51 protein-coding genes and 1 rRNA gene (1 of these 52 running past the window's edge) are annotated in these 57,671 nt (G+C 54.5%); 36 read left to right on the top strand and 16 right to left on the bottom strand.

Annotated elements, in window-relative coordinates:
- The 6 genes from hrpB to fhuB all read left to right on the top strand — a co-directional run.
- Nucleotides 1-615: the 3' end of an ATP-dependent helicase HrpB gene (hrpB, locus tag QMG44_RS12395; RefSeq protein ID WP_086533244.1), read on the top strand. Its footprint begins 1,815 nt before the window's first position; the window shows 615 of its 2,430 coding nt (coding positions 1,816-2,430); its start codon lies beyond the left edge, outside the window; it ends in the stop codon at nucleotides 613-615.
- 176 nt (nucleotides 616-791) lie between these two features.
- Nucleotides 792-3,317, top strand: coding sequence for a bifunctional glycosyl transferase/transpeptidase (gene mrcB, locus QMG44_RS12390; protein WP_025205202.1), 2,526 nt, complete (start codon nucleotides 792-794; stop codon nucleotides 3,315-3,317).
- A 229-nt stretch (nucleotides 3,318-3,546) separates the two neighbouring features.
- Nucleotides 3,547-5,766, top strand: coding sequence for a ferrichrome porin FhuA (gene fhuA / locus QMG44_RS12385; RefSeq protein WP_014168684.1), 2,220 nt, complete (start codon nucleotides 3,547-3,549; stop codon nucleotides 5,764-5,766).
- A gap of 50 nt (nucleotides 5,767-5,816) precedes the next feature.
- Nucleotides 5,817-6,614, top strand: coding sequence for a Fe3+-hydroxamate ABC transporter ATP-binding protein FhuC (fhuC, locus tag QMG44_RS12380; protein WP_020882606.1), 798 nt, complete (start codon nucleotides 5,817-5,819; stop codon nucleotides 6,612-6,614).
- Nucleotides 6,614-7,504 carry a Fe(3+)-hydroxamate ABC transporter substrate-binding protein FhuD gene (fhuD, locus tag QMG44_RS12375; protein WP_014168686.1) on the top strand — a complete coding sequence of 297 codons (891 nt, stop codon included), beginning with the start codon at nucleotides 6,614-6,616 and terminating at the stop codon, nucleotides 7,502-7,504. Before fhuC ends, fhuD begins: the two co-directional genes overlap by 1 nt.
- Nucleotides 7,501-9,483, top strand: coding sequence for a Fe(3+)-hydroxamate ABC transporter permease FhuB (gene fhuB, locus QMG44_RS12370; RefSeq protein ID WP_086533245.1), 1,983 nt, complete (start codon nucleotides 7,501-7,503; stop codon nucleotides 9,481-9,483). Before fhuD ends, fhuB begins: the two co-directional genes overlap by 4 nt.
- Before the next feature lie 56 nt (nucleotides 9,484-9,539).
- Here fhuB and hemL read toward each other — a convergent pair whose 3' ends face one another.
- On the bottom strand, nucleotides 9,540-10,820 hold the full coding sequence (hemL, locus tag QMG44_RS12365) for a glutamate-1-semialdehyde 2,1-aminomutase (RefSeq protein WP_032681635.1): 1,281 nt from the start codon (nucleotides 10,818-10,820) through the stop codon (nucleotides 9,540-9,542).
- Nucleotides 10,821-10,997: 177 nt separating this feature from the next.
- Between hemL and clcA the strand changes: the two genes are divergently transcribed.
- Together clcA and erpA are read left to right on the top strand one after the other, a co-directional pair.
- Nucleotides 10,998-12,398 (top strand): H(+)/Cl(-) exchange transporter ClcA, encoded by a 1,401-nt coding sequence (gene clcA / locus QMG44_RS12360; RefSeq protein ID WP_020882610.1) that lies wholly within the window; start codon nucleotides 10,998-11,000, stop codon nucleotides 12,396-12,398.
- 85 nt (nucleotides 12,399-12,483) lie between these two features.
- A complete protein-coding gene (erpA, locus tag QMG44_RS12355) occupies nucleotides 12,484-12,828 on the top strand; it encodes an iron-sulfur cluster insertion protein ErpA (RefSeq protein WP_013095643.1) in 345 nt (114 codons plus the stop codon).
- 56 nt (nucleotides 12,829-12,884) lie between these two features.
- On the opposite strand, the gene QMG44_RS12350 is transcribed toward erpA, so the two are convergent.
- From QMG44_RS12350 to mtnN, 3 genes are read right to left on the bottom strand one after another with little or no spacing between them, the layout of a single operon-like run.
- Complete coding sequence (locus QMG44_RS12350) at nucleotides 12,885-13,508, bottom strand: TRIC cation channel family protein (protein ID WP_014168690.1); 624 nt, start codon at nucleotides 13,506-13,508, stop codon at nucleotides 12,885-12,887.
- Nucleotides 13,509-13,535: 27 nt separating this feature from the next.
- Nucleotides 13,536-14,336 carry a vitamin B12 ABC transporter substrate-binding protein BtuF gene (gene btuF / locus QMG44_RS12345; RefSeq protein ID WP_025205196.1) on the bottom strand — a complete coding sequence of 267 codons (801 nt, stop codon included), beginning with the start codon at nucleotides 14,334-14,336 and terminating at the stop codon, nucleotides 13,536-13,538.
- Nucleotides 14,329-15,027, bottom strand: a complete 699-nt coding sequence (gene mtnN / locus QMG44_RS12340) for a 5'-methylthioadenosine/S-adenosylhomocysteine nucleosidase (RefSeq protein ID WP_014168692.1) — start codon at nucleotides 15,025-15,027, stop codon at nucleotides 14,329-14,331. The genes btuF and mtnN overlap by 8 nt, the downstream gene beginning before the upstream one ends.
- An 82-nt stretch (nucleotides 15,028-15,109) precedes the next feature.
- Here mtnN and dgt point away from each other — a divergent pair, with 82 nt between their 5' ends.
- The 3 genes from dgt (at nucleotide 15,110) to cdaR (ending at nucleotide 19,504) form a co-directional block, all read left to right on the top strand.
- Nucleotides 15,110-16,624 carry a dGTPase gene (gene dgt, locus QMG44_RS12335; protein WP_032679637.1) on the top strand — a complete coding sequence of 505 codons (1,515 nt, stop codon included), beginning with the start codon at nucleotides 15,110-15,112 and terminating at the stop codon, nucleotides 16,622-16,624.
- Nucleotides 16,625-16,755: 131 nt separating this feature from the next.
- Nucleotides 16,756-18,192, top strand: coding sequence for a serine endoprotease DegP (gene degP / locus QMG44_RS12330; protein WP_032679638.1), 1,437 nt, complete (start codon nucleotides 16,756-16,758; stop codon nucleotides 18,190-18,192).
- A gap of 154 nt (nucleotides 18,193-18,346) precedes the next feature.
- Nucleotides 18,347-19,504, top strand: coding sequence for a DNA-binding transcriptional regulator CdaR (cdaR, locus tag QMG44_RS12325; protein ID WP_020882613.1), 1,158 nt, complete (start codon nucleotides 18,347-18,349; stop codon nucleotides 19,502-19,504).
- Between the two features lie 90 nt (nucleotides 19,505-19,594).
- Here the strand turns inward: cdaR and QMG44_RS12320 are convergent, their stop codons facing one another.
- The 4 genes from QMG44_RS12320 to map form a co-directional block, all read right to left on the bottom strand.
- The gene (locus QMG44_RS12320; RefSeq protein ID WP_281853095.1) at nucleotides 19,595-19,981 is read right to left on the bottom strand and encodes a DUF3461 family protein; all 387 of its coding nucleotides are present in this window, start codon (nucleotides 19,979-19,981) and stop codon (nucleotides 19,595-19,597) included.
- Between the two features lie 111 nt (nucleotides 19,982-20,092).
- Nucleotides 20,093-20,917 carry a 2,3,4,5-tetrahydropyridine-2,6-dicarboxylate N-succinyltransferase gene (gene dapD, locus QMG44_RS12315; RefSeq protein ID WP_020882614.1) on the bottom strand — a complete coding sequence of 275 codons (825 nt, stop codon included), beginning with the start codon at nucleotides 20,915-20,917 and terminating at the stop codon, nucleotides 20,093-20,095.
- Nucleotides 20,918-20,949: 32 nt separating this feature from the next.
- Nucleotides 20,950-23,625 carry a bifunctional uridylyltransferase/uridylyl-removing protein GlnD gene (glnD, locus tag QMG44_RS12310; RefSeq protein WP_086533246.1) on the bottom strand — a complete coding sequence of 892 codons (2,676 nt, stop codon included), beginning with the start codon at nucleotides 23,623-23,625 and terminating at the stop codon, nucleotides 20,950-20,952.
- 63 nt (nucleotides 23,626-23,688) lie between these two features.
- The gene (map, locus tag QMG44_RS12305) at nucleotides 23,689-24,483 is read right to left on the bottom strand and encodes a type I methionyl aminopeptidase (protein ID WP_281853094.1); all 795 of its coding nucleotides are present in this window, start codon (nucleotides 24,481-24,483) and stop codon (nucleotides 23,689-23,691) included.
- 321 nt (nucleotides 24,484-24,804) lie between these two features.
- Between map and rpsB the strand changes: the two genes are divergently transcribed.
- From rpsB to tilS, 20 genes are all read left to right on the top strand, one after another.
- Nucleotides 24,805-25,530, top strand: coding sequence for a 30S ribosomal protein S2 (gene rpsB / locus QMG44_RS12300; RefSeq protein WP_003856207.1), 726 nt, complete (start codon nucleotides 24,805-24,807; stop codon nucleotides 25,528-25,530).
- 117 nt (nucleotides 25,531-25,647) lie between these two features.
- A complete protein-coding gene (gene tsf, locus QMG44_RS12295) occupies nucleotides 25,648-26,499 on the top strand; it encodes a translation elongation factor Ts (RefSeq protein ID WP_008501911.1) in 852 nt (283 codons plus the stop codon).
- Nucleotides 26,500-26,649: 150 nt separating this feature from the next.
- Nucleotides 26,650-27,375 carry a UMP kinase gene (pyrH, locus tag QMG44_RS12290; RefSeq protein WP_003856194.1) on the top strand — a complete coding sequence of 242 codons (726 nt, stop codon included), beginning with the start codon at nucleotides 26,650-26,652 and terminating at the stop codon, nucleotides 27,373-27,375.
- Between the two features lie 166 nt (nucleotides 27,376-27,541).
- Nucleotides 27,542-28,099: a ribosome recycling factor gene (gene frr / locus QMG44_RS12285; protein ID WP_014168702.1), complete on the top strand. Its 558-nt coding sequence runs from the start codon at nucleotides 27,542-27,544 to the stop codon at nucleotides 28,097-28,099.
- A 95-nt stretch (nucleotides 28,100-28,194) separates the two neighbouring features.
- Nucleotides 28,195-29,394 (top strand): 1-deoxy-D-xylulose-5-phosphate reductoisomerase, encoded by a 1,200-nt coding sequence (gene ispC / locus QMG44_RS12280; RefSeq protein ID WP_020882617.1) that lies wholly within the window; start codon nucleotides 28,195-28,197, stop codon nucleotides 29,392-29,394.
- Between the two features lie 186 nt (nucleotides 29,395-29,580).
- Nucleotides 29,581-30,339, top strand: coding sequence for a (2E,6E)-farnesyl-diphosphate-specific ditrans,polycis-undecaprenyl-diphosphate synthase (gene ispU, locus QMG44_RS12275; RefSeq protein WP_281853093.1), 759 nt, complete (start codon nucleotides 29,581-29,583; stop codon nucleotides 30,337-30,339).
- Between the two features lie 12 nt (nucleotides 30,340-30,351).
- Entirely contained in the window at nucleotides 30,352-31,209 is an 858-nt protein-coding gene (gene cdsA, locus QMG44_RS12270; protein ID WP_086533247.1) for a phosphatidate cytidylyltransferase, read from the top strand.
- An 11-nt stretch (nucleotides 31,210-31,220) separates the two neighbouring features.
- On the top strand, nucleotides 31,221-32,573 hold the full coding sequence (rseP, locus tag QMG44_RS12265; RefSeq protein ID WP_020882618.1) for a sigma E protease regulator RseP: 1,353 nt from the start codon (nucleotides 31,221-31,223) through the stop codon (nucleotides 32,571-32,573).
- Nucleotides 32,574-32,604: 31 nt separating this feature from the next.
- Nucleotides 32,605-35,022, top strand: coding sequence for an outer membrane protein assembly factor BamA (bamA, locus tag QMG44_RS12260; RefSeq protein WP_014168707.1), 2,418 nt, complete (start codon nucleotides 32,605-32,607; stop codon nucleotides 35,020-35,022).
- A 122-nt stretch (nucleotides 35,023-35,144) separates the two neighbouring features.
- Complete coding sequence (gene skp, locus QMG44_RS12255) at nucleotides 35,145-35,639, top strand: molecular chaperone Skp (protein WP_020882619.1); 495 nt, start codon at nucleotides 35,145-35,147, stop codon at nucleotides 35,637-35,639.
- A 3-nt stretch (nucleotides 35,640-35,642) separates the two neighbouring features.
- Nucleotides 35,643-36,668, top strand: a complete 1,026-nt coding sequence (gene lpxD / locus QMG44_RS12250) for a UDP-3-O-(3-hydroxymyristoyl)glucosamine N-acyltransferase (RefSeq protein WP_014168709.1) — start codon at nucleotides 35,643-35,645, stop codon at nucleotides 36,666-36,668.
- A 103-nt stretch (nucleotides 36,669-36,771) separates the two neighbouring features.
- Nucleotides 36,772-37,227 (top strand): 3-hydroxyacyl-ACP dehydratase FabZ, encoded by a 456-nt coding sequence (fabZ, locus tag QMG44_RS12245; RefSeq protein WP_010426706.1) that lies wholly within the window; start codon nucleotides 36,772-36,774, stop codon nucleotides 37,225-37,227.
- A 3-nt stretch (nucleotides 37,228-37,230) separates the two neighbouring features.
- Nucleotides 37,231-38,019, top strand: a complete 789-nt coding sequence (lpxA, locus tag QMG44_RS12240) for an acyl-ACP--UDP-N-acetylglucosamine O-acyltransferase (protein WP_086533248.1) — start codon at nucleotides 37,231-37,233, stop codon at nucleotides 38,017-38,019.
- Nucleotides 38,019-39,167, top strand: a complete 1,149-nt coding sequence (gene lpxB / locus QMG44_RS12235) for a lipid-A-disaccharide synthase (protein WP_020882621.1) — start codon at nucleotides 38,019-38,021, stop codon at nucleotides 39,165-39,167. Before lpxA ends, lpxB begins: the two co-directional genes overlap by 1 nt.
- Complete coding sequence (gene rnhB / locus QMG44_RS12230) at nucleotides 39,164-39,760, top strand: ribonuclease HII (RefSeq protein WP_032679643.1); 597 nt, start codon at nucleotides 39,164-39,166, stop codon at nucleotides 39,758-39,760. The genes lpxB and rnhB overlap by 4 nt, the downstream gene beginning before the upstream one ends.
- 38 nt (nucleotides 39,761-39,798) lie before the next feature.
- Nucleotides 39,799-43,281 carry a DNA polymerase III subunit alpha gene (gene dnaE, locus QMG44_RS12225; RefSeq protein WP_281853092.1) on the top strand — a complete coding sequence of 1,161 codons (3,483 nt, stop codon included), beginning with the start codon at nucleotides 39,799-39,801 and terminating at the stop codon, nucleotides 43,279-43,281.
- Nucleotides 43,282-43,293: 12 nt separating this feature from the next.
- On the top strand, nucleotides 43,294-44,253 hold the full coding sequence (gene accA, locus QMG44_RS12220; protein WP_014168716.1) for an acetyl-CoA carboxylase carboxyl transferase subunit alpha: 960 nt from the start codon (nucleotides 43,294-43,296) through the stop codon (nucleotides 44,251-44,253).
- Nucleotides 44,254-44,353: 100 nt separating this feature from the next.
- Nucleotides 44,354-46,486 carry a lysine decarboxylase LdcC gene (locus QMG44_RS12215; RefSeq protein ID WP_014168717.1) on the top strand — a complete coding sequence of 711 codons (2,133 nt, stop codon included), beginning with the start codon at nucleotides 44,354-44,356 and terminating at the stop codon, nucleotides 46,484-46,486.
- A 65-nt stretch (nucleotides 46,487-46,551) separates the two neighbouring features.
- The gene (locus tag QMG44_RS12210) at nucleotides 46,552-46,941 is read left to right on the top strand and encodes a VOC family protein (RefSeq protein WP_014168718.1); all 390 of its coding nucleotides are present in this window, start codon (nucleotides 46,552-46,554) and stop codon (nucleotides 46,939-46,941) included.
- Between the two features lie 57 nt (nucleotides 46,942-46,998).
- Nucleotides 46,999-48,285: a tRNA lysidine(34) synthetase TilS gene (gene tilS, locus QMG44_RS12205; RefSeq protein ID WP_086533249.1), complete on the top strand. Its 1,287-nt coding sequence runs from the start codon at nucleotides 46,999-47,001 to the stop codon at nucleotides 48,283-48,285.
- Between the two features lie 28 nt (nucleotides 48,286-48,313).
- Here the strand turns inward: tilS and rof are convergent, their stop codons facing one another.
- Both rof and QMG44_RS12195 read right to left on the bottom strand, forming a co-directional pair.
- A complete protein-coding gene (gene rof / locus QMG44_RS12200) occupies nucleotides 48,314-48,574 on the bottom strand; it encodes a Rho-binding antiterminator (protein ID WP_086533250.1) in 261 nt (86 codons plus the stop codon).
- Nucleotides 48,561-48,761 carry a YaeP family protein gene (locus QMG44_RS12195; protein ID WP_014168721.1) on the bottom strand — a complete coding sequence of 67 codons (201 nt, stop codon included), beginning with the start codon at nucleotides 48,759-48,761 and terminating at the stop codon, nucleotides 48,561-48,563. The genes rof and QMG44_RS12195 overlap by 14 nt, the downstream gene beginning before the upstream one ends.
- Nucleotides 48,762-48,957: 196 nt before the next feature.
- On the opposite strand from QMG44_RS12195, the gene QMG44_RS12190 reads away from it, so the two are divergent.
- The 3 genes from QMG44_RS12190 to nlpE are packed head-to-tail and all read left to right on the top strand — an operon-like array spanning nucleotide 48,958 to nucleotide 50,654.
- Complete coding sequence (locus QMG44_RS12190) at nucleotides 48,958-49,503, top strand: YaeQ family protein (protein ID WP_014168722.1); 546 nt, start codon at nucleotides 48,958-48,960, stop codon at nucleotides 49,501-49,503.
- Entirely contained in the window at nucleotides 49,500-49,922 is a 423-nt protein-coding gene (gene arfB, locus QMG44_RS12185) for an alternative ribosome rescue aminoacyl-tRNA hydrolase ArfB (protein ID WP_020882624.1), read from the top strand. The genes QMG44_RS12190 and arfB overlap by 4 nt, the downstream gene beginning before the upstream one ends.
- Before the next feature lie 33 nt (nucleotides 49,923-49,955).
- Nucleotides 49,956-50,654, top strand: coding sequence for an envelope stress response activation lipoprotein NlpE (gene nlpE, locus QMG44_RS12180; RefSeq protein WP_014168724.1), 699 nt, complete (start codon nucleotides 49,956-49,958; stop codon nucleotides 50,652-50,654).
- A 53-nt stretch (nucleotides 50,655-50,707) separates the two neighbouring features.
- Here nlpE and proS read toward each other — a convergent pair whose 3' ends face one another.
- The 6 genes from proS to metN all read right to left on the bottom strand — a co-directional run bounded on the left by proS (nucleotide 50,708) and on the right by metN (nucleotide 56,284).
- Nucleotides 50,708-52,426 (bottom strand): proline--tRNA ligase, encoded by a 1,719-nt coding sequence (proS, locus tag QMG44_RS12175; RefSeq protein WP_014168725.1) that lies wholly within the window; start codon nucleotides 52,424-52,426, stop codon nucleotides 50,708-50,710.
- 112 nt (nucleotides 52,427-52,538) lie between these two features.
- Nucleotides 52,539-53,243, bottom strand: coding sequence for a tRNA (N6-threonylcarbamoyladenosine(37)-N6)-methyltransferase TrmO (gene tsaA, locus QMG44_RS12170; RefSeq protein ID WP_041162435.1), 705 nt, complete (start codon nucleotides 53,241-53,243; stop codon nucleotides 52,539-52,541).
- Entirely contained in the window at nucleotides 53,240-53,644 is a 405-nt protein-coding gene (gene rcsF / locus QMG44_RS12165; protein ID WP_014168727.1) for an Rcs stress response system protein RcsF, read from the bottom strand. The genes tsaA and rcsF overlap by 4 nt, the downstream gene beginning before the upstream one ends.
- A 106-nt stretch (nucleotides 53,645-53,750) precedes the next feature.
- Entirely contained in the window at nucleotides 53,751-54,566 is an 816-nt protein-coding gene (metQ, locus tag QMG44_RS12160; protein ID WP_014168729.1) for a methionine ABC transporter substrate-binding lipoprotein MetQ, read from the bottom strand.
- Nucleotides 54,567-54,606: 40 nt separating this feature from the next.
- Entirely contained in the window at nucleotides 54,607-55,260 is a 654-nt protein-coding gene (locus tag QMG44_RS12155) for a methionine ABC transporter permease MetI (protein ID WP_014168730.1), read from the bottom strand.
- The gene (gene metN / locus QMG44_RS12150) at nucleotides 55,253-56,284 is read right to left on the bottom strand and encodes a methionine ABC transporter ATP-binding protein MetN (RefSeq protein ID WP_014168731.1); all 1,032 of its coding nucleotides are present in this window, start codon (nucleotides 56,282-56,284) and stop codon (nucleotides 55,253-55,255) included. The genes QMG44_RS12155 and metN overlap by 8 nt, the downstream gene beginning before the upstream one ends.
- 188 nt (nucleotides 56,285-56,472) lie before the next feature.
- Between metN and gmhB the strand changes: the two genes are divergently transcribed.
- A complete protein-coding gene (gene gmhB / locus QMG44_RS12145; RefSeq protein WP_086533252.1) occupies nucleotides 56,473-57,039 on the top strand; it encodes a D-glycero-beta-D-manno-heptose 1,7-bisphosphate 7-phosphatase in 567 nt (188 codons plus the stop codon).
- A 371-nt stretch (nucleotides 57,040-57,410) separates the two neighbouring features.
- A 16S ribosomal RNA gene (locus tag QMG44_RS12140) occupies nucleotides 57,411-57,671 on the top strand; the annotation flags it as partial.

The raw sequence follows: 57,671 nt of genomic DNA, 5'->3' as shown, positions 1-57,671 counted from the left end.
GAGGTGCTGCATCTGGCCATGCTGAACGGCATCCGGGACAAAGGGTTAGGGGTGTTGAACTGGACGCCAGAGGCGGAACAGTACCGTATTCGTCTTCACTGTGCCGCACGCTGGCTACCGGAGTATGACTGGCCCGCGGTCGATGATGAGACATTGCTGGCCTCGCTTGAACGCTGGCTGCTGCCGCAAATGCACGGTGTACACTCGCTGCGTGCGCTAAAAGCGCTTGATGTTAAGGTCGCGTTACAGAATTTACTGGACTGGTCATTACGTCAACGTCTGGATAGTGAACTGCCAGGGCATTACACTGTGCCGACCGGAAGCCGGATTGCCATTCGTTATCACGAGGATAATCCTCCGGCGCTGGCGGTACGTATGCAGGAAATGTTTGGAGAGGCCACCACGCCTTCTGTGGCGCAAGGGCGCGTCTCTCTGGTGCTGGAGCTGTTGTCGCCAGCCCATCGCCCGTTACAGATTACCCGCGACCTGGGGGCATTCTGGGCGGGGAGCTACCGTGACGTGCAAAAAGAGATGAAGGGGCGGTATCCCAAACATGTCTGGCCGGACGATCCGGCAAATACGGCACCGACACGACGGACGAAGAAGTATTCGTGACGGGCGTGGCTGGGAACGTGCGGCTTGATGCCCTCACCCGCAGGGTGCGGGAGAAAATACTAAAGACGTTCCTGTCTGGAAGGTCTTGCTGTTTACTTTGAGAGATTTCTTCTTTCACAGGCCAGTGGAAGAAAAGAGAATCGGGCCCTTGCGCCTGAAAGTTGCGGAGAAAAAGCATGGCGGGGAATGACCGCGAGCCAATAGGACGTAAGGGAAAACCAACGCGTCCGGCGAAAGAAAAGGTAAGCCGTCGTCGCCTCAGAGATGAGGACTATGACGATGACTATGAAGACGATTATGAGGATGAAGAACCGATGCCGCGTAAAGGGAAAGGCAAAGGGCGTAAGCCTCGGGGCAAGCGCGGCTGGTTCTGGCTGCTGCTGAAGCTGTTCATTGTATTTGTTGTGCTGATGGCGATTTACGGCGTCTATCTGGATCAGAAGATCCGTAGCCGTATCGACGGAAAAGTCTGGCAACTGCCTGCGGCGGTGTATGGCCGCATGGTGAACCTTGAGCCAGATATGTCCATCAGCAAGAACGAGATGGTGAAACTGCTGGAAGCCACCCAGTATCGTCAGGTGTCGAAAATGACGCGTCCTGGCGAATTTACCGTGCAGGCGAAAAGCATTGAGATGATTCGCCGTCCGTTTGATTTCCCGGACAGCAAAGAGGGTCAGGTGCGTGCGCGTCTGACCTTTGACGGCGATCGTCTGGACACCATCGAGAACATGGATAACAACCGTCAGTTCGGTTTCTTCCGTCTCGATCCGCGTCTGATCACCATGCTCTCGTCGGCGAACGGCGAACAACGTCTGTTCGTTGCCCGTAACGGCTTCCCGGACCTGCTGGTTGATACCCTGCTGGCAACCGAAGACCGTCACTTCTATGAGCATGATGGCATCAGCCTTTACTCAATTGGCCGTGCGGTGCTGGCTAACCTGACCGCCGGACGGACAGTGCAGGGGGCGAGTACGCTGACCCAGCAGCTGGTGAAGAACCTGTTCCTCTCCAGTGAACGCTCTTACTGGCGTAAAGCCAACGAAGCGTACATGGCCGTACTGATGGATGCGCGTTACAGCAAGGATCGTATCCTTGAGCTGTACATGAACGAGGTGTACCTCGGTCAGAGCGGGGATAACGAAATCCGCGGCTTCCCGCTGGCAAGTCTGTACTACTTTGGTCGTCCGGTGGAAGAGCTGAGCCTTGACCAGCAGGCGCTGCTGGTGGGCATGGTGAAAGGGGCGTCCATTTATAACCCGTGGCGTAACCCGAAACTGGCGCTGGAACGTCGTAACCTGGTGCTGCGTCTGCTGCAACAACAGCAGGTGATTGACCAGGAGCTGTACGACATGCTGAGCGCACGACCACTCGGCGTTCAGCCGCGCGGTGGCGTGATCTCGCCTCAGCCTGCGTTTATGCAGCTGGTGCGTCAGGAGCTGCAAAGCAAGCTCGGTGATAAGGTGAAAGATCTCTCCGGCGTGAAGATCTTTACCACCTTCGATTCCGTGGCGCAGGAAGCCGCTGAAAAAGCCGCGGTGGAAGGCATCCCGGCGCTGAAGAAACAGCGTAAGCTGAGCGATCTTGAAACCGCGATGGTGGTGGTTGACCGTAACACCGGTGAAGTTCGCGCCATGGTGGGCGGTGCTGAGCCGCAGTTCGCAGGCTACAACCGTGCAATGCAGGCGCGACGTTCGATTGGTTCACTGGCAAAACCGGCAACCTATCTTACCGCCCTGAGTCAGCCTAACCAGTATCGCCTGAATACCTGGATTGCCGATGCGCCGATTTCCCTGCGCCAGCCTAACGGCCAGGTATGGTCTCCGCAGAACGACGATAAACAGTTCAGCGGCCAGGTCATGCTGGTGGATGCGTTGACCCGCTCGATGAACGTGCCAACGGTGAACCTGGGTATGGCGCTCGGTCTGCCGGCGATTGTCGACACCTGGCAGAAACTGGGTGTGCCGAAAGATCAGCTCCATCCTGTTCCGGCGATGATCCTGGGGGCACTTAACCTGACGCCGATCGAAGTGGCTCAGGCCTTCCAGACCATTGCCAGCGGGGGTAATCGTGCACCGCTCTCTGCTCTGCGTTCGGTGATTGCCGAGGATGGATCCGTGCTGTATCAGAGCTTCCCGCAAGCGGAACGTGCCGTGCCAGCGCAGGCGGCCTATATGACGTTGTGGACGATGCAGCAGGTTGTGCAGCGGGGGACCGGACGTCAACTGGGTGCGAAGTATCCGGGCCTGCATCTGGCAGGTAAAACCGGGACCACCAACAACAATGTGGATACCTGGTTCGCCGGTATCGATGGCCGTGAAGTGGTGATCACCTGGGTAGGCCGCGATAACAACCAGCCAACCAAACTGTACGGTGCAAGCGGGGCGATGTCGATTTACCAACGCTATCTGGCGAATCAGTCTCCGGTACCGCTGAATCTGGTGGCGCCGGAAGATATCGTCGATATGGGCGTGGACGGTTCCGGTAACTTTGTCTGTGGCGGCGGTATGCGTACCTTGCCTGTCTGGACCACCAACCCGGATTCGCTGTGCCAGCAAAGCCAGCCAGAGCAACCGACGGGTAACCCGTTCGAGCAGTCTTCTCAGCCTCAGCAGCAGCCGCAACAACAGCCGCAGCAGCAGAATGAGAAAAAAGACAGCGACGGTGTCGCGGGCTGGATTAAAGATATGTTCGGCGGTAACTAACGCCTCACATCCCCCCGAAAGGGGGGATTTTTTTACCTGTACATTCCATTTCCTTAACCCTCGTTTTCATTCTGATTAACCCTTCGTTTTCTCTTGTTTATTTCTTAAACCCTTAATTCTCGTAGGGCCGCTTACTGCTTGCTATGCAGCCAGCGTTTCGCATATTATTCTGCGGTCATAATAATAATTCTCGTTTACGTTATCATTCACTTTTCCATCAGAGATAAACATGGCGCTTTCCAATACTGCTCAGCCAATTCACACGTCGCTGCGAAAAATCGCGGTCGTCGTAGCCACAGCGGTTGCCGGCATGTCTACGTATGCACATGCGGCTGAAACCCAGAAAAAAGAAGAAACCATCACCGTCACTGCCGCGCCTGCCGCCCAGGAAAGTCCGTGGGGGCCTGCGCCAACGATCGCAGCAAAACGCACGGCAACGGCGACCAAAACCGATACCGCGATTGAAAAGACCCCGCAGTCTATTTCCGTGGTAACGCGTGATGAAATGGAACGCCGCCAGCCAGCGACCGTAAAAGAGGCGCTGGGCTATACGCCGAGCGTGTTTGCGACCCGCGGCAGCTCCACCACCTATGATGTGGTCTCAATTCGTGGTTTTACCGCGCCTTCGACGGTAAACACCAACCAGTATCTCGATGGCATGAAGCTGATGGGGAATAACTACTCCGAAGCTTCCATGGATCCGTACTTCCTTGAGCGCGTAGAAGTGATGCGCGGACCTACGTCTGTGCTCTACGGCAACAGCAATCCCGGCGGTATCGTCAGTATGGTGAGCAAACGCCCACTGACCGAGCCGCTGAAAGAAGTCCAGTTTAAAATGGGGACCAATAACCTGTGGCAAACGGGCTTCGATTTCAGTGATGCAATCGATGAAGATGGCGTGTGGTCGTACCGCCTGACCGGTCTTGGCAGTAGTCAGAACGCACAGCAGGAGATGTCAAAATCAACCCGCTACGCGATTGCGCCCTCCTTTAGCTGGCGTCCGGATGACAAAACCGATTTCACCTTCCTGAGCAATTTCCAGAACGATCCGGAAGCGGGCTACTACGGCTGGTTGCCACGGGAAGGGACCGTGGTGCCATACCGTGACGCAAACGGCAATGAGCATAAGATCCCAACCGATTTCAACGAAGGTGAAGCGGATAATAAGATGGCTCGTCGCCAGCAGTTGATTGGTTACAGCTTCTCGCATCAGTTTGATGACACGTTCACCGTGCGTCAGAATCTGCGTTACGCAAAAGTGCATACGCTCTACCGCTCTGTTTACGGCAATGGCTACGCTGAGCCTGGCAAGATTAACCGCGCTTATGTGCGTTCAGATGAAGATCTGAATATGTTTACCGTGGATACTCAGCTGCAGTCGACATTCGCGACGGGCGCCGTAGACCACACGCTGCTGACGGGCGTTGATTACTCGCGTATGCGTAATGATATCAATGCGCTGTACGGTTCCGCCGACCCGATTGATATCCAGAACCCGGATTACGGCAACGCGAACATCAACACCAACCTGCCATGGTCTAACTATTCCGTCGTTAACCGTAATGAACAGACCGGGCTCTATGCTCAGGATCAGGCGGAGTGGGATAAGTGGGTGCTGACGCTGGGCGGACGCTACGACTACGTGATGGCCTCAACGCTGACGCGCGGTACGGCCGATTCGCTGGCTGAAAACCACGACCAGGCTTTCACCTGGCGCGGGGGAATTAACTATCTCTTTGATAACGGTATTTCACCTTACTTCAGCTACAGCGAGTCGTTTGAGCCGGTATCGGGCGCCGATCGTAACGGCACACCGTTCGACCCTTCCCGCGGTAAGCAGTATGAAACGGGTGTGAAATACGCGCCGAAAGACCTGCCGGTTGTGGTCACCGCGTCGCTGTTCCAGCTGACGAAGGATAAAAACCTGACGGCGGATCCGAATGATCCAACGAATACTCACAGTATCCAGACCGGTGAGATCCGTTCTCGCGGTTTCGAACTGGAAGCGAAAGCAGCGGTTAACGCCAATATCAACGTGACCGCGGCGTACAGCTTTATTGATGCTGAGTACACCCATGACAGCACCTTTGAAGGTAAACGTCCGGCGGAAGTGCCGCGTAATCAGGCGTCATTGTGGGCAGATTACACCTTCACCGACACGGCCTTAAGCGGCCTGACGATTGGTGCCGGTACCCGTTACATCGGTAACACGGTGAGCTACTACTCAAGCGGCGACAAAAAAGATCAGCCGTTTAACGTCGCGAGCTACACCCTTGCCGATGCGATGGTGAAATACGATCTGGCCCGTCTGGGTCTGCCGGGGTCATCTGTGGCGGTGAACGTGAATAACCTGTTCGATCGGGAATATGTCTCCAGCTGCTACAAGGATTATGCATGCTACTGGGGTGCTGAACGTCAGGTTGTCGCCACCGCGACCTTCCGCTTCTAATCTCTCTTCGGGCACGGTTCGCCGTGCCCTTTTTATTTAAGTTGGCCGATATGCAGGATAATCAAACGCAATCCGACACCACCTTCACGCTCAATAATCTCTCCTTTCGCGTGCCCGGACGCACCCTGCTGCATCCGCTCTCTTTGACCTTCCCTGCAGGTAAAGTGACAGGCCTGATTGGTCACAACGGCTCTGGTAAATCAACGCTGCTCAAAATGCTTGGCCGCCATCAGCCGCCGTCAGAAGGCGATATCCTGCTGGACGGTCAGCCGCTGGAGAGCTGGAGCAGTAAAGCCTTTGCCCGCAAAGTGGCGTATCTGCCGCAGCAGTTGCCGCAGGCGGAGGGGATGACCGTGCGTGAACTGGTGGCGATTGGACGTTATCCGTGGCACGGCGCGCTTGGCCGTTTCGGCGTGGCCGACAGAGAGAAAGTGGAAGAGGCGATTGCGCTGGTGGGGCTAAAACCGCTGGCCCACCGTCTGGTAGACAGCCTGTCAGGAGGGGAGCGTCAGCGCGCGTGGATAGCAATGCTGGTGGCCCAGGACAGCCGCTGCCTGCTGCTCGACGAACCGACCTCTGCGCTGGACATTGCCCATCAGGTCGACGTGCTTGCGCTGGTGCATCGTTTAAGCCAGCAGCGCGGTCTGACGGTTATCGCGGTCCTGCATGATATCAACATGGCCGCGCGTTACTGCGATTACCTCGTTGCCCTGCGCGGTGGTGAAATGATCGCCCAGGGGACGCCGTCTGAACTGATGCGCAGTGAAACGCTGGAACACATTTACGGTATTCCAATGGGGATTTTGCCTCACCCTGCCGGGGCTGCACCGGTGAGCTTTGTGTACTGATGCTGGATTCTATGTTGATGAGTCGCCGTCGTCTGCTGACGGCAATGGCGCTTTCACCGCTGCTGTTAAAAATGAATACCGCGCGTGCGGCTGCGGTCGATCCACACCGCATTGTGGCGCTGGAATGGTTGCCGGTAGAGCTGATGATGGCGCTGGGCGTTACGCCCTATGGTGTGGCGGATATTCCCAACTACAGGCTGTGGGTGAATGAGCCGAGGCTACCGGACTCGGTAATCGACATCGGCCTGCGCACCGAGCCAAACCTCGAACTGCTCACCCAGATGAAGCCGTCATTCCTGTTCTGGTCTGCAGGTTACGGCCCGTCAGAAGAGACAATGGCACGGATTGCGCCCGGCCGTGGTTTCTCCTTCAGCGACGGTAAAAATCCGCTGGCGATGGCGAAAAACTCCCTCCACGAGATGGCACTGTTCCTTAACCGTGAGGTTGAGGCCAAAAAACATCTCGACGATTTTGATGCCCTGATTAACGCCCTGAAGCCGCGTTTTGCTCACCGGGGCGATCGCCCGCTGCTGATGGTGACGCTGCTGGATGCCCGCCATATGCTGGTCTTTGGGAAAAACTGCCTGTTCCAGGACGTGCTCGACAGTTTTGGTATTCGTAATGCCTGGGAAGGGGAGATGACCTTCTGGGGCAGCACCGCCGTGGGGATTGACCGTCTTGCGGCATTTCGCGATGTCGATGTGTTGTGCTTTGACCACGGCAACGAGCGGGAGATGCAAACCCTGATGGCGACGCCGCTCTGGCAGGCGATGCCGTTTGTGCGTGAAAAACGGTTCCTGCGCGCACCTGCGGTATGGTTCTACGGCGCGACGCTTTCTGCCATGCACTTTGCCCGCGTGCTGGACAACGCGCTGGGAGGCCAGGCATGAGTAAGCGTATTGCCCGTTTCCCGGCACTGTTACTTTGCCTCATTTTCCTGTGCGCGCTGGCATTGACCTGGTTCAATCTGTCGACGGCCTTACCGCGCGACCAGTGGCGTGCGGCGCTGGTGACGCCAGATATCGATAATATTCAGCAAATGCTGTTCCACTACAGTCTGTTGCCGCGCCTTTCGATTTCGCTGCTGGTCGGTGCGGGATTAGGGCTGGTGGGCGTTTTATTCCAGCAGGTACTGCGTAACCCTCTGGCCGAGCCGACGACGCTTGGCGTGGCGACCGGGGCACAGCTTGGGATCACGATTACCACACTCTGGGCGTTGCCTGGGGCATTGACCTCGCAGTTTGCTGCCCTCGCCGGTGCGTGTGTGGTGGGCGCGCTGGTATTCGGCGTCGCCTGGGGCAAACGTCTCTCCCCCGTCACGCTTATTCTTGCGGGGCTGGTGGTAAGCCTGTACTGCGGCGCGATTAATCAGCTGCTGGTGCTGTTCCATCACGATCAGCTGCAGAGCATGTTCCTCTGGAGCACCGGTACGCTCACCCAGACCGACTGGAGCGTCGTGCAGCGTCTGTGGCCGCAGCTCGTCGGTGGCGTCGTGTTGACGCTGCTGCTCTTGCGCCCGCTGACGTTGATGGGTCTTGACGATGGCGTGGCGCGTAATCTGGGGCTGGCGCTGTCGCTGGCCCGTCTGGGGGCGCTGACGCTGGCAATTGTGCTCAGTGCCCTGCTGGTTAATGCGGTAGGCATCATCGGGTTTATCGGACTGTTTGCGCCGCTGCTGGCAAAAATGCTCGGTGCGCGCCGCCTGCTGGCGCGCCTGATGTTAGCCCCGCTGATTGGCGCGTTGATCCTCTGGCTTTCCGATCAAATCATTCTCTGGCTGGCACGCGTCTGGATGGAAGTGTCTACCGGTTCGATGACGGCGCTTATCGGTGCACCGCTGCTGCTGTGGCTGCTGCCGCGTCTGCGCAGTATCAGCGCGCCAGCGATGGATGCTGGCGATAAGGTCTATGCTGAGCGCCAGTCAGTGCTGGGGTTCAGCCTTGCCGGGCTGGCAGTGCTGATTGTTATCTCATTTGCCGCGCTCGCTTTCGGACGCGATGCGGTGGGCTGGCACTGGGCGTCTGGGGATCTGCTCAACGAACTCATGCAGTGGCGCTGGCCGCGCATTCTTTCGGCGTTAATCGCCGGGGTCATGCTGGCGGTGGCGGGCTGTATTATCCAGCGTCTGACCGGTAATCCGATGGCCAGCCCGGAGGTTCTGGGTATCAGTTCTGGTGCCGCCTTTGGCGTGGTCCTGATGCTGTTCCTGGTGCCGGGAAATGCCTTCGGCTGGTTGATGCCTGCCGGGAGCGTTGGCGCGGCGGTGACGCTGCTGATCATCCTCATTGCCTCCGGGCGTGGTGGGTTTTCCCCTCACCGGATGCTGCTTGCCGGGATGGCGCTCAGCACGGCATTTACCATGCTGCTGATGATGCTGCAGGCGAGTGGCGATCCGCGTATGGCCAAGATCCTGACCTGGATCTCCGGTTCAACGTACAGCGCCACCGGCAGCCAGGTCGTGCATTCCGGGATTGCAATGATCGTATTGCTGGCGATGGTGCCGCTGTGTCGTCGCTGGATGACCATTCTGCCGCTGGGCGGCGAGACCGCGCGTGCGGTGGGGATGGCCCTGACGCCGTCCCGTATCGGGTTACTGCTGCTGGCCGCATGCCTCACGGCAACGGCCACCATGACCATCGGCCCGCTGAGCTTTGTCGGCTTAATGGCGCCGCACATTGCCAGAATGATGGGCTTTCGTCGCACGATGCCGCACATTGTGATGTCGGCGCTGACGGGGGGCGTAATACTGGTGGTGGCTGACTGGCTGGGGCGGATGGTGTTGTTCCCGTACCAGATACCTGCCGGGTTGCTGTCGACGTTTATCGGGGCGCCGTACTTTATCTATTTGTTGAGAAAGCAAAGCAGGTAGAAGGGCGGTGGGGTATTGCCCTCTCCCGATGGAGAGGGCAGCAGTTCGTTTCTGTCTTACAACTTCGCAAAGACCCGGCGCGCAGCATCGATAGTCTTATTGATATCGTCTTCGCTGTGCGCGACGGACATAAAGCCTGCTTCAAACGCGGATGGTGCCAGGTAGACGCCTTCTTCCAGCATCAGATGGAAGAAGCGCTTGAAGCGTTCAACGTCACACTTCACCACATCCTGATAGCAGGTCACGGTTTTCGCATCGGTGAAGAAAATCCCGAACATCCCACCAACGTGGTTTACCACCAGAGGAATACCGGTTTCTTGCGCGGCCTCCAGCAGGCCGTTGGCCAGTTGAGTTGTCAGGTCGGTCAGGGTTTCGTGAATACCCGGCTGCGCGACTTCGGTCAGACAGGCGAAACCTGCGGCCATCGCAATCGGGTTGCCGGAAAGGGTTCCCGCCTGGTAGACCGGGCCAGTCGGCGCCAGCGCTTCCATCACCTCTTTACGTCCCCCGAATGCACCGACAGGCATGCCGCCGCCGATGATTTTGCCAAGGCACGTCAGGTCCGGCTCTACGTCGTAGTAAGACTGTGCACCCGCCAGCGCGACGCGGAAGCCGGTCATCACTTCGTCGATGATCAGCAGAGCGCCAAACTCATCGCACAGGGCGCGCAGACCCGGCAGGAACTCCGGCTGCGGTGGAATGCAGTTCATGTTGCCTGCGACAGGTTCAACGATGATACAGGCAATCTCCTGCGGATACTGCTCGAAGGCTGCCCGAACGGTGTTCAGATCGTTATAGGTGCAGGTCAGGGTATGCTTCGCAAAGTCAGCCGGTACGCCCGGTGAGTTCGGCTGACCGAGGGTCAGCGCGCCGGAGCCGGCTTTTACCAGCAGGCAGTCCGCATGACCGTGGTAGCAGCCTTCAAATTTGATGATCTTGTCACGGCCGGTAAAACCACGTGCCAGGCGGATCGCGCTCATGGTGGCCTCGGTACCGGAGTTCACCATACGCACCATGTCCATTGTCGGGACCAGTTCGGTGACCAGTTCCGCCATTTTCACTTCCATCTCGGTTGGCGCGCCGAAGCTCAGGCCGCGCTGGGCGGCTTCGATCACCGCATTGCGGATAGCAGGATGGTTGTGACCCAGCACCATCGGACCCCAGGAGCCGACATAATCGATATAGGCTTTGCCATCGACATCATACAGATACGCGCCGTCAGCACGTTCGATAAACAGCGGCGTACCGCCTACGCCGGTAAAGGCGCGAACAGGCGAATTCACGCCACCTGGGATAAGCTCGCGGGCTGCACTGTAGAGGTTTTCAGACTTGCTCATGGCGTCGTTCCTGGTTCGTATAAAATGATTAAGCACACTATTCTAAGTGATCCTCGGAAGGTAATGAAATTTTTGCCCCCTTTCATGCCTAAACAATTGTTAAGTATTTTTCACGGGATGATATTACGCACTCTGGTAAAATCCCTGCGGTTATTTGTATGACGAAAAGAAACGGTAATGAAAGCAGACACTCATTCTTATACTGAACAGCAGTTCAGACGTGCGCAGCACCGTATCAGCATCCGGCGCTTGCTTAATCGTGATAAAACGCCGCTGGCTATCCTGCTGGCTGCTGCCGTGGTCGGCGCAGTTGCCGGGCTGGTGGGTATCGCCTTCGAAAAAGCGGTTAACGCGATAATGAACTGGCGAATTGGAACCGTGGCGGGTTTTGCCTATAGCGGTGGATGGGTATGGGTGTGGGCCTTTGGCTTATCAGCGCTGTTCGCCATGGTGGGCTATTTCCTGGTTCGTAAATTTGCGCCGGAAGCGGGCGGTTCCGGGATCCCTGAAATAGAAGGCGCGCTGGAAGAGCTGAGGCCGGTTCGCTGGTGGCGCGTCATCCCGGTAAAATTTATCGGTGGCATGGGAACGCTCGGTGCAGGCATGGTGCTCGGGCGCGAAGGGCCAACGGTGCAGCTGGGCGGAAACGTTGGGCGCATGGTCGGCGATCTGTTTCGCATGCGCAGCGCGGAGGCGCGACATACGCTGCTGGCAACGGGGGCGGCGGCCGGCCTTTCGGCGGCGTTCAACGCACCGCTGGCGGGGATCCTGTTCATTATTGAAGAGATGCGGGCACAGTTTCGCTACAACCTTATCTCGATAAAAGCGGTATTCACCGGCGTCATTATGTCGAGCATTGTCTTTCGCATTTTTAATGGCGAAGGGGCGGTGATTGAGGTGGGGAAACTGACCAATGCGCCAGTGAATACGCTGTGGCTGTACCTGATCCTCGGCATGATTTTTGGCGTGGTCGGCCCGCTGTTTAACACGCTTATCTTACGCGCTCAGGATATGTTCCAGCGCATTCACGGTGGGAATACCACCCGCTGGGTATTGATCGGCGGACTGCTGGGCGGCGGCTGCGGCGTGCTCGGCTTCATTGAGCCCAATGCCGCAGGCGGTGGCTTCGGGCTGATACCGATTGCCGCGGCGGGTAATTTCAGCATTGGTCTGTTGCTGTTCATGTTTATTTCGCGGGTGATTACCACCGTATTGTGCTTCTCCTCCGGTGCGCCTGGCGGTATTTTTGCCCCGATGCTGGCGCTGGGTACGCTTCTGGGAACCGCGTTTGGCATGGTCGCTGCTGCCGGATTCCCGGCCTATCATCTGGACGCCGGGACCTTTGCTATTGCCGGAATGGGCGCGCTGCTGGCGGCGTCCCTGCGTGCGCCGTTGACCGGCATCGTGCTGGTTCTGGAGATGACGGATAATTACCAGCTCATTTTGCCAATGATCATTACCTGTCTCGGCGCGACACTATTAGCCCAATTCCTGGGTGGAAAACCGCTATACTCCACCATTCTTGCTCGTACCCTGGCAAAACAAGAGGCCGAGCGGGCCCCGACGCAGAATACTTGAATGAATTACCAGGGTATTAGATAATGACATAAAGAATTGGGTGAATTTTACCCAATAGCAGTAGCAGTATTCATGGGAGCATAAGATGAGTGATGACGTAGCGTTGCCGCTGGAATTTACCGAAGCAGCAGCCAACAAAGTGAAAACCCTGATTGCCGACGAGGACAATCCGGATCTGAAACTGCGTGTCTATATTACCGGTGGCGGCTGCAGCGGCTTCCAGTATGGTTTTACCTTTGACGATCAGGTCAACGACGGCGATATGACTATCGAGAAGCAGGGCGTTGCGCTGGTGGTTGACCCGATGAGCCTGCAGTACCTGGTGGGTGGTTCGGTGGATTACACTGAAGGCCTGGAAGGTTCGCGCTTCGTTGTGACTAACCCGAACGCGACAAGTACCTGTGGATGTGGCTCTTCGTTCAGCATCTGACAGGGATGCAGTCGTAAGCCCGGTAAGCGTAGCGCCACCGGGCTTATAAACAACGCTTATCGTGCATTATCATCCAGCGCAAACGTCGGCAGCTTCAGATGCCAGCGTATCGCCGCTAACCGTATCCCCAGCGTGACCACCATACCCAGCATGGCTGCATTTTCTAGCGGCATCGCAAAGGTGTAATACGCCGTCGCGTGAACAATCCCACCAATAATACACGCCGTGGCATAGATTTCGGTACGCAGGATCATGGGAACTTCACGCGCCAGAATGTCGCGAATAATCCCGCCGCCGACCCCGGTTAACACGCCCATGCAGATGGCCACCATCGGGCCCGTTCCCGCATTGAAGGCTTTATTGACCCCGATGCCCACAAAGACGGCCAGACCGACGGCATCCAGCACCGGGAGTATCCATTTCGGTAACCGGCGGGGTTGGCGAACCAATACGATGGTCAACAGACAGGTGACCATCGCCACCACCAGATCGGTTGGATCTTTTACCCAAAATACCGGGCCATTCGCCAGGGCCATATCACGGATTGTCCCGCCACCCACGGCGGTGACCACGCCCAGCACCAGTACGCCAAACGGATCCATGCGCAGTTTTCCGGCGAGTAAAACGCCGGAGATAGCAAAAACGGCTGTGCCAAGAATATCCAGCCAATAAACGAGCATCGTTAAATCCTCGAGCGGGGTATGTTGTTAGTGACTCTCTGCCAGCGCGGCACAGAGCTGTTTTGCGGCGAGGATAATACGCGGGCTGGCGCGTTCAAACCAGTCACTGGTGAGGGGGATCACCGGTATTTTTAGCTGACGTTGCCAGAATTGTTCAATTTTAGGAATCTCGCTCGCATTTCCGACCACCACGATGGCCTGTGGCTGACGTGCGAGCACCTGTTCCCGGCTGACCTGAGGCCACGGCACCCGGCTGGCTGCAAAGATGTTTTCACCGCCGCAGATTTCCAGCACCTGATTCTGAATGGATCCTTTCCCGGTGGTGAACAGCGGCTGGCTGCCAAACTGCAGGAAGATGCGTTTTTTGACGGGGGTATCGTAGCGGGATTTCAGCGCGGCATAGTCGCTGAGCATCTGTTTCGCGGCATTCTCGGCTTTTGCTGGAGTAGGGCTGTAGGGGGCCAGAGAACGCAGCGCCTGAGCGACCTGCTCAATGCTCACCGCATCAATCCACATCACCTTGATCCCAAGCGAGGAGAGCTGGTTGACCTGCCGCTCGGCGTTACCGCCGCGCCAGGCAAGCACGAGATCGGGTTTAAGCGCCACGATGCGCTCAATGTTCATCCCTTGCCAGGTTGCCACCTGTTCAATATGGGCCGCTTGCGGAGGGTAATCCGAAAAGCTGCTCACGCCGACAGGCGTGATCCCGGCGGCAAAGGCCAGTTCGGTGTTTGCCGGAGAGAGCGTAATCACACGCGGCGCGGCAAATAGCCATGCCGGTGCGAGAAAAAGCAGGGCGACCAGCGCCCTGATGTATGGGTTACCCACGAGCCAGTTTCTGCACCAGGCGCTCCACCATCACGGTGGACTGTTTTGCCGCAACGGTCAGGAACTCGTCGAAGCTGATATGAGACTGCTGGTCAGCCACGTCGGAGATGGCGCGAACCACCACGAACGGAACGTTGAAGTTATGGCAAACGTGAGCAATGGCGGTCGCTTCCATCTCAACCGCAACGGCCTGAGGGAAGTTATGACGAATTTTCGCCAGGCCGACGGAGCCATTGATGAACGCATCACCGCTGACGATCAGGCCGCGCACCGCGTTGAGGTTCAGCTCAGCGATGCAGCTTTCAGCCGCCGCAATCAGTTTGTCATCGGCTTTAAACCCGGCCGGGCAACCCGGAAGCTGGCCGTATTCGTAGCCGAATGCGGTAACGTCTGCATCGTGGTAACGCGCTTCATCGGAAACAACGATATCACCGACTTTCAGCGTCGACGCCAGGCCGCCTGCAGAACCGGTGTTAATGATAACGTCCGGCTTGCAGCGTTCGAGCAGCAGGGTCGCGCCCAGCGCAGCAGCAACCTTACCGATGCCTGATTTCAGCAGAGCGACGTCAACGCCATTCAACTGGCCGGTATAGATCTCACAGCCACCGAGGGAGAGAGTCTGACGGTTCTCAATTTTGTCACGCAGCAGCGTAACTTCTTCTTCCATTGCACCAATAATGCCGATTTTCATAGATTTACTCGCGATGTGCCTTGTTAAGATGCATAGTCTATCATGCGGTTAAGAGGAAACGCATTCTCACGCGGGGGAGCACATGTCACCAATCGATTTTCGCACCAAAATTAACTGGCACCGACGTTTCCGTTCGCCGCAGGGCGACAAGAGCGAGCATGAGATCCTGCGTATCTTCGAAAGCGATCGTGGGCGGATCATAAACTCGCCGGCAATCCGTCGGTTACAGCAAAAAACCCAGGTGTTTCCGCTTGAACGTAACGCTGCGGTGCGCACGCGCTTAACGCATTCTATGGAAGTTCAGCAGGTTGGCCGCTACATTGCCAAAGAGATCTTAAGCCGTCTCAAAGAGCAGCAGCTCCTCGAAACCTATGGGCTGAATGAGCTGACCGGGCCGTTTGAGAGCATCGTTGAGATGGCCTGCCTGATGCATGACATCGGTAATCCGCCCTTTGGTCATTTTGGTGAAGCCGCCATAAATGACTGGTTTAAACAGCGGCTTTATCCTGCTGATGCGGTAAGCCAGCCTCTGAGCGATGACCGTTGCCTGGTGCGGGATTTACGCCTGCGCGAAGGTGAAGACGCGCTGAACGACCTGCGGCGTAAAGTCCGTCACGACCTCTGTCACTTCGAAGGGAATGCGCAGGGGATCCGGCTGGTACACTCCCTGATGCGTATGAACCTGACCTGGGCACAGGTGGGGTGTATCCTGAAATATACGCGACCGGCCTGGTGGATGGGCGAGACGCCCGCGTCGCACAGTTATTTGATGAAAAAGCCGGGCTATTATCTTTCCGAAGAAGCCTATATTGAGCGCCTGCGTAAAGAACTTTCTCTGACACCAAACGGCCGCTTCCCCTTAACCTGGATTATGGAAGCTGCCGACGACATTTCATATTGTGTTGCCGACCTGGAAGACGCCGTTGAGAAAAGAATATTCAGCGTCGAAGAACTTTATCAGCATCTTTATGAGGCCTGGGGAACGCATGAAAAAGGCTCGCTGTTTGCTCAGGTTGTCGAAAATGCCTGGGAGAAATCGCGTTCAAATACATTAAGCCGCAGCACGGAAGATCAGTTCTTTATGTATTTACGGGTCAATACATTAAATAAACTGGTGCCTTATGCCGCCTCGCGCTTTATAGACAACCTGCCGTTAATTTATAGCGGCGAATTCAACCATGCGTTGCTGGAAGATGACAGCAGCTTTAGCCAGCTTCTTGAGCTCTATAAAAATGTGGCCGTGCGTCATGTTTTCAGCCATCCGGATGTCGAACAACTTGAGCTGCAGGGATACAGGGTTATCAGTGGGTTACTCGAAATCTATCGGCCTCTGCTGCAATTATCCGTCGACGAGTTCAGCGAGCTGGTGGAAAAAGAGCGCGTGCGGCGAATACCGATCGAATCCCGGCTTTATCAGAAACTTTCAACCCGCCACCGTCTGGCTTATGTCGAAGCCATCGGCAAGCTGGATCGTCAGTCGCCCCAGTGGCCGGTGCTGGAATATTATTATCGCTGCCGTCTTATCCAGGACTATATCAGCGGGATGACAGATTTGTATGCCTGGGATGAATACCGCAAGCTCATGGCGGTGGAATAAGCACAGAGTTTTGTAAAGACGGCCAATAAATTTTTACCTTTTCCATAAACTTATGGCCGGAACTAAGCGGTATAAAATGAATCTGAGTTACACAGCAATTTTGCGTTATCTGTAAATCGAGATTAAGACACATGAAAAAAACCACATTAGCAATGAGTGCACTGGCTCTGAGTTTAGGTTTAGCGCTGTCTCCTCTGACTGCTACTGCAGCTGAGACCGCATCGTCGGCAGCGACCGCGCAGCAGATGCCAAGCCTGGCACCGATGCTCGAAAAAGTGATGCCATCGGTGGTGAGTATTAACGTTGAGGGCAGCACAACCGTCAATACGCCGCGTATGCCGCGTAACTTCCAGCAGTTCTTTGGTGATAACTCACCTTTCTGCCAGGACGGTTCGCCATTCCAGAGCTCCCCGTTCTGTCAGGGCGGTGGTGCAGGGGATGACACCCAGGGGGGTGGCCAGCAGCAGAAATTCATGGCGCTTGGCTCGGGTGTGATTATCGATGCGGCGAAAGGCTACGTCGTGACCAACAACCACGTTGTTGATAACGCCAACAGCATTAAGGTTCAGCTGAGCGACGGGCGTAAATTTGATGCCAAAGTGGTCGGGAAAGACCCGCGCTCCGATATTGCGCTGATCCAGATTCAGGATCCGAAAAACCTGACGGCGATTAAAATTGCCGACTCCGATGCGCTGCGTGTCGGTGATTATACCGTCGCTATCGGTAACCCGTTCGGTCTGGGTGAAACCGTAACCTCGGGGATTGTTTCCGCGCTGGGTCGTAGCGGCCTCAACGCCGAAAACTATGAAAACTTCATCCAGACGGATGCCGCCATCAACCGGGGTAACTCCGGCGGTGCGCTGGTGAACCTGAACGGTGAGCTGATTGGTATCAACACCGCGATCCTTGCACCAGACGGTGGCAATATCGGGATCGGCTTTGCTATCCCAAGTAACATGGTGAAAAACCTGACCGCGCAGATGGTGCAGTATGGCCAGGTGAAACGCGGTGAACTGGGGATTCTGGGTACCGAACTGAATTCCGAACTGGCTAAGGCGATGAAAGTTGACGCCCAGCGCGGCGCATTTGTCAGCCAGGTGATGCCGAACTCCTCCGCGGCGAAAGCGGGCATTAAAGCGGGTGATGTCATCACCTCCCTGAACGGGAAACCGATCAGCAGCTTTGCCGCGCTGCGTGCTGAAGTGGGCTCCATGCCGATTGGCAGCAAAGTCACCCTCGGCCTGCTGCGTGACGGTAAACCGGTTAACGTGAGCCTGGAACTGCAGCAAAGCAGCCAGAATCAGGTTGATTCCAGCACCATCTTCAGCGGCATTGAAGGCGCCGAGATGAGCAATAAAGGTCAGGACAAAGGCGTTGTGGTGAACAACGTTAAAGCGAACAGCCCGGCTGCGCGCATTGGCCTGAAAAAAGGCGATGTGATCATGGGTGCGAACCAGCAGCCAGTGAAAAACATCGCTGAACTGCGCAAAATTCTGGACAGCAAACCTTCCGTGCTGGCGTTGAATATTCAGCGTGGTGATACCTCAATTTACCTGCTGATGCAGTAATCCTCTCAGGCCCCTGTTTCAGATGAGCAGGGGCTTTTCACCTTTCTGTGACCTTTTCCACAACTCCATACTTCTCCCTTTCACTTTGTGCATTCGCACAATGCAGCGGTAGCTGAACTTCCCTATGCTTGAGCTCTGCTCACAGGAGGGTTACATGGCTGGCTGGCATCTCGATACCAAAATGGCGCAGGATATTGTGGCACGCACCATGCGCATCATTGATACCAATATCAACGTAATGGATGCCCGTGGGCGCATTATTGGCAGTGGCGATCGTGAGCGTATTGGGGAATTGCACGAAGGGGCGCTGCTGGTGCTCTCCCAGGGGCGGGTGGTGGACATCGACGATGCGGTGGCGAAACACCTGCACGGTGTCCGTCAGGGCATCAATTTACCGCTGCGTCTTGAGGGGGAAATTGTTGGCGTTATCGGCCTGACCGGCGAGCCGGAGTCGCTGCGAAAATATGGCGAACTGGTCTGTATGACGGCGGAGATGATGCTTGAGCAGTCGCGCCTGATGCATCTGCTCGCCCAGGACAGCCGTCTGCGTGAAGAGCTGGTGATGAATCTGATTCAGGCGGATGAGCATACCCCTGCACTCAATGAATGGGCGCAGCGCCTGGGAATCGATCTGAATCAGCCGCGCGTCGTGGCGGTAATTGAGGTGGACAGCGGCCAGCTTGGCGTTGACAGTGCGATGGCTGAGCTGCAGCAGCTGCAAAATGCGCTGGCGACACCGGAACGCGATAACCTGGTGGCGATTGTCTCTCTGACGGAAATGGTGGTGCTCAAGCCCGCGCTGAACGCGTTCGGGCGCTGGGATGCAGAAGATCATCGTCGTCGCGTGGAGCAGTTGATTGCCCGCATGAAGGAGAATGGTCAGCTTCGTTTTCGCGTCGCGCTGGGCAATTACTTCACCGGTCCGGGCAGTATTGCCCGCTCCTGGCGTACTGCCCGCACCACCATGATGGTGGGTAAGCAGCGGATGCCGGAAAGCCGCAGTTATTTCTACCAGGATCTGATGCTGCCGGTGCTGCTCGACAGCCTGCGCGGTGGCTGGCAGGCCAATGAGCTGGCACGTCCGTTAGCGCGCCTCAAGGCGATGGACAACAACGGTCTGCTGCGTCGGACGCTGCAGGCGTGGTTCCGTCATAACGTACAGCCGCTGGCTACGTCGAAAGCGCTGTTTATACATCGCAATACGCTGGAATATCGACTGAACCGGATTTCGGAGCTGACAGGGCTGGATCTGGGGAGCTTTGACGACAGGCTGCTGCTTTATGTGGCGTTACAGCTCGATGAGCAGAGATGAGTGGAATACGGCCTGATGCCCTTACTCCATCCCTTTCCACGGGAGAGGGCGCAAACACTAAAACGGCAATCAAAGATTGCCGTTTTGCGTTTATTTCCGGGTAAGCTTTTCAAGATCCGCTTCGATTTCGCTAATCTTGTTGGTGACAACGCTTTCAAGGTGACGCAGATCGTCGAGGATCTTACGTTTGAGATCGACTTCAGTGCGGTCGCGCTGACAGAGCTGATCGAGTTCATCGATCACATAGCGCAGATTAGGGCTGATTTCCTGAACTTCTTTGTATCCCTGTCCTACACCGTCAGCGACGACGGTCTTACGCTGGCGTGGATATTTAAACTTCACGCTCTTGGCGAAAAACTCTCCTTTGTCCTTGTGAAAATAGATTTTCAGAATGTCGTTATTAGCTTCCTGGCGAAGGCTGTAACGATCAATTTCATCAGGATTGGTAATGCCCAGACTTTTCAGATTATCGTACATAGCGGTACCCTTGATCTCAACATAACCTTTGAATAATTAACGAAAAAATCTATTTTCGCCACCCTCAGATATGAAAAAAGCGGGGTGGCCCCCGCTTTTTGTTATATCCGATTAATCGATGGTGCGCAGCAACTCATTGATGCCCACCTTACCGCGGGTTTTCGCATCAACTTTCTTCACGATAACCGCACAGTACAGGCTGTACTTGCCATCTTTTGACGGCAGGTTGCCGGAGACCACAACGGAACCGGCCGGCACGCGACCGTAGTGAATTTCACCGGTCTCACGATCGTAAATACGGGTGCTCTGACCGATGTAAACGCCCATCGAGATAACGGAGCCTTCCTCAACGATCACGCCTTCCACCACTTCAGAGCGCGCGCCGATGAAGCAGTTATCTTCGATGATGGTTGGATTAGCCTGCAGTGGCTCCAGTACACCACCGATACCCACGCCGCCGGACAGGTGAACGTTTTTACCGATCTGCGCGCAGGAGCCGACGGTTGCCCAGGTATCCACCATGGAGCCTTCGTCTACGTAAGCACCGATGTTAACGTAGGAGGGCATCAGCACGGTGTTACGCGCGATGAACGCACCCTGACGCACGGCCGCTGGCGGTACTACGCGGAAGCCTTCTTTCTGGAAGCGAGCTTCGTCGTAGTCAGCGAATTTCATAGGGACTTTATCGAAGTAGCGGCTTTCTGCTCCGTCGATAACCTGGTTATCATTGATACGGAAAGAGAGCAGCACGGCTTTCTTCAGCCATTGATGAGTTACCCACTGACCGTCGATTTTTTCTGCTACACGTAGCGCGCCGGAATCCAGCAGAGAAATAACCTGATTAACCGCTTCACGGGTAACGGTATCCACATTTGCCGGAGTAATCTCGGCGCGACGCTCAAAAGCGGACTCAATAACGTTCTGTAACTGCTGCATTGTTTACTCTTTCCATTTCACTAAAAAACACGTCACCCTTTATCGTTTGGATTGAGGGCTGCTGTCAACCGTTGTTGCACTTCAAGTTGCAGGTCATTATTAAGGGCACGCCGGTCGGCGGTGGCGATTATAAATAAATCTTCTACTCGTTCGCCAATGGTTGTAATTCTGGCCCCGTGAAGCGAAATTCCCAGATCGGCAAAAACCTGGCCGACGCGGGCGAGCAGCCCTGGCTGGTCGAGCGCGATCAGCTCCAGGAACGATTTACGATCGGTGTGGGTCGGCAGGAAATTGACCTCGGTATCGACGGTAAAGTGGCGTAATTTCGACGGCTGACGACGCGGCTGCGGTGGCTGCCAGCTGCGCTGGGTGATCGCCTGTTCCAGGCCAAAACGTATCCCTTCATGGCGGTCCGACGACAGCGGGCTTCCGTCTGGCTCCAGCACAATAAAGGTGTCCATCGCCATGCCGTCCCGGGTGGTGAAAATCTGCGCGTCGTGAACGCTCAGGTTACGCCTGTCCAGTTCGGCACAAACCGCAGCAAACAGATAAGGCCGATCCGGACTCCAGATAAAGATCTCGGTACCGCCGCGCGTGGCCTGCGGACTGAGGAGGATCATCGGCTGCGATAAATCATGCAGAAGCAGATGTCGCGCATGCCAGGCAAGCTGGTTTGGGCTGTGGCGGACAAAATAGTTGGCACGACAGCGCGCCCAAATCTGATGCAGCGCCTCTTCATCAATGTTATCCATCCGCAACAGCGCCAGCGCCTGCAGCTGATGATGGCGTACACGCTCGCGCATGTCCGGGGTGTTTTGCATCCCGCGGCGCAGCTGTTTTTCGGTGGCAAAGTACAACTCGCGCAACAGGCTTTGCTTCCAGCTGTTCCACAGCGTTTCGTTGGTGGCACAAATATCGGCTACCGTCAGGCAGACCAGATAGCGCAGGCGGTTTTCCGTCTGAACCTCTTCTGCAAACTGCTTGATGACCTCCGGATCCTGAATGTCACGACGCTGCGCGGTGACGGACATCAGCAGGTGATGGCGTACCAGCCAGGCAACCAGCTGCGTCTCGCGAGAGTTCAGTCCATGCAGTTCGGCAAATTTCAGCACGTCCTGCGCGCCGAGCACCGAGTGGTCACCGCCGCGACCTTTGGCGATGTCGTGGAACAGGGCGGCAATCAGGATCAGTTCCGGGTGGGTAAGACGTGGCCACAGTTCGACGCACAGTGGGTGACGTGAGCGTGTCTCTTCTCTGGCAAAGCTCTCCAGCTTGAGCATGACGCGGATCGTGTGTTCATCCACCGTATAGGCGTGGAACAGATCGAACTGCATCTGCCCGACGATATGTGACCACTGTGGCATATAGGCCCACAGCACGCTGTGGCGATGCATCGGCAGAAGCCCACGGCTGACCGCCCCCGGATGGCGCAACATACTGAGAAAAAGGGATCGGGCTTCCGGGATATAGCACAGTGGTTGCGTCAGATGACGGCGCGCATGGCGCAGATGACGCAGCGTTGTGGAGTAGATCCCGGTGATCGTGCTATTGCGAACCATGGTGTAGAACATCCGCAGGATCGCTTCCGGCTCACGGATAAACAGCGTTTCGTCGCGCAGATCGATAAGCGTGCCGCGCAGCTGGAATTCATCATCGATCGGCCGCGGTTTTTCGTCCGCCGTCAGGGCCAGGATCGCTTCGTCGAACAGCTGCAGCAGCATCTGGTTCAGTTCAGTGACGCGACGGGTAACGCGGAAGAAATCCTTCATCATGTGCTCAACCGGCTCGTTACCTTCACCGCGGTAGTTGAGGCGCTGCGCCACGCTGAGCTGACGGTCAAACAGCAGACGGTTATCGTAGCGGCTAAGCTCGAGATGTAGGGCAAAACGGATCCGCCAGAGCAGGTGCAGACACTCATTCAGCTCGTTTCGCTCAGCCTCGGTTAAAAAGCCGAAGCCAACCATCTCGTCCATTGAGGTGGCGCCAAAGTGGCGGCGGGCCACCCACTGCAGCGTGTGAATGTCGCGCAGTCCGCCCGGACTGCTTTTAATATCCGGCTCCAGGTTATAGCTGGTGCCATGGTAGCGCTGGTGACGCTGATTCTGCTCCTCGACCTTCGCGGCGAAGAATTTTTCTGAAGGCCAGAAGCCGTCGCTGAAAATGTGTTTTTGCAGCTCCAGGAACAACGCAACGTCGCCAATCAACAGGCGGGTTTCAATCAGGTTGGTGGCGACGGTCAGGTCAGATAATCCTTCAAGCAGGCACTCTTCCAGCGTGCGCACGCTGTGGCCCACTTCAAGCTTCACATCCCACAGCAGCGTCAGCAGTTCGCCAATTTTCTGCGCCTGTTCATCCGGCAGCTTTTTGCGACTTAAAATCAGTAAGTCGATATCGGAAAGCGGATGAAGCTCACCGCGGCCATAGCCCCCGACGGCGACCAGTGCCACGTCACTGATCTGCCCAAACCCGTAATCAATCCACAGACGCTGCAGGAGCTGGTCGATAAACTCGGTGCGTGCTTCAATGAGCTGCTCCGCGGAGATACCGGCATCAAATGCGCTTCCGAGCCAGCGCTGGAAAACATCCATATGCGCCTTGATACCGGCGCAGGTCAGATCCTGCTGGGGCCAGACGCCCGGGTTATCGGGCTGGTCGGGTAGGGTGGGAAGTGCTGTGTTAGCATACTGTTCGGGTAAAAGATTACTCATCGTGCGCCACCCATAAGAAAAAGCTATAGCCATTAAAAAAGCCGGCATCTGCCGGCTTTTTTATCATTCATCGTGCGTGAGTATCGCCGGGATGGTGTCATCCTTGCGCAACGTCATAATTTCGCAGCCGTTGTCTGTTACCACAATAGTATGCTCGTACTGCGCAGACAAGCTTCTGTCTTTGGTTTTCACCGTCCAGCCATCTTTCATGGTGCGGATGCGGTAATCACCGGCATTGACCATCGGCTCGATGGTGAAGGTCATGCCTTTTTGCAGTACCACGCCGCCGTCATCCGCATCATAGTGCAGAACCTGTGGCTCTTCGTGGAAGACACGGCCAATGCCGTGGCCGCAGTATTCACGCACAACGGAGAAACCTTCCGCTTCAACGAATTTCTGGATAGCGGCCCCGATGGTGCGCAGGCGAATGCCGGGTTTAACCATTTTCAGCGCCAGGTAGAGGCTTTCTTGCGTCACTTTGCACAGACGCTCGCCCAGAATCGTCGGCTTGCCCACGATGAACATCTTAGAGGTGTCACCGTGGTAGTCATCTTTAATGACCGTCACGTCGATGTTGACGATGTCGCCATCTTTGAGCAGTTTTTCGTTGTCCGGAATACCGTGACAAATCACTTCGTTAATCGAAATGCAGACGGATTTCGGGAAACCATGGTAGCCAAGGCAGGCGGAGACCGCGTGCTGCTCATTGACGATATAGTCGTTACAAATGCGGTCCAGTTCACCCGTGCTCACGCCCGGCTTCACGTACGGCTCGATCATTTCCAGCACGTCTGCGGCCAGACGACCGGCGACGCGCATCTTTTCAATTTCTTCAGGTGTCTTAATAGAGATAGCCATGTAATCTGCCCATCAGTGTCGATTTTTTCGACAATACTAGTCTAAGTGTCGTTAATGGTATCAGTCAGGCGCACCCCGTGCCAAATTGAGAATCATTAACAGCACACTCGGCCAACAACTGTTGGTTTCTGATCGTGTTTTGTGGTATAAAGCGCGCCGGACTTCCGATCCATTTCAGATACACAGGCTGGACGGAAGCGACAAATCTCACTTTGTGTAACAACACACACGTATCGGCACATATTCCGGGGTGCCCTTCGGGGTCGGTAATATGGGATACGTGGAGGCATAACCCCAACTTTTAATATAGAGGTTTTAAACATGGCAACTGTTTCCATGCGCGACATGCTCAAGGCTGGTGTTCACTTCGGTCACCAGACCCGTTACTGGAACCCGAAAATGAAGCCTTTCATCTTCGGCGCACGTAACAAAGTTCACATCATCAACCTTGAGAAAACTGTACCAATGTTCAACGAAGCCCTGGCTGAGCTGAACAAGATCTCTTCCCGTAAAGGTAAGATTCTGTTCGTTGGTACTAAGCGCGCTGCAAGCGAAGCTGTGAAAGATGCTGCTAACAGCTGCGATCAGTTCTTCGTGAACCATCGCTGGTTGGGCGGCATGCTGACTAACTGGAAAACCGTTCGTCAGTCCATCAAGCGCCTGAAAGATCTGGAAACCCAGTCTCAGGACGGTACTTTCGACAAGCTGACTAAGAAAGAAGCGCTGATGCGCACTCGTGAACTGGACAAGCTGGAAAACAGCCTGGGCGGTATCAAAGATATGGGCGGCCTGCCAGACGCGCTGTTCGTAATCGATGCAGACCACGAGCACATCGCAATCAAAGAAGCTAACAACCTGGGTATCCCGGTATTCGCTATCGTTGATACTAACTCCGATCCGGACGGTGTTGACTTCGTTATCCCGGGTAACGACGACGCAATCCGTGCTGTTAGCCTGTACCTGAGCGCTGTAGCTGCTACCGTTCGTGAAGGCCGTTCCCAGGATCTGGCTTCTCAGGCGGAAGAAAGCTTCGTAGAAGCTGAATAATAAGGTTTCACCCCTTATTAGTACCGTGTATGAATAGGGGCCAATTATCGGCCCCTTTTTTCAATTTACACTGTTTGGCCTCAGGCCGGGCAGTTCACATCTCCCGAGGATTTAAGAATGGCTGAAATTACCGCATCCCTGGTAAAAGAGCTGCGCGAGCGTACTGGCGCAGGCATGATGGATTGCAAAAAAGCGCTGACTGAAGCGAACGGCGACATCGAGCTGGCAATCGAAAACATGCGTAAATCCGGTGCGATCAAAGCAGCTAAAAAAGCAGGCAACGTTGCTGCTGACGGCGTGATCATCACTAAGATCGACGGCAACTACGGCATCATCCTGGAAGTTAACTGCCAGACTGACTTCGTTGCTAAAGATGGTGGTTTCCAGGCATTTGCTAACAAAGTTCTGGACGCAGCTGTTGCGGGCAAAATCACTGACGTTGAAGTTCTGAAAGCACAGTTCGAAGAAGAACGTGTTGCTCTGGTTGCTAAAATCGGTGAGAACATCAACATCCGTCGTGTTGCTTCTCTGGAAGGCGACGTTCTGGGTTCATACCAGCACGGTGCACGTATCGGTGTTCTGGTTGCGGCTAAAGGCGCTGATGAAGAGCTGGTTAAACAGCTGGCTATGCACATCGCTGCAAGCAAACCAGAATTCGTTAAGCCAGAAGACGTGTCTGCTGAAGTGGTAGAAAAAGAGTACCAGGTTCAGCTGGACATCGCGATGCAGTCTGGTAAGCCAAAAGAAATCGCAGAGAAAATGGTTGAAGGCCGCATGAAGAAATTCACCGGCGAAGTTTCTCTGACTGGCCAGCCATTCGTTATGGATCCAAGCAAGTCTGTTGCTCAGCTGCTGAAAGAGCACAACGCTGACGTGACTGGCTTCATCCGCTTCGAAGTGGGCGAAGGCATCGAGAAAGTTGAGACTGACTTCGCAGCAGAAGTTGCTGCAATGTCCAAGCAGTCTTAATGATTGAAAAGGAGCCGCCTGAGGGCGGCTTCTTTTTGTCACCCGTCACACGAAATCAGACAGGCTCCAGTATCCCTGTGCTGATATGCGACATATCATGTCGCCAGAATTAACCCCCATCTTAATCGTTGACAGTCTCAGGAAAGAAACATGGCTACCAATGCAAAACCCGTGTACAAACGCATTCTGCTTAAGCTGAGTGGCGAAGCGCTGCAGGGATCGGAAGGCTTCGGTATTGACGCAAGCATCCTTGACCGCATGGCACAGGAAATCAAAGAACTGGTCGAACTGGGTATTCAGGTTGGCGTGGTCATTGGCGGTGGCAACCTTTTCCGTGGTGCTGGTCTGGCGAAAGCGGGGATGAACCGCGTTGTGGGCGACCACATGGGTATGCTGGCAACCGTGATGAATGGCCTGGCAATGCGTGATGCGCTTCATCGCGCCTATGTGAACGCCCGCCTGATGTCCGCAATCCCATTGAATGGCGTCTGCGATAACTACAGCTGGGCAGAGGCGATTAGCCTGCTGCGCAACAACCGCGTGGTGATCCTCTCCGCCGGTACGGGTAACCCGTTCTTTACTACCGATTCCGCTGCCTGCCTGCGCGGTATCGAGATCGAAGCCGATGTGGTTCTGAAAGCGACCAAAGTGGATGGCGTGTTTACTGCCGACCCGGCAAAAGATCCGTCTGCCACCATGTACGATCAGCTGAGCTACAGCGAAGTGCTGGAAAAAGAGCTGAAAGTGATGGATCTTGCCGCCTTTACGCTGGCTCGTGACCACAAACTGCCGATCCGTGTCTTCAACATGAACAAACCTGGCGCACTGCGTCGCGTGGTCATGGGTGAAAAAGAAGGCACTTTGATCACGGAATAATTTCCGTCGGCGATAAATACAGGTAAGATTCCGCTTTATTTTGTAGTGGTATCTTACCTGGGCGCGCCTTTGGCGTTGTCAGAATTAAACGCGACTATACTTAGCACACCTGTAGCGCTGTGCTGGCGGATAGTCTGCCTGAGACAAGTTTTCAAGGATTCGTAACGTGATTAACGAAATCAGAAAAGATGCTGAAGTACGCATGGAAAAATGCGTAGAAGCGTTCAAAACCCAAATCAGCAAAATCCGTACTGGCCGTGCTTCCCCAAGCCTGCTGGATGGCATCATCGTAGAATACTACGGCACGCCAACGCCACTGCGTCAGCTGGCGAGTGTTACCGTTGAAGATACCCGTACGCTGAAAATCAACGTCTTCGATCGTTCTATGAGCCCAGCGGTTGAGAAAGCGATCATGGCGTCTGACCTGGGTCTGAACCCAAGCTCTGCGGGCGCTGACATTCGCGTTCCACTGCCTCCACTGACTGAAGAACGTCGTAAAGACCTGATCAAAGTTGTTCGTGGTGAAGCTGAGCAGGGTCGCGTATCCGTGCGTAACGTACGTCGTGATGCGAACGATAAACTCAAAGCGCTGCTGAAAGAAAAAGAGATCAGTGAAGATGACGATCGTCGTTCTCAGGACGACATTCAGAAGATGACGGATGCTGCGATCAAGAAAATTGATGCGGCGCTGGCAGATAAAGAAGCGGAACTGATGCAGTTCTGATTTCTGTCGTACACTGATAAACGCCGTTCAGAAGGACTTCGGGTCTTGCTGGCGGCGTTTTGCTTTTATCTGGTCTAACTTTTTTCGGGCATCTCATGAAGCATTTAACACTCCTTGGCTCAACCGGCTCTATCGGTTGCAGCACTCTCGACGTTGTTCGCCATAATCCTGAACATTACACCGTGACCGCGCTGGTGGCCGGTAAGAATGTGCAGCGTATGATCGAACAGTGCCTGGAGTTTACGCCTCGCTATGCGGTTATGGATGACGAAGAGAGCGCCCGCCTGCTCACCGCGCAGTTGCGTGAGAAAGGCTGTCGTACTGAGGTCCTGAGTGGCCAGCAGGCGGCCTGCGACATGGCTGCGCTGGATGAGGTTGATCAGGTCATGGCGGCAATCGTCGGGGCTGCAGGGCTGCTACCGACGCTTGCCGCTATTGATGCCGGTAAAGAGGTTCTGCTGGCTAACAAAGAGTCGCTGGTGACCTGCGGACGTCTCTTTATGGAGGCGGTGAAGCAGCGCGGGGCGCGTCTTTTACCGGTCGATAGCGAGCACAACGCGATTTTTCAGAGTTTACCGCAACCTTTTCAACAGAACCTGGGGTACGCTGACCTGGAGCAGAATGGCGTTGTATCGATTTTGCTTACCGGGTCAGGTGGCCCGTTCCGTGAAACGCCACTGTCTGAACTGAGCGCAATGACGCCTGAGCAGGCGTGCCGTCATCCGAACTGGTCAATGGGGCGTAAAATCTCCGTTGACTCCGCCACCATGATGAACAAAGGTCTGGAATACATTGAAGCGCGCTGGCTGTTCAATGCGTCGGCGAAACAGATGGAAGTGCTGATCCACCCGCAATCGGTGATTCACTCGATGGTGCGCTATCAGGATGGCAGCGTCCTTGCGCAACTGGGCGAACCGGACATGCGCACGCCTATCGCGCATGCCATGGCGTGGCCGAATCGGGTGAAGTCCGGGGCGAAACCGCTCGATTTTTGCAAGCTGAGTTCACTGACCTTTAGCGAACCGGACTACGATCGTTATCCGTGTCTGAAGCTTGCGATGAAAGCCTTTGACCAGGGGCAGGCGGCGACGACGGCACTTAATGCAGCTAATGAAATTACCGTTGAGGCATTTCTGAATCAGCAGATCCGATTTACCGATATTGCGACGTTGAATTTATCGGTACTGGAAATGATGGATTTGCGCGAACCACAAAGCGTGGAAGAGGTGCTGGCGGTGGATGCACAGGCTCGCGTTATTGCACGTAAGCAGGTGACACGCCTCGCAAGCTGGTGATAAAGCAAGCACTAGTGGTTGTGCTATTTGTTAGCGTTGGGCTTCAGTGATATAGTCTGCGCCACCTGATCGCAGGTATTTGACTTTACGTGGTCAGGTAAGCCGTGGTTTGACACGGCTTTTTTATGTATAGGCTTCAGTATTCCTGAGTACCGTTAAATCCTTTTCAGGGACCAAAAACGCGTTATGTTGTCTGCGAATCAACCAATAAGCGAAAACTTGCCAGCTCATGGCTGCCGTCATGTAGCAATCATTATGGATGGCAACGGCCGCTGGGCGAAAAGACAAGGGAAGATACGAGCCTTTGGGCATAAAGCTGGGGCGAAATCTGTTCGCCGCGCCGTTTCTTTTGCCGCCAATAACGGCATTGATGCGTTAACGCTCTATGCTTTTAGCAGTGAAAACTGGAATCGACCGCCGCAGGAAGTGACCGCGTTGATGGAATTGTTTGTGTGGGCGCTCGATAGCGAAGTAAAAAGCCTGCACCGCCACAACGTCCGTCTGTGTATTATCGGCGAAACCAGTCGTTTTAACTCACGTTTGCAGGAACGGATTCGTAAAGCAGAAGCGCTGACTGAAAATAATACCGGTCTGACGCTCAATATCGCGGCGAATTACGGTGGACGCTGGGATATTATCCAGGGCGTTCGGCATCTGGCCGAACAGGTTCAGGAAGGGCTGTTGAGACCCGACCAAATTGATGAAGAGGCGCTGAGTAAGCAAATCTGCATGAATGAACTGGCACCTGTGGATTTGGTAATTAGGACAGGGGGAGAACATCGCATCAGTAACTTTTTGCTGTGGCAAATTGCCTACGCCGAACTTTACTTTACTGATGTTCTTTGGCCCGATTTTGATGAACAAGACTTTGAAGGTGCGCTGCATGCCTTTGCCAATCGAGAGCGTCGTTTCGGCGGCACCGAGCCAGGTGGCGACAAAGCCTGATGGGGGTAGCTTTTGCTGAAGTATCGCCTGATTTCCGCTTTTGTATTAATACCCATTGTCATTGCGGCGCTGTTTTTACTGCCCCCGGTGGGATTCGCTATTTTGACGCTGGTGGTCTGCATGCTCGCCGCGTGGGAATGGGGTCAGTTTAGCGGCTTTACCTCACGCACTCAGCGGGTATGGCTGGCGGTACTCTGTGGCTTTATCCTGGCCCTGATGCTGTTTACCTTGCCTGAATATCACCATGATATTCACCAACCGCTGGTTGCCGGTTCCCTTTGGGTATCGCTGGGCTGGTGGGTTGCCGCGCTGCTGCTGGTGCTTTTTTACCCAGGTTCCGCGGCATTCTGGCGTAATTCAAAGGTGTTGCGTCTTATTTTTGGCCTGCTCACAATTGTTCCTTTTTTCTGGGGTATGGTCGCACTGCGCGCCTGGCACTATGACGAAAACCACTACAGCGGCGCGATCTGGCTGCTTTATGTGATGATTCTCGTCTGGGGGGCTGACTCTGGGGCCTATATGTTTGGTAAACTGTTTGGCAAACATAAACTGGCGCCAAAAGTGTCTCCCGGCAAAACCTGGCAAGGATTCATCGGCGGCCTGTTTACGGCAGCAATCATTTCCTGGGGCTATGGCGTCTGGGCGAATCTGGAAGTGGCACCGTCAATACTGCTGGTGTGCTCTATTTTTGCTGCGCTGGCCTCGGTACTCGGTGATTTAACCGAAAGTATGTTTAAGCGTGAAGCAGGGATTAAGGACAGCGGACAACTGATTCCAGGACATGGCGGTATACTGGATCGCATTGATAGCCTGACAGCGGCTGTTCCAGTGTTTGCGTGCTTGCTTTTACTGGTATTCGGGACGATTTAACGGAAGGTTTTATGCTGAGCATTCTCTGGAATCTGGCGGCGTTCATTGTTGCACTGGGTGTACTGATTACCGTGCATGAATTTGGCCATTTCTGGGTTGCTCGCCGTTGCGGTGTGCGGGTAGAGCGGTTTTCCATCGGTTTTGGTAAATCACTCTGGACGCGCACTGACCGCCACGGCACAGAATTTGTCATCGCTCTTATCCCGCTTGGCGGCTACGTTAAGATGCTCGACGAACGCGTTGAGCCTGTCGCCCCTGAGCTACGACACAGCGCATTCAACAACAAAACCGTTGGACAACGCGCCGCCATCATCGCTGCCGGGCCGGTAGCCAACTTCATCTTTGCTGTTTTCGCCTACTGGCTGGTGTTTATCATCGGCGTGCCTGGCGTGCGTCCGGTTGTGGGTGAAATTGCGCCTGATTCCATCGCGGCGAGTGCGCAAATTACGCCGGGGATGGAACTTAAAGCGATTGATGGCATCGAAACCCCTGATTGGGATGCCGTGCGTCTGCAGCTGGTAGCCAAAATTGGCGATCGGCAGACAACATTCAGCGTGTCGCCGTTTGGTTCTGACCAGCGGCAGGACAAAGTGCTCGATTTACGTCACTGGCGTTTCGAGCCAGACAAAGAAGATCCCGTCTCTGCGCTGGGCATTCGTCCACGCGGTGCGCAGATTGAGCCGGTATTAGCCGAAGTACAGGCAAACTCGGCTGCCAGCAAAGCAGGTTTGCAAGCGGGCGACAGGATCGTTAAAGTCGATGGTCAACCATTAACAGAGTGGATGACCTTTGTTACTCTGGTGCGCGATAATCCGGGCACGTCGCTCGCGCTGGAAGTTGAAAGGCAGGGCAGTCCGCTTTCGCTGACGCTGACTCCGGATACGAAGTCGGTCGGCAAAAAGGCAGAAGGGTTTGCAGGCGTTGTGCCGAAAGTCATCCCGCTGCCAGATGAGTACAAGACAATACGCCAGTATGGGCCGTTCAGCGCCATCCTTGAAGCCACGGATAAAACATGGCAACTGATGAAGCTGACGGTAAACATGTTGGGGAAATTGATAACCGGTGATGTGAAACTGAACAACCTCAGTGGGCCAATTTCAATAGCTCAGGGGGCTGGGATGTCAGCGGAGTTCGGGGTGATTTACTATCTCATGTTTCTTGCGCTCATTAGCGTGAACCTTGGGATAATCAACCTGTTCCCGCTTCCCGTTTTAGACGGGGGTCATCTGCTGTTTTTGGCGATTGAAAAGCTAAAAGGCGGGCCGGTATCCGAGCGAGTTCAAGACTTTAGTTATCGCATTGGCTCGATTTTGCTGGTGCTGTTAATGGGGCTTGCACTTTTCAATGATTTCTCTCGGTTGTAAGAGAGTTAGTTAGGAAGAACGCATAATAACGATGGCGATGAAAAAGTTGCTCATAGCGTCGCTGCTGTTTAGCAGCGCCACCGTATACGGTGCTGACGGGTTCGTAGTGAAAGACATTCATTTCGAAGGCCTTCAGCGTGTCGCCGTTGGTGCGGCCCTCCTCAGTATGCCTGTGCGCCCCGGCGATACGGTTAATGATGATGACATCAGTAACACCATCCGTGCTCTGTTTGCCACTGGCAACTTCGAGGATGTCCGCGTCCTGCGCGATGGTGATACGCTTCTGGTTCAGGTAAAAGAACGTCCGACGATCGCCAGTATCACCTTCTCCGGTAACAAGTCGGTGAAAGATGACATGCTCAAGCAGAACCTTGAAGCATCTGGCGTACGTGTGGGGGAATCCCTGGACCGCACAACCCTTTCAGACATAGAAAAAGGTCTGGAAGACTTCTATTACAGCGTGGGTAAATACAGTGCCAGCGTGAAAGCGGTTGTGACGCCGTTGCCACGTAACCGTGTTGACCTGAAACTGGTCTTCCAGGAAGGTGTTTCTGCGAAGATCCAGCAGATCAACATCGTGGGTAACCACGCGTTCAGCACCGATGAACTGATCTCTACGTTCCAGCTGCGCGACGAAGTGCCATGGTGGAACGTGGTGGGCGATCGTAAATACCAGAAGCAGAAACTGGCGGGCGACCTTGAAACCCTGCGCAGCTACTATCTGGATCGCGGTTATGCCCGTTTCAACATCGACTCGACTCAGGTCAGTCTGACGCCAGACAAGAAAGGCATCTACATTACGATTAACATCACAGAAGGCGATCAGTACAAGCTTTCTGGTGTTGACGTGAGTGGCAACCTGGCAGGCCATTCTGCTGAGATCGAATCGCTGACCAAAATTCAGCCGGGCGAGCTGTATAGCGGGTCTAAAGTGACCAAAATGGAAGACAGCATTAAGAAGCTGCTCGGCCGCTATGGTTATGCTTATCCGCGTGTACAAACTCAGCCTGAAATCAACGACGCGGATAAAACTGTGAAGCTTCACGTTAATGTTGATGCGGGTAACCGTTTCTACGTGCGTAAGATCCGCTTCGAAGGTAACGACACCTCTAAAGATTCCGTCCTGCGTCGCGAGATGCGTCAGATGGAAGGCGCATGGTTAGGTAGCGACCTTGTTGACCAGGGTAAAGAGCGTCTGAACCGTCTGGGCTATTTCGAAACGGTTGATACCGATACCCAGCGTGTTCCGGGCAGCCCGGATCAGGTTGATGTCGTTTATAAAGTCAAAGAGCGTAACACCGGTAGCTTTAACTTCGGTGTGGGCTACGGTACTGAAAGTGGCGTCAGCTTCCAGGTCGGCGTACAGCAGGATAACTGGCTGGGTACGGGTTACTCCGTAGGTATCAACGGTACCAAAAACGACTACCAGACCTACTCTGAGTTCTCTGTTACCAACCCATACTTCACCGTAGATGGTGTGAGCCTGGGCGGTCGTATCTTCTATAACGACTTTAAAGCAGATGACGCGGATCTGTCTTCTTACACCAACAAGAGCTACGGTGTAGATGGCACGCTCGGCTTCCCGGTTAACGAATACAACTCGCTGCGCGCTGGTTTAGGTTATGTGCATAACGACCTGTCCAACATGCAACCGCAGGTGGCGATGTGGCGTTATCTGGACTCTATTGGCCAGTCAACCAGTAAAAATGGGGACAACAACGGCTTTGCTGCTGATGACTTCACCTTCAACTATGGCTGGACCTATAACCGTCTCGACCGTGGTTACTTCCCGACGGAAGGTTCTCGTGTCAACCTGAACGGTAAAGTGACCGTTCCGGGTTCTGATAACGAGTTCTACAAGGTAACGCTGGACACCGCGTCCTACTTCCCAATTGATGACGACCACAAGTGGGTAGTCCTGGGTCGTACCCGTTGGGGCTATGGCGATGGTTTAGGTGGCAAAGAACTGCCATTCTATGAGAACTTCTACGCCGGTGGTTCCAGCACCGTCCGTGGCTTCCAGTCCAACAACATTGGTCCGAAAGCGGTCTATTACGGCGGTAACGACACCGATAACTGTAATAAATCGTCGTCTTCTGAAGTCTGTAGCTCTGATGATGCGGTGGGCGGTAACGCCATGGCCGTTGCCAGCCTGGAGTTCATCACACCAACGCCGTTCATCAGTGATAAATACGCAAACTCAGTCCGTACATCCATCTTCTGGGATGCCGGTACTGTATGGGATACCAACTGGGAGAATACTGCCCAGATGCGTGCGGCAGGCGTACCAGACTACAGCGATCCGAGCAATATTCGCATGTCTGCAGGTATCGCATTACAATGGATGTCACCGCTGGGGCCGTTGGTCTTCTCTTACGCCCAGCCGTTTAAGAAATACGATGGAGACAAAGCGGAGCAATTCCAGTTTAACATTGGTAAAACCTGGTAATAATCCGCTGCAATGGAATGCGTTGGCAGTGTAGCGCTGACAACTGGCGATCGGTAACACGATCGCCTTGCCACGCAAAGAACGGTACCTTCTGGTGCCAATGGGATGGTAAGGAGTTAATTGTGAAAAAGTGGTTATTAGCTGCAGGTCTCGGTTTAGCGATGGCAACCTCTGCTCAGGCAGCAGACAAAATTGCAATCGTCAACATGGGTAATTTGTTCCAGCAGGTTGCACAGAAAACAGGTGTTTCTGCGACGCTGGAAAACGAATTCAAAGGCCGTGCAAGCGAACTGCAGGGTATGGAAAACGATCTTCAGTCCAAAATGCAGCGTCTGCAGCGTGATGGTTCTACCATGAAAGCGAGCGACCGTAGCAAGCTGGAAAAAGACGTAATGGCTCAGCGTCAGACGTTCTCCCAGAAAGCGCAGGCTTTCGAGCAGGATCGTCAGCGTCGTTCTAACGAAGAGCGTGGCAAGCTGGTGACTCGCATTCAGACTGCTGTTAAAGCAGTTGCTGCCGATCAGAGCATCGATCTGGTTGTTGATGCGAATGCCGTTGCTTTCAACAGCAGCGATGTTAAAGACATCACCGCTGATGTTCTGAAACAGGTTAAATAAGTAATGCCTTCAATTCGACTGGCTGATTTAGCTCAGCAGTTGGATGCAGAATTACACGGTGATGGCGATCTCGTCATCACCGCTGTTGCGTCCATGCAATCTGCTAAAGCCGGCACTATTACCTTCATGGTAAGCCCTAAGTACCGTGAGCAACTGGCTCAATGCCAGGCGTCAGCTGTTGTTCTGACGCAGGACGATCTTCCGTTTGCCACTGGAAGCGCGTTGGTAGTGAAAAATCCCTACCTGACGTATGCACGCATGGCACAAATTCTTGATTCCACGCCGCAGCCGGCGCAGGACATTGCTGCCAGTGCAGCGATTGATCCGACGGCTCAGCTTGGTCACAACGTGGCAGTTGGCGCAAATGCCGTTATCGAATCTGGCGTGGTGCTGGGCGATAACGTTGTCATTGGCCCAGGTTGCTTCGTTGGGAAAAATACGAAAATCGGCGCCGGGACCCGTTTATGGGCCAACGTGTCTGTTTACCATGAAGTAGAAATTGGCGAAAATTGCCTCATTCAGTCCAGCACAGTGATTGGTTCTGATGGCTTTGGCTACGCTAACGATCGTGGTAATTGGGTTAAGATCCCACAGCTTGGTCGCGTGATTATCGGCGATCGTGTTGAGATCGGTGCTTGTACCACCATTGACCGTGGTGCACTTGACGATACGATTATTGGCAATGGTGTTATCATCGATAATCAGTGCCAGATTGCGCATAACGTTGTGATTGGCGACAATACCGCGGTTGCGGGTGGCGTTATCATGGCGGGCAGCCTGAAAATTGGCCGTTACTGCATGATCGGCGGTGCGAGCGTGATTAATGGCCATATGGAAATATGCGACAAGGTGACCGTGACAGGAATGGGCATGGTAATGCGTCCTATCACCGAACCTGGCGTCTATTCCTCTGGCATCCCGCTGCAACCCAACAAGGTATGGCGTAAAACAGCTGCTCTGGTGATGAATATTGATGATATGAGCAAGCGACTCAAGTCTCTTGAGCGCAAAATCGATCAACAAGACTAAGCGTTCATCCGTTTAATGCTATATTCCCCGGCCTGTCGGCTTTCTTATAAACCGGCAGGCCGTGTTATTATTTTTATCAGTACATTTTGACAGGAAGAGTATTTTGACTACTGACACTCATACTCTGCATATTGAAGAGATTTTAGAACTTCTGCCGCACCGCTACCCGTTTTTGCTGGTAGACCGTGTGCTGGATTTTGAAGAAGGTCGTTTTCTGCGCGCAGTGAAAAATGTTTCCGTGAACGAGCCGTTCTTCCAGGGACACTTCCCGGGTAAACCTATCTTCCCGGGTGTGTTGATTCTGGAAGCGATGGCACAGGCTACCGGTATTCTTGCGTTTAAAAGCGTGGGCAAACTGGAGCCGGGTGAGCTGTACTACTTCGCGGGTATCGATGAAGCGCGCTTCAAGCGTCCTGTCGTGCCTGGTGATCAGATGATCATGGAAGTCACTTTTGAAAAAACGCGTCGCGGCCTGACTCGCTTCAAAGGCGTAGCTCTGGTTGACGGCAAAGTTGTTTGCGAAGCGACTATGATGTGTGCTCGTAGCCGGGAGTCTTGATACGTGATTGATAAATCCGCCTTTATTCATCCTACCGCCATTGTGGAAGTCGGTGCCATTATTGGTGCTAACGTCCATATTGGCCCATTTTGTATTGTTGGACCCCATGTCGAAATTGGTGAGGGTACAGTACTGAAATCTCACGTTGTCGTGAATGGTCATACGACTATTGGCTGCAATAACGAGATCTATCAGTTCGCTTCCATCGGCGAAGTAAACCAGGATCTTAAATATGCTGGTGAGTCGACCCGTCTGGAAATCGGCGATCGTAACCGCATTCGCGAAAGCGTCACCATTCATCGTGGAACAGTACAGGGTGGTGGATTGACGAAGGTGGGCAGCGACAACCTGTTTATGGTTAATGCGCATATCGCGCACGACTGTACGGTAGGTAACCGCTGTATTCTTGCCAACAACGCAACGCTGGCAGGACACGTATCGGTAGATGATTTCGCAATTATTGGCGGCATGACCGCAGTCCATCAGTTCTGCATCATTGGTGCACACGTGATGGTCGGCGGATGCTCCGGTGTGGCGCAGGATGTCCCACCGTTCGTCATTGCGCAGGGTAACCATGCCACGCCGTTTGGCGTGAACATCGAAGGCCTCAAGCGTCGTGGCTTTAGTCGCGAAGCGATTACTGCAATCCGCAACGCGTACAAACTGTTGTACCGTAGCGGTAAAACGCTGGAAGAGGCGAAGCCGAAAATTGCCGAGCTGGCGGAGAAGCACCCTGAAGTGAACGAGTTCATGACGTTCTTTGACCGTTCCACAAGGGGTCTGATTCGTTAATGGTCGACAGTCGTCCGCTTACGATAGCCCTGGTCGCCGGAGAAACCTCCGGCGATATTCTTGGTGCAGGTCTTATCCGTGCGCTCAAGGCCCGGGTACCCAATGCGCGCTTTGTAGGCGTTGCTGGCCCGTTGATGCAGGCCGAAGGCTGTGAAGCCTGGTATGAAATGGAAGAGCTGGCTGTGATGGGTATCGTTGAGGTGCTGGGTCGCCTGCGCCGTCTGCTGCACATTCGTGCCGATCTCACCCGTCGCTTTACCGAACTCAAACCCGATGTGTTTGTCGGTATCGATGCACCGGATTTCAACATTACCCTCGAAGGGAATCTGAAGCAGAAGGGCATCAAAACCATTCATTATGTCAGTCCGTCCGTCTGGGCGTGGCGACAGAAACGCGTTTTCAAAATCGGACGGTCAACCAACCTGGTACTGGCTTTTCTGCCTTTCGAAAAAGCGTTTTACGACAAATTTAATGTCCCGTGCCGTTTTATCGGTCATACCATGGCGGATGCAATGCCGCTGGATCCGGATAAAAACGCGGCGCGCGATGTGCTGGGTATTCCTCATGATGCGCACTGTCTGGCACTGCTGCCCGGTAGCCGTGGTGCAGAAGTCGAGATGCTCAGCGCGGACTTCCTGAAAACGGCGCAAATCCTTCGCAAGACCTATCCTGACCTCGAAGTGGTTGTGCCGCTGGTGAATGCAAAACGTCGCGAGCAGTTTGAGCGCATCAAGGCGGAGGTTGCTCCGGATCTCCATGTTCATCTGCTGGACGGGAAGGGCCGTGAGGCGATGGTCGCAAGCGACGCCGCACTGCTGGCCTCCGGCACCGCTGCGCTGGAGTGTATGCTGGCGAAATGCCCGATGGTGGTAGGCTATCGCATGAAGCCGTTCACCTTCTGGCTGGCGAAACGTCTGGTGAAAACGGACTATGTCTCTCTGCCAAACCTGCTTGCCGGGCGCGAGCTGGTGAAAGAGCTTCTGCAGGATGAGTGCGAGCCGCAGGCGCTAGCCGATGCGTTGTTACCGCTACTGGCCGATGGCAAAACCAGCCACCAGATGCATGATACGTTTCGTGAACTGCATCAGCAGATCCGCTGTAATGCCGATGAACAAGCGGCTGAAGCGGTGCTGGAGTTAGCAAAATGATGGAATTTATTTATCCTCATACCCACCTCGTGGCGGGTGTGGACGAAGTCGGTCGTGGCCCGTTAGTGGGTGCAGTGGTGACCGCTGCGGTGATCCTCGATCCTGCTCGCCCGATTATCGGGTTAAACGACTCTAAAAAATTGTCTGAAAAGCGCCGTCTGGCGCTGTTTAGTGAGATTCAGGAAAAGGCGCTGGCCTGGAGCCTGGGGCGTGCAGAGCCGCATGAGATCGACGAACTCAATATTTTGCATGCCACTATGCTGGCGATGCAGCGTGCAGTGGCGGGTCTGAAAATTGCCCCGGAGTATGTCCTGATTGACGGAAACCGCTGCCCTGCGTTGCCGATGCCGTCAATGGCGGTGGTGAAAGGCGATAGCCGGGTCGCAGAAATCAGTGCGGCTTCTATCATTGCCAAAGTGACGCGTGATGCCGAAATGGCCGCGCTGGACCTCACTTACCCTCAGTATGGCTTCGCCCAGCATAAGGGGTATCCAACGGCCTTTCATCTGGAAAGGCTGGCTGAACATGGCGCAACTGAACATCACCGACGCAGCTTTGGCCCGGTGAAACGCGCGCTGGGACTGGTGTCCTGAATCAATACGCAAGCAATTAAGTAACGCGGAATCTGAAGATGGCTGAACCACGTTTCGTACACCTGCGGGTGCATAGCGACTACTCCATGATCGATGGGCTGGCGAAGACCGGGCCGCTGGTAAAAAAGGCGGCCTCGCTTGGCATGCCTGCGCTGGCGATCACCGATTTTACCAACCTGTGTGGCCTGGTGAAGTTCTACGGAGCGGCGCATGGCGCGGGGATGAAACCCATCGTTGGCGCGGATTTTCACGTCCAAAGCGATCTTATCGGCGATGAATTGACGCAAATCTCCGTGTTAGCGATGAATAACGTAGGGTATCAAAACCTGACTCTGCTTATCTCCAAAGCCTATCAGCGCGGCTATGGCGCACTGGGGCCGTGGATCGACCGGGACTGGCTGGCTGAGCTGAACGACGGGCTGCTACTGATCTCCGGCGGCCGTATGGGTGATGTCGGAAAATGTCTGCTGCGTGGCAACAGTGCGCTGGTGGATCAGTGCGTGTCGTTCTATGAAGAACATTTCCCGGATCGTTACTACCTTGAGCTGATCCGCACCGGTCGGCAGGACGAAGAGAGTTACCTGCACGCCGCGGTTGCGCTGGCTGAAGAACGCGGCCTGCCCGTGGTGGCAACCAATGACGTGCGTTTCCTTGAGCCTGGCGATTTTGACGCGCATGAGATTCGCGTCGCGATCCATGATGGCTTCACGCTTGACGATCCGAAACGTCCGCGTAACTACTCGACGCAGCAGTACATGCGCAATGAAGAGGAGATGTGCGAACTCTTCTCCGATATCCCGGAAGCGCTGGAGAACAGCGTTGAGATAGCCAAACGCTGTAACGTCACCGTGCGCCTTGGCGAATACTTCCTGCCGCAGTTCCCGACCGGGGACATGACCACGGAAGACTTCCTGGTCATGAAGTCAAAAGAAGGACTCGAAGAGCGTCTGGAATTCCTCTTCCCGGATGAAGAAGAGCGTAAAAAACGTCGACCAGAATATGACGAGCGCCTGGATATCGAACTCCAGGTGATCAACCAGATGGGTTTCCCGGGCTACTTCCTGATCGTTATGGAGTTTATCCAGTGGTCGAAGGATAACGGCGTACCGGTTGGACCGGGGCGTGGCTCCGGTGCGGGCTCGCTGGTAGCCTATGCACTCAAAATTACCGACCTCGACCCGCTGGAATTTGACCTGCTGTTCGAACGTTTCCTTAACCCGGAACGTGTCTCGATGCCCGACTTTGACGTCGACTTCTGCATGGAGAAACGCGACCAGGTTATTGAACACGTGGCGGACATGTACGGCCGCGACGCGGTATCGCAGATTATTACCTTCGGTACGATGGCAGCGAAAGCGGTTATTCGCGACGTTGGCCGTGTACTGGGGCATCCGTACGGTTTTGTCGATCGTATCTCTAAACTGGTGCCACCTGACCCAGGTATGACGCTGGCAAAAGCGTTTGAAGCTGAACCACAGCTGCCAGAAATCTACGAAGCCGATGAAGAAGTTAAAGCGCTGATCGACATGGCCCGCAAGCTGGAAGGCGTCACGCGTAACGCCGGTAAGCATGCGGGTGGGGTAGTTATCGCGCCGACCAAAATCACCGATTTTGCGCCGCTATACTGCGATGAAGCGGGCCAGCATCCGGTCACCCAGTTTGACAAGAACGACGTCGAATACGCCGGGCTGGTGAAGTTTGACTTCCTCGGTCTGCGTACGCTCACCATCATCAACTGGGCGCTGGAGATGATCAACGCCCGTCGCGAGAAGAACGGCGAGCCGCCGCTGGATATCGCGGCCATTCCGCTTGATGATAAGAAAAGTTTCGACATGCTGCAGCGCTCGGAGACCACCGCCGTCTTCCAGCTTGAATCCCGCGGCATGAAAGATTTGATTAAGCGCCTGCAGCCTGACTGCTTCGAAGATATGATCGCACTGGTGGCCCTGTTCCGTCCGGGCCCGCTACAGTCAGGGATGGTAGATAACTTTATCGACCGTAAGCACGGGCGTGAAGAGATTTCCTATCCGGATGTGCAGTGGCAGCACGAGTGCCTGAAGCCCGTTCTGGAGCCAACCTACGGCATTATCCTGTACCAGGAACAGGTTATGCAGATTGCCCAGGTGCTCTCTGGCTACACTCTTGGCGGCGCGGACATGCTGCGTCGTGCGATGGGTAAGAAAAAGCCGGAAGAGATGGCCAAGCAGCGCGGCACTTTCGAAGAAGGCGCAAGAAAAAACGGTATTGATGGCGAGCTGGCGATCAAAATCTTTGACCTGGTAGAGAAATTCGCCGGGTACGGATTTAACAAATCCCACTCTGCTGCCTATGCTTTGGTCTCTTACCAGACGCTGTGGCTGAAAGCGCACTATCCTGCTGAATTTATGGCGGCGGTTATGACTGCCGATATGGACAACACCGAGAAGGTGGTTGGCCTGGTGGATGAGTGCTGGCGCATGGGGCTTAAGATCCTGCCGCCGGATATCAACTCCGGTCTCTATCATTTCCACGTCAACGAGCACGGGGAAATTGTTTACGGGATTGGCGCGATAAAAGGCGTGGGTGAAGGCCCTATTGAGGCAATCCTCGAAGCGCGTAACAACGGCGGTTATTTCCGCGAGTTGTTCGATCTTTGCGCCCGTACGGACACCAAAAAACTGAACCGCCGCGTGCTTGAAAAACTGATCATGTCCGGCGCGTTCGACAGGCTGGGGCCGCATCGTGCCGCGCTGATGAACTCTCTCGGCGATGCGCTGAAAGCGGCGGATCAGCACGCCAAAGCGGAAGCGATCGGTCAGGCGGATATGTTTGGCGTACTGGCGGAAGAGCCAGAGCAGATAGAGCAGTCTTATGCCAGCTGCCAGCCGTGGCCAGAACAGGTGATGCTGGATGGAGAGCGTGAAACGTTAGGTTTATACCTGACGGGGCACCCCATCACCCAGTACATCAAAGAAATTGAGCGCTATGTCGGAGGCTACAGGCTGAAAGACATGCATCCGACAGAACGTGGTAAAATCACCACGGCTGCGGGGCTCGTGATTGCTGCAAGGGTTATGGTCACCAAGCGCGGCAATCGTATCGGCATCTGTACGTTGGATGACCGTTCCGGGCGTCTGGAGGTGATGTTGTTCACCGACGCGCTGGATAAATACCAGCATTTGCTGGAAAAAGACCGCATACTTATCGTCAGCGGACAGGTCAGCTTTGATGACTTCAGTGGGGGGCTTAAAATGACCGCCCGCGAAGTGATGGACATTGACGAAGCCCGGGAAAAATATGCTCGCGGGCTTGCTATCTCGCTGACGGACAGGCAAATTGATGACCAGCTTTTAAACCGACTCCGTCAGTCTCTGGAACCCCACCGCTCGGGGACAATTCCAGTACATCTCTACTATCAGAGGGCGGATGCACGTGCGCGGTTGCGCTTTGGTGCAACGTGGCGTGTCTCTCCGAGCGATCGTTTACTTAACGATCTCCGTGGCCTCATTGGTTCGGAGCAGGTGGAACTGGAGTTTGACTAATACAGGAATACTATGAGTCTGAATTTCCTTGATTTCGAACAGCCGATTGCTGAGCTGGAAGCGAAAATCGATTCTCTGACAGCGGTAAGCCGTCAGGATGAAAAACTGGATATTAACATCGATGAAGAAGTGCATCGTCTGCGTGAGAAAAGCGTAGAACTGACGCGCAAAATCTTTGCCGATCTCGGCGCATGGCAGATCGCCCAGCTGGCGCGTCATCCACAGCGTCCGTACACCCTGGATTATGTCCGCCTGGCGTTTGACGAATTTGACGAACTGGCAGGCGATCGCGCTTACGCTGACGACAAAGCTATCGTCGGCGGCATCGCACGTCTGGACGGGCGCCCGGTGATGATCATTGGTCATCAGAAAGGCCGTGAAACCAAAGAGAAAATTCGTCGTAACTTTGGTATGCCGGCACCAGAAGGCTATCGTAAAGCCCTGCGTCTGATGGAGATGGCTGAGCGTTTCAAGATGCCCATCATCACCTTCATCGACACCCCGGGTGCGTATCCTGGCGTGGGCGCGGAAGAGCGTGGCCAGTCAGAAGCCATCGCGCGTAACCTTCGCGAGATGTCTCGCCTGAAGGTGCCGGTCATCTGTACCGTTATCGGTGAAGGGGGGTCCGGTGGTGCGCTGGCGATTGGCGTGGGCGATAAAGTGAATATGCTGCAGTACAGCACCTATTCCGTTATCTCCCCGGAAGGTTGTGCCTCTATTCTGTGGAAGAGCGCCGATAAAGCGCCTCTGGCTGCAGAAGCGATGGGCATCATTGCCCCACGTCTGAAAGAGCTGAAGCTGATCGACTCCGTGATCCCTGAACCTCTGGGCGGCGCGCATCGTAAGCCGGAAGTGATGGCGGCTTCCCTGAAAGCGCAGCTGCTGGCAGACCTGGCGGACCTGGATGTCCTGAGCACAGAAGATCTGCTCAACCGTCGTTACCAGCGTCTGATGACCTACGGTTACGCGTAAGCTTCACAATTATCCTAAAAGCCGCACATTGTTGCGGCTTTTTTTATGCCTGCCGTTTACCTTAACTATGCTTAGCTAATGTTTTTCAAGGAGGTAAACCGTGAACATCATCGCCATTATGGGGCCGCACGGCGTCTTTTATAAAGACGAGCCCATTAAGGAGCTGGAGCACGCCCTTCAGTCCCGCGGGTACCAGCTGATTTGGCCGCACAATAGCGCCGACCTGCTGAAATTTATCGAGCACAACCCTCGCATCTGTGGCGTGATCTTCGACTGGGACGAGTACGACATGGAGTTGTGCAGCGATATCAATAAGCTGAACGAATATCTCCCGCTGTACGCTTTTATTAATACCCACTCGACAATGGACGTGAGCGCTCATGATATGCGAATGGCGCTGTGGTTCTTTGAATACTCACTCGGTGTCGCGGAAGATATTGCGACCCGTATTCAACAGTACACCGGTGAATATCTCGATAACATCACGCCACCGTTTACCCGCGCGCTGTTCACTTACGTCAAAGAAGGCAAATACACCTTCTGCACGCCTGGCCATATGGCAGGGACGGCCTATCAAAAAAGCCCGGTGGGTTGTTTGTTCTATGATTTCTTCGGGGGCAACACGCTCAAAGCGGACGTGTCGATTTCCGTCACTGAACTCGGATCGCTGCTCGATCACACCGGACCGCACCTGGAAGCTGAAGAATACATTGCCCGGACTTTTGGGGCCGAGCAGAGTTATATGGTGACCAACGGCACCTCGACATCAAATAAAATCGTCGGAATGTACGCCGCACCCGCCGGTAGCACCTTGCTGATTGACCGTAACTGCCACAAGTCGCTGGCTCATCTGCTGATGATGAGCGATGTCGTGCCGTTATGGCTCTCCCCGACGCGAAACGCGCTTGGGATCCTCGGCGGGATCCCGCGTCGTGAATTTAGCCACGCCGCGATTGAACATAAGGTCGCGGCGATCCCGGGGGCAAGCTGGCCGATCCATGCGGTCATCACTAACTCCACCTATGACGGTCTGCTCTATAACACCAACTGGATTAAGCAGACGCTGGATGTGCCGTCGATCCACTTTGACTCCGCGTGGGTGCCATACACCAACTTTCATCCGATTTACGCGGGAAAAAGCGGCATGAGCGGTGAGCGCGTGCCGGGCAAAGTGTTTTTCGAAACACAGTCGACGCACAAAATGCTGGCCGCGTTTTCTCAGGCCTCGCTTATTCACATCAAAGGCGAGTACGACGAAGAGACGTTTAACGAAGCCTTTATGATGCACACCACCACCTCGCCAAGCTATCCGCTGGTGGCCTCTATTGAAACGGCGGCGGCAATGCTGCGCGGGAATCCGGGCAAGCGTCTGATCAATCGGTCTGTAGAGCGGGCGCTGCATTTCCGTAAAGAAGTTCAGCGGCTGAAAGATGAAGCGGACGGCTGGTTCTTCGATATCTGGCAACCCGAAGAGATTGATGAGGCCGAGTGCTGGCCTGTCTCACCCGGCGAGAGCTGGCACGGTTTTCGCGATGCCGACGCCGACCATATGTTCCTCGACCCGGTGAAGGTGACGATCCTGACGCCGGGAATGGACGAACAGGGCACGATGAGTGACGAAGGCATTCCTGCTGCTCTGGTGGCAAAATTCCTTGATGAACGTGGCGTGGTGGTGGAGAAAACCGGCCCGTATAACCTCTTGTTCCTGTTCAGTATTGGGATTGATAAAACCCGTGCGATGGGCTTATTGCGCGGACTGATGGAGTTTAAGCGCGCTTACGATCTCAACCTGCGGGTGAAAAATATGCTGCCGGATCTTTATGCTGAAGATCCTGACTTCTACCGCAATATGCGCATTCAGGATCTGGCCCAGGGGATCCATCGGCTGATCCGTCAGCACGATCTGCCGCGCCTGATGCTGCAGGCGTTTGACGTGCTGCCGGAGATGAAGTTGACCCCACACAAGGCCTGGCAACGTCAGGTGAAAGGGGAGGTTGAAACCGTCGAGCTGGAAAATCTGGTCGGGCGCGTGTCGGCTAACATGATCCTGCCTTATCCGCCGGGCGTACCGTTGTTGATGCCGGGGGAGATGATCACCGAAGAGAGTCGGGCGGTACTCGATTTTCTGCTGATGCTCTGCTCAGTGGGGCGCCACTATCCGGGCTTTGAGACTGATATTCACGGGGCGAAGCGCGATGAGCAAGGGGTTTACTGGGTGCGAGTCCTAAAATAAGGGCGACAGCTTGCCAGGCCCGGGTTGTCGGTTGTAACGTTCAGGCATCATAAAAAGGAGAAGCTATGCTGGGTTTAAAACAGGTTCATCATATTGCGATCATTGCCACCGATTACGCAAAAAGTAAGGCCTTCTACTGCGATATTCTGGGCTTTACGTTATTAAGCGAGGCTTACCGTGAGGAGCGTGACTCCTGGAAAGGCGATCTCGCTTTAAACGGGCAATATGTGATTGAGCTGTTCTCTTTTCCTTTTCCGCCAGCACGTCCGTCCCGCCCGGAAGCCTGCGGCCTGCGCCACCTTGCCTTTAGCGTCGACGACATTGATCGCGCCGTAAAACATCTGGAGACCCACGGCGTGAAGTGCGAAGCGATTCGTATCGATCCGTTCACCGACAAGCGTTTTACCTTTTTCAACGATCCGGATGGCCTTCCGCTGGAGCTTTACCAGCAGTAATTTCCACCCTGTGTGATAATGCCCGCTCAGTTCGGGCATTTTTATGTGTGATTTTATATGACCCTACCCGCGATTGCTCAAGCCGTTTCACCGTACCGCCAGCTGCTGGTGGGGTTTAGCGGTGGCCTGGATTCCACCGTTCTGCTCCACCGTCTCAAACTCTGGCGTGACAACGAGCCTGATATTCAGCTTCGGGCGATGCACATTCATCACGGGTTAAGCCCGCACGCGGATGCGTGGGTGGCACACTGCGAGGCGGTGTGTGCAGCATGGGCGATCCCGCTGACTGTTGAACGTGTACATCTCCATGATGAGGGGCAGGGCATTGAGGCGCAGGCGCGTAAAGCTCGCTATGCCGCTTTTGCCGCTGAATTACAGCCTGACGAAGCGCTGGTCACGGCGCAGCATCTCGATGACCAGTGCGAGACGTTATTACTGGCCCTCAAACGAGGAAGCGGCCCGGCGGGACTATCCGCGATGCCAGAACGGGCTGATTTCGCCGGATCGCACCTCCTTCGCCCACTGCTTGGCGAGACGCGAGCCTCGCTGGAAACGTGGGCACGGGAACACGGGCTGAGCTGGATTGAAGATGAAAGCAACCAGGATGACCGCTATGACCGTAACTTCCTGCGTCTGCGTGTCGTACCGCTTCTGAGCGAGCGCTGGCCGCACTTTGCAGAAGCGGCAGCACGCAGCGCCATGCTGTGCGCTGAACAGGAGAGTCTGCTGGACGAGCTGCTGAGCGAAGAGCTGGCGGGACTGATTACCGCGCAGGGATCGCTTACCATCGCACCGCTGGAAGCGATGAGCCCGGCGCGTCGGGCCGCATTGTTACGACGCTGGCTGGCCTCTCACGGTGCCGCTATGCCGTCGCGGGCAATGCTGGCTCGTCTCTGGGATGAAGTCGCCCTGGCGCGGGAAGATGCTACGCCGTGTGTGCACCTGAACGGTTTCGATGTCAGACGCTATAAAGGGGCGCTCTGGTGGGTTAAATCATCCCCCTCGCTCGCCGACAGGGTGCTTGACTGGCCGTCGCTTGCGGAACCGCTGCTGTTGCCCTGTGATGCCGGTCGTGTGTCTCTGGTGCCAACCGGCCATGTGCGTCTGCCTGAACCCGGGGAGCCAGTAACCGTGCGCTTTAAGGCGGGCGGTCTGCTGCATATTGTCGGGCGCAACGGAGGGCGGAAGCTGAAGAAAATCTGGCAGGAGAGCAATGTGCCGCCCTGGCGACGCGATACCACGCCGCTACTTTTCTACGGTGAAACGCTGATTGCTGCTGCGGGGGTATTCATTACGCAAGAGGGGTGGGCAGAAACGGGCGTGCAGTTTGAGTGGAAAGCGTAACGGGCAGCCGGGCTGCCCGTTAGTGTCATCAGGATTCGCTCACCACAATGGTGCCGATTTGCGGGTGGCTGAAGCTGGCAATTTTGTCCAGACGTAGCTCACGCGTCGCCCCGGCATCTTCCACTATCAGATATTCCACATTCTTTCGCGAAACCAGGTCGCTGGCTTTTGCCTTCAACACTTCGCCATCTTTTAGCTCCAACGTCAGTATTAAATGATGCTGGCAGGCGAGTTCGAGGTTGTCATAGTCATCACAATTGATGGGTTGATAAGTTTCATTCATTGACATAATCGCTCACCAGTAAATTCGCCGCAGCATACGCTGCTTTTTCCCTGACCGATTCTGAAAGGCCCTCATCAGAGGCCACTTCATTAAGCACTTTCAATACACAGCCCAACGCGTCCGGGACATACCCCAGATCTCCGCTGGCGATTTCCGCATACCGTTTGCGAATTAACTCACAATAATTATTCACATCCCCTCCCGCCAGCGCACTGACTTACTGTGAGATATCATTAAGCCTACGAAGATAAACTCGGTTTAGCAAGGTGACTATACCATACTCATTTAAGCAATATCAGCGCCTTGATAGCCGGTGAATGTTCATCCGGGAACAGCCTTTTTATTCCTTTTTCGCTACAATGTGCGCCTGATTCGAAAGGAGTTCTCTCATGGCGCTGAAAGCGACAATTTATAAAGCTGTGGTCAATGTGGCAGATCTTGACCGCAACCAGTTCCTGGATGCGTCACTCACTCTGGCACGCCACCCCTCTGAAACCCAGGAGCGCATGATGCTGCGCCTGCTGGCGTGGATAAAGTATGCTGACGAGCGTCTGCAATTTAGCCGTGGCTTAAGCGCTGAGGACGAGCCAGAGGCCTGGCTGCACAACGATCATCTGGGTATCGATTTATGGATTGAACTCGGTCTGCCGGATGAGCGCCGCATTAAAAAGGCCTGCACGCAGTCCGCTAACGTGGCGTTATTCGCGTATAATCAACGTGCTGCGGAAATCTGGTGGCAGCAAAGCAAGAGCAAGTGCGGGCAGTTTGCCAACCTTACCGTCTGGTATCTGGACGATGAGCAACTGGCGAAGCTGAGCGAGTTTGCCAGCCGGACGATGGTCCTGCAGGCCACAATTCAGGACGGTGCTATCTGGCTTTCTGATTCTCAGAATAATCTGGAAATTCATTTGACGGCGTGGCAGCCAGCGCCATGATTGTCTTGTCCCGAAACGTTAGTATCCCTGACAATGAGCTGGAGATCACCGCCATCCGTGCTCAGGGGGCGGGTGGACAGCACGTTAACAAGGCTTCAACGGCTATCCATTTGCGCTTTGACATTCGGGCCTCCAGCCTGCCAGAGTATTACAAAGAAAGCCTGCTCGCTGCCAGCCATCACCTGATCACCAGTGACGGCGTGATTGTGATTAAAGCGCAGGAGTACCGCAGCCAGGAGTTGAACCGCGAAGCGGCGATTGCCAGACTGGTGTCGATGATTAAAGAATTAACGGCAGTGCAAAAAAGCCGTCGGGCAACGCGACCGACCCGCGCATCGAAAGAGCGTCGGCTATCGTCGAAGGCCCAAAAATCCACAGTGAAAGCACTACGCGGTAAAGTTCGTCGCCCTACGGAGTGACGAAAAGGAACACAATTTCATAAGGAATTCATTGTGAAAAAAGCATTATTGTCAGCGCTGGCAGTGAGTACGCTGTTTGCGCTTTTCGGGTGTAACAACCGTTCTGAAACGCAGGTCGTGCAGCCTGCGCAGAATGAAGAGTTAAAACCAATGCAGCAGAGCTGGCGCGGCGTTTTACCGTGTGCCGACTGCGAGGGCATTGAAACGTCACTGTTCCTGCAGAAAGACGGTACCTGGGTTATGAACCAGCGTTATCAGGGGGCGAAAGAACCATCTTCCTTTGCGTCCTACGGGACATGGGCGCGTACGGCTGAGAAGCTGGTACTGACGGATACCACCGGTGAGAAAACCTATTTCCGCGCCAAAGGTGAAGGGATGGAGATGCTCGACCGCGAAGGCAATCCGATTGAGTCCCAGTTCAACTATACGCTGGCCCCGGTGAAAGCGGCCCTGCCTGCAACGCCAATGCCAATGCGTGGGATGTATTTCTATATGGCGGATGCGGCGATCTTTACCGACTGCGCCACCGGCAAGAAAATCAGCGTGGCGAACAATGCGCAGCTGGAGCGTGATTACGCTGTTGCGCGCGGCAATGACAGCAAGCCTGTCCTGCTGACGGTAGATGGTCACTTTACGCTGGAGCCGAACCCGGACAGCGGAGAGCTGGTGAAAACGCTGGTGGCAGATAAAGACGCGAAGTTTGTTGCGGGCAAAGACTGTAACAGCAAATAAGCCGATATCGACCCATTAAAAAACCCCGCCTGAGCGGGGTTTTTTGTTGAACGTTAACCTTTAATGGCTTTCACCAGGTAATCAAGAATGTCGCCAGTCTTGATCATCTGCTTTTCACCACTGCGACGGTATTTGTATTCAATGTCGTCGCTGTCGAGGTTACGGTCGCCGATGACTACGGTGTGCGGGATACCGATCAGTTCCATATCGGCAAACATCACGCCTGGACGCTCTTTACGGTCATCCATCAGCACTTCGATACCCTGAGCGCGCAGCTCGGAGTAAAGTTTTTCGGCCAGCTCCTGCACGCGGTAAGACTTGTGCATGTTCATTGGCAGAATAGCCACCTGGAACGGGGCGATATTGTCTGGCCAGACGATGCCACGTTCGTCGTAGTTCTGTTCAATGGCTGCTGCAACCACACGCGTCACACCGATACCGTAGCAACCCATGGTCAGGATCTGGTTGCGGCCATCTTCCCCCTGAACGGCGGCATTCAGCGCGCGGGAATATTTATCCCCCAGCTGGAAGATGTGGCCCACTTCGATACCGCGTTTGATCATCAGGGTGCCCTGGCCGTCCGGGCTTGGATCGCCTGCCACCACGTTACGGATATCAGCCACTTCCGGCGTCGCGACATCGCGATCCCAGTTGATACCGAAGTAATGTTTACCGTCGATGTTAGCGCCAGCGGCGAAGTCGCTCATTGCGGCTACCGTACGGTCAATAACCACCGGAACCGGCATATTCACCGGGCCCAGAGAGCCAGGACCTGCGTTCACGACGGCACGGATTTCCGCTTCCGTTGCGAACGTCAGCGGGCTGGCAACCTGAGGCAGCTTCTCAGCTTTCACTTCGTTCAGTTCGTGATCGCCACGCACCAGCAGGGCAACCAGCGGGTACGCGCTACCTTCGGTGGATTTCACCAGCAGGGTTTTTACCGTTTTTTCGACGGGCAGGTTGAACTGCTCAACCAGCTCGGCAATGGTTTTTGCGTGAGGTGTATCAACCAGCGTCATCTCTTCCGTTGCAGCAGCACGTGGCGCTTTAGGGGCCAGCGCTTCTGCAAACTCGATGTTCGCAGCGTAATCAGAAGAGTCAGAGAAGATCACATCGTCTTCACCGCTCTGAGCCAGAACCTGGAACTCATGAGACGCGCTTCCGCCGATAGAACCGGTATCAGCCTGCACAGCACGGAAATCCAGACCCATACGGGAGAAGATTTTGCTGTAAGCCTCGTACATTTTGTCGTAGGTCTCTTGCAGCGATTCCTGAGACGTATGGAAAGAGTAAGCATCTTTCATCAGGAATTCGCGTGAGCGCATGACGCCGAAACGTGGGCGAACTTCATCACGGAACTTGGTCTGGATCTGGAAGAAGTTTAGCGGCAGCTGTTTGTAAGAGCTCAGCTCATTACGAATCAGGTCGGTAATGACTTCTTCATGCGTAGGGCCGAGGACGAATGGACGCTCGCCACGATCAACGAAACGCAGCAGCTCAGGGCCATATTGCTCCCAACGGCCGCTCTCCTGCCACAGGTCAGCGGGCTGAACCACAGGCATGGACACCTCGATAGCACCGGCGTTGTTCATCTCTTCACGCACGATGTTTTCGACTTTTTTCAGGACGCGCACGCCGGTCGGCAGCCAGGTATATAACCCGGAGGCCAGCTTGCGGATCATCCCGGCGCGCAGCATCAGCTGATGGCTGATCACTTCGGCGTCGGCAGGCGTCTCCTTCAGAGTGGAGAGCAGATATTGGCTAGTACGCATGTTGTTACGGTTCCATTTCGACGATTGGAACAGGCTGAAACACCAGCCTGAGACAAAAAAAGTGGTTTAGTTTACCAGTGTGGCAAAGATGCCAAAAGAGAGGAGGACAAAATTACCTGGGTTCAAGGGCAAACACTTCAAAACCTGCCCCGGTCACGCGCCAGCGAACGTTAAAATCCAGCAGCCAGACGGCGTAGGTTTTCCCGGCGTCCTCTTCTTTACGATAGGCCGGACGGGGGTCCTGTGCCAGCACTTCGGTGATAAAGTCACGAAGGCGGGGATAGCGTGTTTCCAGCTGCTGAAGCTGCGTGGTTATCTCAGCCGTGAAGTGAACAGGCATATCTGCCTGCGGTGCTTCCTGAGCATAGCTTGCGCGGGCGTCGGGTAACGCTTCGGCAAAGGGGAGATACGGCTTGATATCGATAACCGGCGTGCCATCAACCAGGTCAAGGCTGCCTAACTCCAGTATGACCTGATCCTTCTGACAGCGTATACCTTTCAGTTCGACCAGCGACATCCCGACAGGGTTTGGACGGAAGGTTGAGCGCGTCGCAAACACGCCCATCCTGGCGTTGCCTCCCAGGCGAGGAGGGCGTACGGTCGGACGCCAGCCACCTTCCATCGTCTGGTGAAACACAAACACAACCCATAAGTGGCTGAATGCTTCGAGCCCGCGTACGGCATCAGCCTGATTGTAGGGCGCGATCAAGTGAAGCTCGCCACCGCTGGTGACCAGACCTGGCTGGCGTGGCACGGCGAACTTCTCTTTATAGGGAGAGCGAATAACGCCTATCTGTTCGAACTGAAATGAACTCATTTCGCCGTAATGTTCAGCGCCGAGCCGATGCAAACCGCCTGACGGTAGCAACCCGGTGTTCCACTGGTCACTTCGCAGCTATGCAGCAGAACCGCGTTGGCTTTCATTTTTGCCGCGTTGATCTGCATGCGTTTACGCGCTGTTGGGATATTCGGTGGAGAGTCCTGATTGGTAGCCTGACAGGATTCGCCGCTTACTTCACCCAGTTCACGGAAAGGTTTACCCACGAGTTCGTCAGCTTTGGTAATAATGCGAACCGGCGCAGGGCGAGGCGCTTTCGGTTTTACGGGTTCTGCTTTTGGCGGGGTTGCCGTGCTTTGGACAGGTTCAACAGGAGATCTGCTTAGCATAGAACAGCCGCTCAGCATGAGTGCTAAAAGACAGATCGGTAAAGCACGCATAATAATTCCTCAATGGATAATCAAAACGTCAGATATTGAATCAGTTGACTGCACAAATGACAAGACGGGCATAAGCCCGTCTTGATGATATTACACTGAGGTGAGATTACCAGCCCTTAACAGCGCCGCCGTTAAACACTTTGTTGGCTTCCTGGTAAACTTCGTCAGACTGATAAGCCTGTACGAACTTCTTCACGTTTTCCGCATCTTTGTTGTCTTCGCGAGTCACGATCAGGTTTACATACGGGGAGTCTTTGTCTTCAACGAAGATACCGTCTTTCGCTGGCGTCAGGCCAATCTGGCTGGCGTACGTGGTGTTGATAACGGCCAGGGCAATCTGCGCGTCGTCGAGAGAACGTGGCAGCTGTGGGGCTTCCAGCTCAACAATTTTCAGATTTTTCGGATTCTCGGTGACATCCAGAACGGTTGGCAGCAGGCCAACACCGTCTTTCAGCTTAATCAGGCCCACTTTCTGCAGCAGCAGCAGGGAACGGCCAAGGTTGGTTGGGTCGTTAGGAACGGCAACCTGAGAGCCTGGCTGCAGTTCGTCCAGAGATTTAATTTTCTTGGAGTAACCGGCAATAGGGTAAACAAAGGTGTTACCCACACCCACCAGTTTATAGCCGCGGTCCTTGATCTGCTGATCCAGGTAAGGTTTGTGCTGGAAGGCATTGGCGTCGATATCGCCTTTGCTCAGCGCTTCGTTCGGCAGAACGTAATCGTTAAAGGTCACCAGCTCAACGTCCAGACCATACTTCTCTTTCGCGACTTTCTGCGCGACTTCAGCAACCTGCTGTTCTGCACCCACGATAACGCCCACTTTGATGTGGTTTGGATCTTTTTCGTCCTGACCGCAACCCACCAGTGCCAGAGAGCCGATCAGCGCGCCTACCGCTGCAAAGGTCTTTAATTTAAACGCCATGTTATATCCTTAACTCGTCGAGTTTGTGTTGTGTGTAACGTTATTTGTGAGTAACAGTCCGGACGATGCGATCGCCAGAGAACTGGATTAAGTAAACCAGCACAACCAGCAATACCAGAACGGTATTCATTACGGTAGCGTTATAACCAATATAGCCGTACTGGTAGCCAATCTGGCCTAAACCGCCGGCGCCAACGGCACCGCCCATCGCGGAATAACCCACCAGAGTAATCAACGTAATGGTTGCCGCATTCACCAGCCCTGGCAGCGCTTCAGGTAGCAGGACTTTACGCACGATCTGCATTGGCGTTGCCCCCATCGCGCGGGAAGCCTCGATCAAACCGGTCGGAATTTCCAGCAGGGCGTTTTCCACCATACGGGCGATAAACGGCGCAGCTCCTACGGTCAGCGGAACGATGGCTGCCTGCAAACCGATAGACGTTCCCACGATCACACGGGTAAATGGAATCATCCACACCAGCAGAATAATGAACGGGATAGAACGGAAGATATTCACCAGTGCAGACAGGGTGCGATACAGCTTCGCGTTCTCAATGATTTGTCCCGGGCGCGTCACATACAACAGCACGCCGACCGGCAGACCAATCACAAAACCAAAGAAGCCTGATACAAAGGTCATTGCCAGCGTTTCCCAAACGCCGCGAACCAGCAGCCACATCATCGGCTCAGACATAACCCAGTACCTCTACTTTTACGTGATGTTCTTGCAGCCAGGCAATTGCCGCCTGGGTTTCTGCTTGTGTGCCGTGCATTTCCGTCAGCATGATGCCGAACTTCACGCCACCGGCGTAATCCATTTGCGCGCTGATGATGTTGTTATTCACATTAAAGCGGCGCGCGGTTTCGGACAGCAGCGGTGCATCGACGGACTGGCCAGTGAACTCCATACGCAGCATCGGGACGCTGTCAGCGGTCGATTCTGTTTTTAAACGCTCCAGATAATCTTCCGGAATATCCAGGTGCAGCGTGGACTGAATAAACTGTTGTGCCAGTGGGGTTTTCGGATGGGAAAACACTTCGCTGACCGTGTCTTGCTCAATCAACTCACCGTTGCTGATTACCGCGACGCAATCACAGATGCGTTTCACCACGTCCATTTCATGTGTAATAAGGAGAATGGTCAGGCCGAGGCGACGGTTGATGTCCTTCAGCAGCTCCAGAATGGAACGCGTAGTGGCGGGATCTAATGCGCTGGTGGCTTCATCGCACAGCAGCACTTTCGGGTTACTTGCCAGCGCGCGGGCAATGGCCACACGCTGTTTTTGTCCACCGGACAGGTTTGCCGGGTAGCTATCGTGTTTATCACCCAGACCGACGAGATCCAGCAGTTCGGTTACGCGACGCTTAACTTCTTCTTTTGGCGTGTTGTCCAGTTCCAGCGGCAAGGCAACGTTGCCAAACACCGTACGGGAGGCCAGCAGGTTAAAGTGCTGGAAGATCATGCCAATCTGGCGGCGTGCTTTCGTCAGTTCTTTCTCTGAAAGTGCGGTCAGTTCCTGCCCGCCTACTTCTACACGACCCTGGGTTGGGCGCTCAAGCAGGTTAACACAACGGATCAGCGTACTTTTACCTGCACCCGATGCGCCAATGACGCCATAAATTTGACCAGCAGGAACATGCAGGCTGACATTGTTCAGCGCCTGAATGGTTCGGTTCCCCTGCTGGAACACTTTGGTGATATTGGAAAGTTTAATCATTAGATTATTTTTATCGTATGTAAGTTAGCCGTGGCATTTTCTTCTGCCAGATACGGGTGATGACCGTAAACAAAACGGATGTTAAGGCATCCAGACGTCTAAATCAATCCAACTCTGTACGATGAGCACTTTATTGCGCTGCGATTCATGAGATACTAGCTGTACATGCCTTTTTCAGGAGCAAACCGGTGGCAAAATCAGTACCCGCAATTTTTCTCGATCGTGATGGCACTATTAATGTGGATCACGGTTATGTCCACGAGATTGATGAGTTCGAGTTTATCGAGGGCGTTATCGATGCCATGCGCCAGCTGAAAGAGATGGGCTATGCGCTGGTGGTCGTGACCAATCAGTCCGGTATCGCACGTGGAAAATTCACCGAGGCGCAATTCGAGACGCTGACGGAATGGATGGACTGGTCGCTGGCTGACCGCGGTGTTGAACTTGATGGCATTTACTATTGCCCGCACCACCCGCAGGGAACTGTAGAAGAGTTTCGCCAGACGTGTGATTGCCGCAAGCCGCATCCGGGAATGTTTATCTCTGCGCAGGAATTCCTGCATATCGATATGGCTGCTTCTTATATGGTGGGCGATAAACTGGAAGATATGCAGGCAGCAACCGCCGCAGGTGTGGGGACTAAAATACTTGTGCGCACCGGCAAACCTGTGATCCCTGAAGCAGAGAGTGCCGCGGATTGGGTGATTAATAGCCTGGCAGAGCTGCCAAAAGAGATTAAAAAGCACCAAAAATAGCCTTTTTGGTGAAAAGGTGAGCGGTCAAAATAAAAATGCATATTTCCGCTTGTCATTCCTCGGCGGCACCCTATAATGCGCCTCCATCGACACGGCAGATGTGAATCACTTCACAGATAACCCGGTCGGTTGAAGAGAAAAAATCCTGAACATCAGGGTTGACTCTGAAAGAGGAAAGCGTAATATACGCCACCTCGCGACGGTGAGCTGTAAGCCGCGTCGCAACTGCTCTTTAACAATTTATCAGACAATCTGTGTGGGCACTCAAAGTGACATGGATTCTTAATGTCTTCGGACACTAAATGAATACCAAAGTCTCTGAGTGAACATACGTAATTCATTACGAAGTTTAATTCACGAGCATCAAACTTAAATTGAAGAGTTTGATCATGGCTCAGATTGAACGCTGGCGGCAGGCCTAACACATGCAAGTCGAACGGTAGCACAGAGAGCTTGCTCTCGGGTGACGAGTGGCGGACGGGTGAGTAATGTCTGGGAAACTGCCTGATGGAGGGGGATAACTACTGGAAACGGTAGCTAATACCGCATAACGTCGCAAGACCAAAGAGGGGGACCTTCGGGCCTCTTGCCATCAGATGTGCCCAGATGGGATTAGCTAGTAGGTGGGGTAA

The organism is Enterobacter sp. 200527-13, assembly GCF_027924865.1.
In the GTDB taxonomy this organism is placed as follows: Bacteria; Pseudomonadota; Gammaproteobacteria; order Enterobacterales; family Enterobacteriaceae; genus Enterobacter; species Enterobacter ludwigii.
This window is presented reverse-complemented; position numbering and strand designations above follow the sequence as displayed.

What these genes read in the sequence shown, in the direction of transcription:
- mrcB (WP_025205202.1), top strand. Translation starts at nt 792, where the DNA reads ATGGCGGGGAATGACCGCGAGCCAATAGGACGTAAGGGAAAACCAACG.
- fhuA (WP_014168684.1), top strand. Translation starts at nt 3,547, where the DNA reads ATGGCGCTTTCCAATACTGCTCAGCCAATTCACACGTCGCTGCGAAAA.
- fhuC (WP_020882606.1), top strand. Translation starts at nt 5,817, where the DNA reads ATGCAGGATAATCAAACGCAATCCGACACCACCTTCACGCTCAATAAT.
- fhuD (WP_014168686.1), top strand. Translation starts at nt 6,614, where the DNA reads ATGCTGGATTCTATGTTGATGAGTCGCCGTCGTCTGCTGACGGCAATG.
- fhuB (WP_086533245.1), top strand. Translation starts at nt 7,501, where the DNA reads ATGAGTAAGCGTATTGCCCGTTTCCCGGCACTGTTACTTTGCCTCATT.
- hemL (WP_032681635.1), bottom strand. Translation starts at nt 10,820, where the DNA reads ATGAGCAAGTCTGAAAACCTCTACAGTGCAGCCCGCGAGCTTATCCCA.
- clcA (WP_020882610.1), top strand. Translation starts at nt 10,998, where the DNA reads ATGAAAGCAGACACTCATTCTTATACTGAACAGCAGTTCAGACGTGCG.
- erpA (WP_013095643.1), top strand. Translation starts at nt 12,484, where the DNA reads ATGAGTGATGACGTAGCGTTGCCGCTGGAATTTACCGAAGCAGCAGCC.
- QMG44_RS12350 (WP_014168690.1), bottom strand. Translation starts at nt 13,508, where the DNA reads ATGCTCGTTTATTGGCTGGATATTCTTGGCACAGCCGTTTTTGCTATC.
- mtnN (WP_014168692.1), bottom strand. Translation starts at nt 15,027, where the DNA reads ATGAAAATCGGCATTATTGGTGCAATGGAAGAAGAAGTTACGCTGCTG.
- dgt (WP_032679637.1), top strand. Translation starts at nt 15,110, where the DNA reads ATGTCACCAATCGATTTTCGCACCAAAATTAACTGGCACCGACGTTTC.
- degP (WP_032679638.1), top strand. Translation starts at nt 16,756, where the DNA reads ATGAAAAAAACCACATTAGCAATGAGTGCACTGGCTCTGAGTTTAGGT.
- cdaR (WP_020882613.1), top strand. Translation starts at nt 18,347, where the DNA reads ATGGCTGGCTGGCATCTCGATACCAAAATGGCGCAGGATATTGTGGCA.
- QMG44_RS12320 (WP_281853095.1), bottom strand. Translation starts at nt 19,981, where the DNA reads ATGTACGATAATCTGAAAAGTCTGGGCATTACCAATCCTGATGAAATT.
- dapD (WP_020882614.1), bottom strand. Translation starts at nt 20,917, where the DNA reads ATGCAGCAGTTACAGAACGTTATTGAGTCCGCTTTTGAGCGTCGCGCC.
- glnD (WP_086533246.1), bottom strand. Translation starts at nt 23,625, where the DNA reads ATGAGTAATCTTTTACCCGAACAGTATGCTAACACAGCACTTCCCACC.
- map (WP_281853094.1), bottom strand. Translation starts at nt 24,483, where the DNA reads ATGGCTATCTCTATTAAGACACCTGAAGAAATTGAAAAGATGCGCGTC.
- rpsB (WP_003856207.1), top strand. Translation starts at nt 24,805, where the DNA reads ATGGCAACTGTTTCCATGCGCGACATGCTCAAGGCTGGTGTTCACTTC.
- tsf (WP_008501911.1), top strand. Translation starts at nt 25,648, where the DNA reads ATGGCTGAAATTACCGCATCCCTGGTAAAAGAGCTGCGCGAGCGTACT.
- pyrH (WP_003856194.1), top strand. Translation starts at nt 26,650, where the DNA reads ATGGCTACCAATGCAAAACCCGTGTACAAACGCATTCTGCTTAAGCTG.
- ispC (WP_020882617.1), top strand. Translation starts at nt 28,195, where the DNA reads ATGAAGCATTTAACACTCCTTGGCTCAACCGGCTCTATCGGTTGCAGC.
- ispU (WP_281853093.1), top strand. Translation starts at nt 29,581, where the DNA reads ATGTTGTCTGCGAATCAACCAATAAGCGAAAACTTGCCAGCTCATGGC.
- rseP (WP_020882618.1), top strand. Translation starts at nt 31,221, where the DNA reads ATGCTGAGCATTCTCTGGAATCTGGCGGCGTTCATTGTTGCACTGGGT.
- bamA (WP_014168707.1), top strand. Translation starts at nt 32,605, where the DNA reads ATGGCGATGAAAAAGTTGCTCATAGCGTCGCTGCTGTTTAGCAGCGCC.
- lpxD (WP_014168709.1), top strand. Translation starts at nt 35,643, where the DNA reads ATGCCTTCAATTCGACTGGCTGATTTAGCTCAGCAGTTGGATGCAGAA.
- lpxB (WP_020882621.1), top strand. Translation starts at nt 38,019, where the DNA reads ATGGTCGACAGTCGTCCGCTTACGATAGCCCTGGTCGCCGGAGAAACC.
- rnhB (WP_032679643.1), top strand. Translation starts at nt 39,164, where the DNA reads ATGATGGAATTTATTTATCCTCATACCCACCTCGTGGCGGGTGTGGAC.
- dnaE (WP_281853092.1), top strand. Translation starts at nt 39,799, where the DNA reads ATGGCTGAACCACGTTTCGTACACCTGCGGGTGCATAGCGACTACTCC.
- accA (WP_014168716.1), top strand. Translation starts at nt 43,294, where the DNA reads ATGAGTCTGAATTTCCTTGATTTCGAACAGCCGATTGCTGAGCTGGAA.
- QMG44_RS12210 (WP_014168718.1), top strand. Translation starts at nt 46,552, where the DNA reads ATGCTGGGTTTAAAACAGGTTCATCATATTGCGATCATTGCCACCGAT.
- tilS (WP_086533249.1), top strand. Translation starts at nt 46,999, where the DNA reads ATGACCCTACCCGCGATTGCTCAAGCCGTTTCACCGTACCGCCAGCTG.
- rof (WP_086533250.1), bottom strand. Translation starts at nt 48,574, where the DNA reads ATGTCAATGAATGAAACTTATCAACCCATCAATTGTGATGACTATGAC.
- QMG44_RS12190 (WP_014168722.1), top strand. Translation starts at nt 48,958, where the DNA reads ATGGCGCTGAAAGCGACAATTTATAAAGCTGTGGTCAATGTGGCAGAT.
- arfB (WP_020882624.1), top strand. Translation starts at nt 49,500, where the DNA reads ATGATTGTCTTGTCCCGAAACGTTAGTATCCCTGACAATGAGCTGGAG.
- proS (WP_014168725.1), bottom strand. Translation starts at nt 52,426, where the DNA reads ATGCGTACTAGCCAATATCTGCTCTCCACTCTGAAGGAGACGCCTGCC.
- tsaA (WP_041162435.1), bottom strand. Translation starts at nt 53,243, where the DNA reads ATGAGTTCATTTCAGTTCGAACAGATAGGCGTTATTCGCTCTCCCTAT.
- rcsF (WP_014168727.1), bottom strand. Translation starts at nt 53,644, where the DNA reads ATGCGTGCTTTACCGATCTGTCTTTTAGCACTCATGCTGAGCGGCTGT.
- metQ (WP_014168729.1), bottom strand. Translation starts at nt 54,566, where the DNA reads ATGGCGTTTAAATTAAAGACCTTTGCAGCGGTAGGCGCGCTGATCGGC.
- QMG44_RS12155 (WP_014168730.1), bottom strand. Translation starts at nt 55,260, where the DNA reads ATGTCTGAGCCGATGATGTGGCTGCTGGTTCGCGGCGTTTGGGAAACG.
- metN (WP_014168731.1), bottom strand. Translation starts at nt 56,284, where the DNA reads ATGATTAAACTTTCCAATATCACCAAAGTGTTCCAGCAGGGGAACCGA.